Source organism: Streptomyces sp. NPDC005435, assembly GCF_040703155.1.
Lineage (GTDB): Bacteria > Actinomycetota > Actinomycetes > Streptomycetales > Streptomycetaceae > Streptomyces.
This window is the reverse complement of the sequence record NZ_JBEXEQ010000032.1, coordinates 1-54,599: the sequence shown is the minus strand read 5'-3', so window position 1 is coordinate 54,599 and position 54,599 is coordinate 1. Positions and strand designations below refer to the sequence as shown.

The following is a 54,599-nucleotide window of genomic DNA, read 5'->3' as shown; positions in this document are numbered from 1 at the left end:
ATCAGCTTCGAGCGCAGCCTGTATCCGGAGAGCGAGAGCGTCGAACTGAACTGGTCAGGGACCTCCGGATGGTCGCTGCTGCCCATGGTCGACGGCGCCGATGGCTACTACGGCGGCGCACGCTGGCTGGGGGCCGGCCTGGTCCCGCCCGTCGACCGCGTCAGTTCCTTCATGGCCGTGGCCAGGCTCTCGCCCGTGGAAGCAGGCAGCAGCGAGCGGCCGTTCTACCGGCAGCCGGACAGCGACCTGACCGAGCTCTACCAGCGCCTGGCCGCGTTCGTCCCAGGCTCGAAGGGCATCCGCACCTACGGCATGTGCTTCACCAACATGGTGCAGGCCATCTACACGAACCGACTGTCGGCCGCCTTGACCGCGCCGGACGACACCGAGGTCTCCGTGACGTTCCGGCCTGGGGAGCTCGAAGCCCTGCGGCATCTCCTGGAGTATGTCCAGATCCCCGCGAACGGTCTGCTCTCGGCCTACGCCCGGCATCTGGCTGATGACCTGGACAACCGCCGTCAGTTCTCCGCGACCCCGTCGCACCAGGCGGTGGAGGTCGCCCGCTCCATCCGCAAGCAGTGGCACGACCGGCAGCAGCGCGGCGAGTAGCCGCCAGCCCCGCGCATTCGAGAGCGAGCCCGGACCAACTGGTCCGGGCTCGCGGGCTGTTCGAGGCGCGGCTGCTACAGGTCGAACTCGAGGTGTTCGACATCCGTGAACCGGACCTCCTCCAGGCTCCCGGCGCGGCGGCCGCCGTCCTGGAAGTAGACCTCCTTGAGGGCTTCGGCCGCGATCTCCTGGAGTTCGGTGTCGCTGGCGCCGGCCTGCTGCGCGTCGAAGAGGCGGGCGGCGTAGCGGGGCGGCAGGGCGACGGTCAGGTGCCGGATGCGGTCCTGGTCGGTGGAGCCGATCGGCGCGGTGTAGCCCATGCGGGCGCGGGCGTCGATGACGATGCCGCCGGTCGTCGCGGCCTTCTCGCGGGCCTTGGCCCGGATCTGCGGCTGCCACCGCTTGGTCACCTCGCGCTCCAGGCGCGCGGCGAGGTCGGCGCGCGGCCTCTTCGCCTTGCCCGCCACGTACCGCTCCACCTGCCGCTGGGACATGCCGAGCAGTTCGGCGACCGCCTTCGTGCCGCCGAGCTGCTTGACCATGTACCGCATCTGCGGGCCCGCGGACTTCGGTGCCGGGCGGGTGAACGCCTTCTGCACCGCCTTGTCCAGGCCGTCCCCGAACATGCTCATCGCCTGCGTACTCCCCTACTCGCCGTTGTCGGCGTCGGTGACGGTGCCGTCCTTGATGGACCGGGCCAGGTTGAGCTCCGGGGCGTTGAACTTGTCCCGGACCTCCTCGCCCCACAGCACGGACTGGGTGCCCTCGTGCTTGACCAGGCCGGGGTTGATGCCGAGCTTGAACCCGCCGGGCAGCGGCTTGCCCTCCCGGTAGGGCAGGAAGTCCAGCGGGCTCGGGCCGTTCGCGGCGTAGACGACGCAGTCGGACAGGATCGCGATCGGGTACTGCCCGGTGAACGCCGCGTGCTTGACGATCTTCCGGTGGAGGTTGATGCGGGTGCGGGAGATGACCGCGGCCCGGATGTCGGGCCGCCAGGTGGGGCGCTCCAGGGCACGCCACCGCTCGCCCGGCCGCCAGCCCTCGCCCCGCGGCCGCTCGCGCAGCTTGCCGATGCCGCCCTTGACCGTCGCCTTGATCGCCGTGATGACGATGCCCAGCTCCGGGTCGCGGTCCTTGTAGTTGTCCATCGCGGCCAGGAAGTCGGCCGGGGCGAGGTCGGCGTCGACGCCGAGGTCGGCCATCGTGGCGAGGTAGGCGTCGCGCAGCCGCCCGTACCAGCCGTCCAGGTAGCGGCCGTTGTCGTACCGGACCCACGCCTCGATGGGCGCGACGTCGTAGCCGAGCTCCTGGGCGTAGGCCACGGTGGGCGTCGCGTACCAGGCGGGGCCCGTGGGGCGGTCGCCCTTGGGCGTGAAGGGGGAGGGCAGCAGCGAGCCGTCCAGCTCCACCCACTCCTTGCCGACCTTCACCCTGGAGAGGTCGACGTGGGACAGGTCGACCAGCCACGAGCCGGGCAGCTTCGGGTCGAACGCGAGGCCCTTGACGTGCGTCGGCTCGCCGAGGCCGACGTTCAGCCCGTTCGCGCCGGCGGCGAAGGCCATGTTCACGTCCAGGCCGACCAGGTAGCGCAGGGTGCACTCGGCATCGGTCATCGGCCGCGCCCAGTCGTACGCCTCCTCGAACAGCTTGTCCGCCGGTCCCCGGACGGTGAAGCGCGGCAGGTCCGCCAGGAGCGGGTGCCCGTCGGGGGCCTCGCACGGCGCGCAGTCCACCGGGTCGCTGCCGAGCGACCCGGGCGTCTTGGTCTCGGCCTGCCGCAGGGCGCCGGTCTCCTCATCGCGCACGGCGTGGGTCGGCGGGTGCAGCGCGGTCATCAGCTCCAGGCCGGTGACGGCGGTGGAGCCGCGCGGCGTCATCACCCGGGACGCGTAGACGCCCAGGACGCGGGCGAGTTCCGCCGGCGGCAACTGGGCGGCGTCGCCCCAGAACCGGGCGTCCAGCGCGTTCCACGACGGGATGCACAGCTGCACGCACTGGCGGTCCGAACCCTTCGCGGGGCGGTAGATCCGCGCCCACGGCCCGAACCCGCGCTTGGTGAGCTTCCAGTCGGCGCGCACCAGCTGCTTGATGACCTTGTGGCCCTCCGGGATCCGCCCGGCGTCCTTCTCCTCCGCCGTGAGCGAGACGGGCAGGCCGTAGCGCTCGCAGGCGGCCTCGGTGAGCACGATCAGCGGGTCGGCCGGCCTTCCCGGGCCCGACAGCTTCGGCTGCCCGAGCTTCGCCTCCTTGAGCGTCCAGTCGACCAGGGACGGCAGGGACTTGGCGGGCACGTCCAGGACCAGGCCGCCGGTGCAGTACGCCAACACCTTGCCGTCGTCGTCGACGTCCAGGATCGCCAGCGGCCCGTTCTCGAACCGCGGATCGGCGCCGCCCGCCGGAGTGTTGGCCGGGGCCGCCTTCCGTGCGCCGGGCCGACGCGACGCCGCCGACGGCCTGGTGGTGCTCGCCGGACGGCGCGCACTGGCCGGAGCAGCACCGACGAGATCCGAGGCGGGGACCTGTGGACTCACTGGTGCAGTCGTGACAGCAGCCTCGGGAGCTGGACCTGTGGACAGGGTCGGCGCTTCTGCCAGATCGGGGGCGCCGGTGAACGTGGCGGGCATGGGGGCGGGGTAGAGGTCCGCGAGCTGCGTGAGCAGCCGCGCGTATGCCTCGCGCTCCGGACCGCGCGGCTCGGTCGGCTTCTTCGCCGACTCCCAGCCGGACACCGTCGCCCGCCGCACCTTCAGCGCGGCCGCGACCTCGTCCAGCGTCAGGCCGTGCGCGACCCGCAGCCGCTTGCGCTCCTCCGCCGGCGGCAGCGGAGAGCGGGACGCGACCAGCGCGTCGACCGCGTTGAACAACTCGGACATGGAGCACCTCCTGATCCACACCCTACCTCAGGAACCGTACTGTTCGCGTACATTCGCCGTACGAATTCCGTCCCTCTCTGTTGAGGGGGAGCCGGACGTTCGCTTCCGGCTCCGTCTGCACGTTGCTGGACGGAGTGTCCGGTCCGCAGGGTGCGGGCCGGACACTGGTCTACGACCGGTGCTCGAACCACCAGAAGATGAGGCCGGCGGTGCCGGTCCCGGTGCCGTAGCAGACGCCGCGAAGCAAAAAGTGGGCAGCGACGCGGCGACGCCGTCGGCCCCACTGGTACAGCCGGTTGGACTGGATCGCGGCGATCAGGGCGTGCAGAGGCTTACGCTTCATGAGGAAGGGCTCCTTGTCGGGGGCTTTTCGCGATGAGGAGCTCGTCGGGTGGCCGTGGCCTAGGAACCTGAAGGCCGCCCGGGGAGCTCCTTTGCGTGCGGGTCAGTGCCGGTCGGCGCAGCTCTGGAGGCGCTCGGCCAGCTCGCGCTCGGGGAAGACGAGAACGCTCCCGTCGTCCTTGCGGTTCGCCAGCCGTACGACCTCCTGGGTCAGGCCGGACCGGATCGCCGGTGTGACCGGGCTGCGGCGGCGGAGGTAGCCGGTGAAGTGCTCGACGAGCGCGAGGATGTCGTCGCCGTCCTCGTCGTCGCCCTGCCGGAACTGGGCGAGCCAGTAGTCGGCTTCCTTGAGTGCACCGAGCTGGAGGTGGTGCAGGTGCAGGCAATAGGCGGCGACGCGGGTGTCGGCGCCGGCGGCGAACTGCCACCAGAATGCGGCGCTCTCCTGGTGCCCGGCCAGGTAGAGCATGCAGGCGAAGACCAGGCTGCCTTCCACGTCCAGGTCGTGAGCGAGGGGGCCGGCCGGTCCGTTGGCCCCGATCTCTCTGGCCAGGCGTCCCAGGTGGTTGGTGGCCTGCGGGGTGTTGAGGACCCAGCGGGCGATGGCGGTCAGCTGGTGACCGGCGCGGGGGCCTTGCGGGACGTTGTCGCCGCGGGCGGATCCGTCGGCGGGAGGGGCGGAGGGGAACGGGGGAAGGTATCCGGTGTCCCGGGCCAGGCGGCGCAGGCCGGCCCCGACGTCGAAGGACCGCCGGGGCTCGGACAGGACGCTGCCGAGCTTGCTGAGGCGTTCTTCGATGCTGCTCACGTGTGATCCCCTTCCTTTTCCTTCTTCAGGTTGGAGGCGACGGCTCGTTCCAGACGCTCCTTGGCCTTGCGGCAGTGGTAGTCCACGGTGCTGGGCGAGACGCCCATGTAGTAGCTGATGTCCTCGGTCGTGAACTTCTGGATGTACCGCAGCACCACGACGTCGAACTGACGGGGCGGCAGGCTGTACAGGGCCTTGTACAGGCCCGACTCGCCCTCCAGCCCGGCCAGGCCCTCGCGGAACTCCTTGAGGGCCACCGGCAGGAGGCGGGATATGACGACGCGGCGCAGGACCGACCATGCCCGCGCCTGGAGGTTGCCTTCCTCCAGCAGGGCGTCCCAGTGCTTCAGGATCTCCTGCATCGCCTCGTGCACCGCTTCCTCGGCGGCGTCGTTGGTCGACAGGTGGAGCAGTGCGTACCGGTGGAACGGCTCCTGGATGTTCAGGTACAGGGCCTCGAACTCCAGTGGCATCGACTGTCTCGCGGCGACGACGGGGCTTTCGCCGTCCTCGGCGCGCAGATCATCGGTCATGAATCCTCTTCATTGAGGCGAGCGGGGGGCGGCCAAGATCGTCGACCGCGCTTGCTGGTGCGGACTACTCAACCCGGCGATCAGGCCGAACACGCATGCCTCCGACGGCGAAAACTACGCAGCGGGCCTCGTTGAATACGAAACGTGATCACTCGATCCGCTCGGATCTGCCATGAACTGCCGTTTTGTGCGCTGGAGTCGGGGGCGCACGCGCCCGCGCAATGCGCCCCTGTGATCTAGGTCATTGCCTGGACGGGCGAGTGTGGCCCAGGGGGCAGTTCGCGAATGGGTTAATTTGGCTCGAAACGCCTATCGCGCTGAGGTGCTACGGTTCCGCCCCAAAAGTTACTGGCGCGTCACAACGGCTGAAATGCGCTGCTTCTGCTCCACGAAGTCGCCCACAGATGCCTTTCGGGCGGCGGAGGCGGTCGCACGATCCTTCAGCGGGACGCGCCCATGCCCTTCCATCCCGGCCCCAGACCCCGGCGGCGCGGCCGACCCTGACGGGGCGCCGGCATCACGGCGACGTCCTCGGGCAGCCCGGCCAGCAGGCGGCGTAGCACGGCCGTGGCGGCCGGGACCGCGGCCAGAGTGCCTGCGGCCTCAGGGCCGAGGGCGGCGAGGGCCTCGGTGAGCGTGTCGATCGCGTCGACGGCGTCCTCCACTGCGCCGGCGCTCCAGGTGCTGCCGGTTGCCGCGTCGGCCAACTCGCACGCGGCATCAGCGACCGCGGCCGCGTGCCTCTCCACGCCCGGTCCCGCTGCACCCAGTTCCATGCCCTGCCCAACGATCCGCGAGGCCGAAAGCGCCCGCTCATGGTGAAGGACCCGCCAGAAGCGGGTCCTTCGTGTAGTCCTGAACCGCAGGCGGTCAGCCGGCCGACCGCAGCTCCGTCCCGACGGACTGCACGACGATGCCGCCAGCACGGGCCACGAACTGGCCCGGGAAGATGGTCGTGGCCTCGGCGAGGCGCGCCCGGAAGTTCTCGTGGCCCCTGACGAGCTTGCCATCGACTTCGTAGTCCCACGCGTCGACCGGGTGGTCGGCGAGAGCACCTTCCAGGGTGCCGATCACCTTGCCTCCGAACGCGGCAGGAGAAGCGGACGGATCGCCGGGGTACGCAACTGTCCATATCGTGTGTGCCATGTAACGGGACACTAGTCGGCTGATCAGCCACCTTGTGAATGCGGATGCCTGGAGCGACCCCGTCCTCGGAGCCGAGCCCCCGAGCTGCTGGCCGCCCGGCCGTGACAATCCGCCGGCTCTCACCTCACGCGGTCCTTCCCAGCGGTGCCGTCGGTGAGACCGCGGCCCCCGTTCCGGCTCCACGAGCGGCGCGCTCCACCCGGGCCCGGCGCAGGGCAGCGGCGTGGGAAATGCCGACCTGGCGGCGGCGCTCGGTGCGGACCGGTTCGATTGGGTCCGGCGCGTCGTCCGCGACGACGTCGGGCTCGGGGAAGGCCCGGCGGGACAGCTCCCGCATGGCGGCGGTCTGCCGCTCCACCGCTTCCGCGATGGCCGGGTCCACCCGGGAGGTCCGGGCGGCCTGGCGGTGCGCCTCGATCGCGCGGCGGTAGCCGTCCGGCGGTGTGCGGGGCTCCACCGGCGCGGTGGGCGCGGTCGGCTGCGAGGCCGGGTCGGCGGCCACCGTGGTGGGGCCTGCCTTGATGGGCGCGGGCGCCAGGACGTGAAGGGCGCGGACGTTCGCCTTCGGCACCGTCTCGTTGGCCGCCGCGATCAACTTCGGAGCGCTCCAGCGCAACTTCGTGCCGACGGCCGGAGCGTCGGGGACGACGTCCAGGCGGCCGGTGTCCGCGTCGAACTTCACGGCCTGGGCGCGGCCGGTGAGTTCGGGCACGGCCGCGGCGAGGATGGTGTCGAACCGGGCGAGGACGCTGCCGCCGGCGGCCGGGGCGACCATGCCGCGCTCGGTCATCATCATGCCGATCGCCGCGCCGAGCCCGAGCGGCTCGCGCCCGTCACACCGTACAACCGTGCCGGTGCGCCGCTTCGCCTTCTTCGTCTGGGCGGCGCCGTTCTTCTTCGCCGCCTCCCGGGCCGCGGCCAGGGCCTGGCGCGCGAGGTCGACGCCGCTCAGCTCGGTCATGCGATCACCGCCCCGGTCGTGCGCGCGGCGAGCTCGCGCAGCTGCTCCAACCGTGTCGCGAGCAGGTACTCGGCCACGCGCTCGCGGGCCGTGTCAGCGGCCCGGGTCGCGGCCGCGATGGCGTCGGCGCCGTGCGGGTTGTGCTTGAACCAGTGGCGGCCCTGCTCGGTCTTGTACGCACGCCGGGCCTCCGTCTCGGCTTCCTCGGTCCGGCCCAGCATCACCAGGGCGGTGTCCTGGTACTCCCGAACGGACTGCTGCGCGGTCTGGAGCGCGGCGAAGGCGTACGCGTCCTGCGCCGCCTCCGGGTCGGCCTCCAGAGCGGCTACGTCGGTGATCTCCAGGAACTCCTGCCACGCGACGGCGACGCTGTCGCCGATAGCCGTCCGGGCCCCTGCGGCGGCGGCCGCGACACTGCCCGGGTCGGTCAGGTCGGCGGACCAGACCGCCGCGAAGAGCCCGGCCTCACCGATCAGGGTCTCGGCCTGACGGCGGTGGTCACAGCGCTCGCACCGGCCGGCCGCCCGCTGCTGCCCGCAGTCCTCGCACGGCCGGGCCTGGCGCACCGCGTCGGCGGCGGCCGCGGCCGCGCGTTCGGCCTTCGCCCGCTCCGCCGCTGCTACACGAGCCGCAGCCCGGCGAGCCTGCTGCTCCCGGCGCCACACCAGGTCCTCCGCCTCGATGGCCGCCCGCTCGCGCAGCCGCTCCTCGAAGACGCGCCGCCGCTCGCCGTCGGACAGGCCGGGCAGCTCCCGGTCGATGTCCGCGCCGATCCGGGCGCGCCAGGCGCGGCGGGTGTGGATGACGTTGCCGCAGTTCTCGCAGTCCTCCCCGGTGTCCAGCCGGACCCCGTCGTCGCACTTGCGGTGCGAGCAAGCCTGCCGCTGGGGCAGACCCCGGCGGGTCAGCCAGGGGAACGGCTTGTCGACCAGGGCCTCGCCGCCGGTCTCGTCCAGGCGGTCGGTGAGCCGGTCGGCCAGCAGCTGCGGCGCACGCTCCGGCGCCACACCCAGGCCCGCCAGCTGTGCCAGCTCCGCCTTCGCAGCCGCTTCCACCTGGTCCTGCTGCCACCCGCTCAGCCGCTCCCACAGCCACGCCACCGGCCCCAGAGCCACCCGCAGACGAAGATCAGCCGGAAGGCCCACCCGCCGCTGCCTCTGCGCTTTGTCCCAGCCCACGGCCTTGGGCCGGCCACCGGCACCAGCCCCGGCAGCCGGGAACTCCTTCGGCTGTTCCCCGCGAAGCGGGCCGCCCTCAGCCACCGGTGATCCGGTCCTGGCAACGGCGCTGTTGCCGTCGGCGGCCTGATGCTCGCCCGCGCACGCGCGCTCCGGCCGACGGCCTTCAGCCCCACGGCCTTCGCCGGAAAAACCACCAGAGAGCTGCGGAGTAACGACGGGAGTAACCACAAAAGTGTGGTCTGCGTGGAGCTCTGCACCATCGGGACGCTCCTGATCCGCCGCATCCTCGGGGACCTCAGCACCACCGATCCCAGACATACCAAGGGCATCAGCAGCACCGGCAGGAGCATGATCTCCGACTGCACCATCGGGACGCTGCGAAAGCACCGTCTTCGAGCCCGAAATAGCCTCCGCAGAAGCCAGCGTGCGGCCGTACGCACGGGCCACCGGCAGCAGCATGACCCGACCCCGCCCGTTCATCCGCGTCTTCGTGTCCCGACGCTGCCGCGCCACGACACCGGCCTCCGTCAGCCGCGCCAGCACCTTCCGAGCCCCGGCCGGCGAGCAGCCCAGCAGCCGCGCCAGCGTCGCCGCCCCCCGCCCTTCCTTGGCCTTCACCGAGCCGCCGCACAGCTGCAGCCAGCCCGACGCCCGGGTGTTCAGCACCATCAGCAGCAGCCCGAGCCGATCGGTAGCCGCGCCCTTGCCCCTGCGGCCGGCCAGCAGCCCCGGCGGCGTCGGCTCCTTGTCCTCCGGCGTCCAGCCGGGCCCGAACAGGGCCTCGATGAGGCGCAGCAGCGTCGCCAGCTCCGACTTCGACAGCGCCAGCGGGTGCCCCGCCCCCCCGCCCTTACGGGCCCGCCACAGCGGCATGACCAGGCAGTTCAGCCCGGTCGGGTGCCCCTTCGCGTCCGTCACCACCTTGGTGTGCACGGCGTCCGACTTCCGCAGTGGGTCCAGCACGTAGCGGTGGATCGCCGACTCGCCCACCCCCAGCCAGCGGCCCAGCTCCGCCACCCAGATCGAGGTCTGGTTGTCGTTCTTCTCCCCCTTGGGCGCCCGCGACTTCGCGTACAACACCACGGCCGCCAACTTCGGCGCGTCCTTCAGCCCGGCGATCGACGGGTCCGCCAGCAGCGCCTGGACCGCGTCGCGCAGCCGGAGCCGCATCGCGCGACCAAGACGCAGCGGGTCGTCCGGGCCGCCGTCACCTGGCTGCCCGAAGGCCGGCACCGACCGCAGCGTGGCCCGCTGCCGCGGAAAGTTTGCAGAGCTGTCCACGGAGTCGGCGGCCGGGTCCGACTGCATCGCGATGAGCGTCGCCCTCGACATCACAGGGACACACCCCCGCCCACGCAGTAAACCGGGGTTGGTGTGACACTCCACTCCGAAGAATCTTCGTGATTAATGCTGTTAACAGGGCAAACAGGGTGTGCGAATCCCGTCACGCGAGAAGCGCGGGGGGTTCGAACCGGCGCGAATCGGGCACGGTCGAGCTGACAAGGAGACACCAGGTCGTGCACTATGACGGGGACACCAACTTCCATAAGCAAGCTGACACAGTCCGCAGAGCGGGATGGTCGGCGAGTGGATGTGAAGGGGTGAGCCCTCTTCGTGAGAAGCGGGCGGACACCGATCGGGTGGAGGGAGATTTCTCCTCTTCTCTCGGGGGTGCCGAATCGCGAAGCCCCTGTGGTGGGGGCATCGCGATCGGGACCGAATCGGTGAGCGCAACTGGGTGCTGCGCGGCTGTGGTGGCCGTGGTTAGCGGCCGGTGGTGCTGGTGGCCCTGATGAGGGGCCGGATTCGAAATGAGCGGCTTGATAAGCCGCAGCTCAGGACCGGCGGCAACCGGGACCTGAGCAGACGGGCCGCGCGAGGCCAGCGGATTGGTAGTCCGCCTCTTGGCGCGCGCGGCCGATGGCCACTAGGTCATCCCGATCCCCCTTCGGAGACCGGCGTCGGCATGCCCTCATCCGGCTTCGCGGCCTCGGGATACCGCTCCGCGAGCCGGTTGAGCAGGTGCATGTAGACAGCGCGGTGCGGACGTCGGGGATGGGTATGCCCCAGCTCCCAACGGGCCACGGCAAGGCGCTTCACGCCCACGGCCTCCGCGACCTCCTGTTGCGTGAGGCCGGCCGCGAGGCGCAGCTTCGCGCGCACAGCTGGTGGCGGCAGGATGTCGTCCACAAGGGCGTCGACCCGCTTCAAGCGGTCCGGGTCGGTCACGGTGCAGCCTTTCAAGATCGATGATTCCCTGAAAGATACACGATGCGATCTCCGCCCGGGAGTGAACATCACCGTGGGCCTCGTGCCGCGCGATGCCCGATAGGGTCCGTGCACGTGGCCCGCCTCGCGTTTTTCGATCTGGACGGCACGCTGGTCGACCGGAAGTCGGCGCTCAGCGACGCGTTGACTCGACTGTGCCGTTCCCGCGCGCTCTCCCCAGATGCCGAACGGTGGTTGCGCACCGAGCTGGTCGACCGCGCGACAGCGGGCGACTTCGCCCGGCTGCGGGAGTCCTTCGGCTTGGAGGTGTTGGCTGCGGACCTGTGGCAGGAGTACGTCGACCTCATGGCGGCCGCCGTCACCTGCCGCCCCGAGGTCCTCGAGGACCTGGCCCGCCTGCGCGCGGCCGACTGGACCATCGGCGTCATCACCAACGGGGCGGGCGACATCCAGCGCGCCAAGCTCGCCGGGACCGGTCTCGCCGACCTGGTCGACGGCGTCGCTGCCTCGGGCGACCTGGAGGTCTGCAAGCCGGACCGGCGCCTGTTCGAACTCGGGGCCGCGCGGTGCGGCGTCAACCTCGCGGACGGTGGCTGGATGGTCGGCGACAACCCGACCGGGGACATCGGCGGCGGCCAGCGAGCTGGCCTGCGTACCATCTGGCTGCGCGGCCGCCCCTGGCCCGACGGACTTCCTGCTGCGCACCACGTCGTGGACGACGTCACCGACGCCATCACCATCCTGCTCACCGAGACGGAGTAACACCGTGGACCAACCGACTGTCGGCATCCTCCACCCCGGCAGCATGGGCGCGGCCGTCGCCGCCTGCGCCGCGACTAACGCGGCTGCGGTCTTGTGGTGCGAGGACGGGCGCAGCGCCGCGTCCGTGGAGCGCGCCGTCGGGTTCGGGCTGACACCTGTGTCGACGCTGGCTGAGCTGCTGGACCGCAGCGACATCGTCATCAGCCTCTGCCCGCCGGCCGCGGCCGAGGACCTGGCCCGCGCCGTCGCCGGGCACAGCTTCGCCGGGGTATACGTAGAGGCGAACGCCATCAACCCTGAGCGCACGCAGCGGATCGCCGCGCTGCTACCGGACGCCACCGTCGCGGACGGCGGCGTCGTCGGCTCCCCGCCGGTCGGCGGCAAGACGCCGACCCTGTACTTGTCTGGGCCTGCTGACGCGACGGCCCGCATCGAGACGCTGTTCGCGGACACCGCCGTCCAGGCCGCAGTGCTGGGCACGGAGGTGGGGCAGGCGTCCGCGTTGAAGCTGTCGTACGCCAGCTTCCAGAAGGCATCGCGGGTGCTGGTGGCGCTCGCGGTCGGCATGGCACGCGAGCACGGCGTCGACCAGGAGCTCATCAAGGTCGCCTCAAGGCGCACCGATTCGTACCTGTCCGAGCCGCAGTACGTCGCCAAGACCGCCGCCCGCGCCTGGCGCTGGGGCCCGGAGCTGGAGGAAGCCGCCGACACCCTCGCGGCCGCCGGCCTCCCCACGGAGATGCTGCGCGCGGCCGCGGCCACGCTGGCCCGGTGGCACGGCGTCAAGGACGACAGCGAGCTCACGCTCGCCGACGCCCTGGAACGACTCGCCCAGCCGTAGCCGACGCTCATGCCGTCGCTGCTCCCGCCCGCTGCGCCAGCAGCTGGTCGATGAGCCGCGCTGCGTCCTGCGGCCCCGACGTCGTGGTGTCCACGGTCAGGTCCCAGACCGTGCCCGGGTGCGAGTCCAGATCCTCGCGGGTCGCGTCCCACGCCGCCAGGCGCGCCGCGGTGTCACTGTCGCCGCGTCCGGCCGATCGCTGCTCGGTCACCTCGCGCGGGCACCACAGCAGCACGACGGACCAGCTGGCCGGGTAGCCGTCGACCAGCGCTTGGACGCCGGCGACCTGCCCGACGTGCACAACGGGCACCCCGGCCTCGAACGCCGCGTTCAGGCCGGGCGCGTCGATGACGTACGTGTTGCCGTAGCGGCTGTTCGCGTAGACGACGTCGCCCGCGGCCTCCAGCTCGCGCAGCTGTTCCGCCGTACCCATCCGGTAGCCGGCCGACTTGCCCGTTCCGACCTTGAGCCGCGTGAACTGCGCGTACCTGGAGTCGAGTTCGCTGAGCGCGGTGGTGACGGTGTCCTTGCCCGAGGCCGGCGGCCCGTAGAGGATCACGCCTTGCTTCTTCGTCACGCGTACATCGCTCCCATCGCCTGCCGGGCCTGGTCCGCGAGCGTCACTGCGGTGCCCAAACGGTTGTCGACAACGAGGTGCGGCACCGCCGGGCGCAGGTTGAGGTCGATCGTGGCCATGTACTCGTTCCACCGCTGGAGCTTCCATGCGTCCCGGGCCGCTGAGCGGAATCCGATGTACTCGCGCATCGATTCTTCGTCGCAGCGTACCCACACCGGGAAGACGTCGACGCCCATCGATCCGGCGCGGTTGGCCAGGCGCTGCATCCAGTCCGAGTCAGTCATTTCGGCGATGAACGGTGCGGTCAGCACAGTGGAAATGCCGCACTTGATGTTGGCCATGGCTGACTGCATCAGGCAGTCGTACTCCACGGGCCGGACCTTCTCGCGGTAAAGCTCGGTGTGCCGGTCGTTTGCGTCGCCGCCCAGAGCGACCAGGAGGCGCTCCACGAGCGGGCGGGTGAGCGGGTCCTTATCGAGCAGCGGCCAGCCGGTCAGTTGAACGAAGAAGCGGGCGAGCTCGGTCTTGCCGCTTCCGGCGAAGCCGCCGACCAAGATGAGCACGGGACGGTGGGGGTCGCCGCCTGTGTGCCGACGCTTCCACGCGTCAATGATCCGCTGCTGCAAGTCGAAGTGGTCGGCTTCGCCCGAGCCCGGCGTGATGCGGTGAATGGCTCGCTCAACCGCCAAGACCTGCGACCCGTTGAGGCGGTCGTCCATCGGCGTGAGCTTGAAGGAGGTCTCCTCACCAGGCAGCGCGGTGCGGAAACCCAGGTCGGGCTCGGTAGCCCGGTACAGGAGGCAGTAAGCCCGTCGGTAGTGCGGACCGGGGTAGACCTCGCCTTGCTCGTGTTGCCAGAGAGTCTGCGGATTCGCGGCGGGGATGCCCTTCAGCTTGGCCTTCTCGGCAACCTGACGGAGGCGTTCACCGGCCTTCTCCAGGGTCAGACCGTGAGCCTCACGCTGCTCGCGCAGCTTGTCCGGACGCCAGCCCGCTCGGTGCTTCCCCACCCTGTGACCCTCCGTGATCGTCATGGCCGTGAGCCTAGAGCCAGGCCCGCAAATCCCATGTGTACGTAGATGTTGAAAACCCGTGAACACGGGTGTGTACGAGCTTCGACAAGCCTTTGTGATGTCGCGCTGCGGCGCTCGCGAGTGTGATGGCCCCCACAAGACGACCAGTCATGAGGGGGCTCGAGATGGGGGAGTTGGGGCGCTCAGGCATCGAACGCGTACTCCAGCACGTAGGCCGCGCTGTCCATGGTCATCTCGGTCACTTCGACTGCCTCAAGGTCAGCGTCGAAGGCCGTGCGGCACAGCTTCATGACGGGACGCTCCAAGGGCATGGCCAGTCCTTCGGCCTCCTCAGCGACGGGCAGCCGGCATCGGATCTCTTCGCGGAAGTGAGCGGGCGCGTGCCCGATCTCAGCGAGCCGGGCGTACGTTCCGCCTTCGCCGGTGTCCACGCGCATGATCGCTGTGCCTTCGGCCAGGCCAAGAGGCAGGTACGAGGTTGCGAGCATGACGGGTCTGCCGTCCAGCACGAAGCGTCGGAACCGAGCGCAGACGAGTTCGTTCTCGTTGACGTCCAGCATCCGGGCGATGTGCGGTGGTGCGGCCACGGTGTCCACACGGACGTCGATTGTGACGGGCCGTTCCTCGTCAGCCGACCAGATGGACTTGCCAGCGCCCCACTGCTCACGTGCGAGTCGCTGGATGCCGTGACGCCGGATCGGGCGGAACTCGATGACCCGAGCGCCGGCGCCCTTCTTCGTCTCCACCAGGCCCTCGATCCGAAGGATCTTCAGCGCCTGGCGGGCGGTAAGCACAGCGACCTCGTACTGGGCGGCGAGCGCACTCTCGCCCGGCAGCCGATCGCCGGGGCCGTACTCGCCGGACTCGATCGCCGCCTTCAGATCATCGGCAATCCGCTGGTACTTGGGCCGCTGTTCGCCCGTGTCACTCGCCATACGTCTCCCTACCTCGTTAGCGATCCTACGGCCGCTGGCTATCGAGGAACCGGCAAGGGCGCCCCGGTGTGTGAGGGAGCCGCCAGGAGAGCGTACCTCGTTAACGTAGCTCTTGACATCGCTAACGAGGATCGGTGTACTGAAGACGCACCGAACCTCGCTAACGAGGTCGGGGCGGGGGCGCCGAAGAGGTGCTGCTTCGCCCTGCCCACTCGCCATCGGGACGCCTCCCGAGCTCAGCACATCCGAGAGGAGCACCACTCCATGAACGCCATCTCCGGTCCCGCCACCGAGCACTTCGACGCCGAGACGCTCGCGCTGCTGGCCGACCTGGACGTTGAGATCCCCGAGTTCGGCGGGGTTGACCTGGACGTGGCCTTCGGTACGCCGCTTGAGATGTACGAGGCCGGCACCCTTCCTCACGAGCGGCTGGACGGCCTGGACATCACCGCCGCCGTCGCCGCGATCGAGGCCCGCGAGAACCGCATGCTCGCCGCCCGCGACATCGTCGCCGCCGACCCGACCGCCACCGAGCTGGTGCGCGAGCGCCTGGTCGACGTGCTCCTCCCCTACGCCGCGCAGCTGCGCATCACGCGACGGCCGGCCGCCGCGGTGCCGCTGCCGATCGCGGCCTGATCCCTTCCGGCTCTGACGGCTCCCATCGTCGCCACCTCGCGTGGCGGCGGTCGAAGCGGCCAGATTCACCGACCGCCTAGCCCCCGGAGAAGGCCACGTTGCGACTGGCGTCGCGGCCGGACCGGGGAGTGACCGTTCCTTGAGAACTGAAGACGCGACCACCGGGTGACGACTACCGCCCCTGACCAGGCAACTGGCCGGGTGTTGCGGCAAGGGTGACCGGTTCGGAAGCGTCAGAAGGGCACGACCGGAGCCAGAATCCCGGTCACCGTGAACGGCGGTACGAGGCGGGGAAGCGAGAGCGACCCTTCTTCGTGCCACGGAGCGGCAGCAAAGCAGACCACGGTCTGTTTCGGCTGCCGCGTGGGCCGAGCGATCACCCTCCCCCGCAGCACCTTGCGGCGGTAGCGCGACGACACCCCCAGCCGGTAAGCGGAACATCGCACGACCCGGCGGGTGAGCCAGTGGTCGCGGGCACGCCACCTCCCGGACGAAAGGTGGCCAGCGCGGAAGGCAGAGGCCGCGCCGCACCACCCCAAGCACTTCGCAGCCCCGCGCTGCCCAGTCGCCCGCCGCACGGCCCTCGGGTCGGTCGGCGGGCGGTGGAGAGCGCTGGGAAATCCTGCCCAGCCCAGACAGTAGGAGGACGCGATGGACATGGCCGACAAGCTGGACGTCACCGTCTACGACATCGATTGGGACCTGCTCAGGAAGCGCCTCGGCAAGCCCAGGGAGCCCTGGGACCGGATGACGCCCGAGGACGCCGACCACCAGCTGTGGAGGTCCCGCCTCTACCGCGAGACGGTCTCCGAGCAGGAGTACCTCACCACCGACCGGGATGGCCACCCCCTCCGGATCGTCCTGCTGAAGGAGAGGCCGGAGGCGCACCTCAAGGCCGACCCCGGAGCGGTGTACGAGTTCGCCTCCGAGCCGCCTCAATACTGATCAAGCGGGACAACCGTTCGCTTGATCGTGAACGGCTGACGGCTGCCTGATCCGCTCGCTCCGGTCTGCCCGGGACGAGCGGTGACGGGGAGCCGGGCAGCCCGCCCGACCCCAACGACAGGGCGACCCCCGGGGATTGGCCCCCCGAGGGTCGTCTAGGACCTGTTGGGAGGCCCTGTGATCACCATGATGGCATCCGCGCCGTTATCCGGCAGCCTGATCGATGACCTCGAAGACGAGGACAACGATCAGGGCTTCGAGCGAGACGAGACCGAGGGCCGCCTGCGCGTCCTCATCCCGGCCTCTGCGCGGGCGGCTGCCCTGGGCGCCCGCGCGCCCCGAAACAACGGCCTGTGGCAGTGCGACCGCTGCGGCGGCTGGTTCGGAGTGACCTCCTGGACCTGTAGCGCCTGCCAGCAACTCGCCTCTCTTGTCCCGGCCTTTGAGGACCGGCCGCCGTTGCCGATCCGCCCGAAGCCCCACGAGCGGGACGGCCGCCAGGACTCGCCGGACACCGGCGGCCGCCCGCATCCCCAGCAGGCTACCGACCGTGCCCGGCTCGCCGCCGAGACCAGCCCCCGGCAGCCCGGGTGGACGGAGTCGGACTACCTGAGCCGCCCCGCCCCGGTCGCCAAGCACCCGCTGGACAACTGACGACTCGCCACGGCCCGGCCTTACCCACCACGCCGCTGGGCTCCCCCTCACCGCACCACCAAGACCATCCCTGACCTGAAACGAGGCAGTATGACCAACACCCTGACCCCTCCGGTGACTTTCACCGACGACACGCTGCTGAAGGCGGCCGGCCTCGCCGACGACGCCTTCCTCCCCGTATGGACGGGGCCGTCCGGCGAGCAGTCGACCGGCGAGGCCGTCGCCCGCCATCTGGAGGCCGCCGTCACCCTGCTCCGCACCAACGGGTGGGCCCGCATCTACCCCCAGGACCAGTCCGGCTCGCACCTCCCCGACAACCCGTCCATGACGGAACGGGAGATGCTCCAGGCGCTGCTGGCCCTGATCCGCGACGAGATCGGCAGCGTCCCGGAACTGACCCTGTACAGCGCCCTGCGCCGCATCGCCGAGAGCGACCAGGGTGACCCGGACACCGCACACATCGGCGGCGAGGTCCTGAACCTGGTGGTCCGGGCCCACACGGGCACGGACCACGCCCGCGCCACCTCGTGGTCGGAGCGCCTGACCCGCACCCACGCGGACATCACCGCCTTGCTCACTGCGGGTGCCCGCTTCGCCCGCACCTACGGGCCCGCCGCCTGACCTCGGTCGTCTGCCGGTTGCCTGACCCGCCCGGCCCCGCCCCTGCCTCTGCGCGGATGGCGGGACCGGGTGGTGTCCAGGGGAGCCCGCAGCCGAGCGCTCCGCTTGAGTGCTGACCCCGACCTGCCCATCGCCCCCTGCGCCCTTCCGGCCGGGCGGCGCAGAGCGCAGGAAACTCCCCCGCGCCGGCCGTCCGGCCGCTGACACAGAACAGCCCCGGGGCTCGCACCCCCGGGGCCGCTTCGTACAACGGACCTTCTGGGAGGCCCTGATGAACCGCTCCATCGTACGCACCCCCTACACCGGTGCCGTCACCGCCGACTTCGTCACCCGGCCCCGCCCGGCCTGCACCGACGAGGACCCCGAGTTGTTCTTCCCGATCGGCAACACCGGCCCCGCGCTGCTCCAGGCGGAGGAGGCCAAGGCCGTCTGCCGTCGATGCCCGCTGATGGAGAGCTGCCTCAAGGGCGCGCTGGAGCGCGGCGAGACGGCCGGCGTGTGGGGCGGCACCGACGAGGGTGACCGCCGCCGCATCAAGCGCCGCGCCGCCCGCCAGCGTGCCGCCCGCCAGCGCACCTCCGACTGATCCGTTCTGCCGGTTGCCTGATCCGCTCGCACCGGCCGCTGCACCACGGCGGCCGGGACGGGCGGTGACGGGGAGCCGGACAGCCCGGACCACAGTCGAGGGAGGCCACATGGCCACGACGATGACCCCGCTCAAGCCCGGCACGGAAGCCGCCGCCCAGGCCGCCGCTTTCGCGATCTTCGGCAGCGACATCCCGCCGATCGGGCCGGAGGACTACAGCGGCAGCTGGCGCACCACCCTCCACGTCATCGCGGAGGAGTGGGTGGGCGAGGGCCGCTTCGAGCAGCACGCCGCCCGCACCGCGACCGCGCTCAACGAGCTGTTCGCCACGCAGGAGCGGTACGGCGTCGGCTCGCCCGAGGCGCTCGCCGGGGGCAGCGCGCTCCAGCCGCTGATCGACCGGTGCCGCCACTTCGGCATCACCACCGCCGACCTCATCCGGCACGGCGCGCGGTTCCCCGAGAGCTGATTTCGTTCCCGCCCGGCGAGATCGGCAGGCAGTTTCGGGTCCGCCCCGCAGCGCTCCCCCGCACCGGCCGCCCGCCCGCCCCTCGGGAGGCCGGCCTTTCTGTGCGCCCGGAGCGGGTAGTGCCGGTGCCGGTTTCGTGATCAACCGCCCGCTCCGGCCGCCGTTTCGGGAACACCCCCTCGCGTTTCGGGAGCAGCGGCCACCGTTTCGACCCCGCCCTGAACGCCCCCTTCCGGAGGACCCCATGACGATCACCGACATGCCGCAGAGCGCGGCTCCCTACACCCCTGCTTCGCACCCGCCGGGCCTGGCTTCGGCCGCGCCCGAGAAGGTTTCGGGTATGGCCCGGGGCGTTTCGAGCCCGGACAAGCGGAAGACGATCAAGCCCACCCGCGACCGGCTGATGACCGCCCTGTCCCTCGTTGCCGCGTTCGGTGGCACGCTGGTCGGGGTCATCGGCTTCGCGATGTCCTACAGCACCCTGGCGAAGGTCGCCCTGAGCTGGGGGTTCAGCAAGGAACTGGCCCCCTGGTTCCCGGTCGGCGTCGACGCGAGCATCATCGCGTTCCTCGCCTTGGACCTGTACCTGATCCGCAAGGGCACCCCGTGGCCGCTCCTGCGGCTCGCCGCGCACGCCATGACCGGCGCGACGATCTGGTTCAACGCCAGCTCACAGGGCCAGATCAGCACCGACCCGGTCCAGGCCGCCAGTCACGGCGTCATGCCGATCCTGTTCGTGATCGGTGTCGAGGCCGCCCGCCGCCTGATCATCCAAAAGGCCAGGCTGGAGGCGGGAACGGTCACCGACCGGATCCCGATGCACCGCTGGATCCTCTCCCCCATCGCCACACCGCGGTTCTACCGCCGGATGCGGCTGCACGGGATCACCTCGTACCCGGAGATGATCCGGCGCCAGCAGGAGCTCATAGGCTACGAGCAGTGGCTCAAGCGCAAGCACGACGGCGACCTGAGCAAGGCGACCGAGGATGAGCGGCTGCCGATGAAGATGGCCGCCCACGGCTACACCGTCTCGCAGGCTCTCGCCATGCCTGAGCAGCAGGAACGCGACGCTGAGGCCCGTGCGGAGGAGGCGGAGCGCCGGCGCCTGGACGCGGAGACGCGCCAGGAGCTCGCGCGGAAGAAGGCGGAGGCCGACCGGCTGGAGGCGGAGGGCAAGCTCGAAGCCGTCCGCGCCCGGGTGGAAGGCGAGACCGGCCAGGCCCGCGCGCACGCCCGAGCCCAGGTCAGCGCCGCAGAGCGGGCCGCTGAGCTGGAGGAGGCCGCGCTGGAGACGGCCGTCACCAAGGAGGCCCGCGCCCGCGAGGCGGAGGCGGCGCGCAAGGAGGCCGAAGAGCGCGAGGCCAAGGCCGCCACGGACGTCCGCGCGGCGGACCTGGAACGCCAGGCAGCCGAGAAGCGGAAGGAAGCTGCGGAGGCCGACCGGGTCGCTGCGGCGGAGGCTCAGGCGATCGAGACCCGGACCATCGCCGAAGCCCGCGAGGCCGCTGCCGAAGCGGACCGGCGTGCTGCCGAAACGGAGAGGGTCGCTGCCGAAACGCGGCGGGCCGCCGCCGAAGCCGATCGCAAGAAGGCTGAGGAGGAGCGCCTCCAGGGGGTCGCTCTCGCCGACGCCGCGCGCGTCAAGCAGGAGGCCGCCGAAGCCGAGAAGGCCGCTGCCGAAACGCGGCGGGCTGCTGCCGAAATCGAGCGGCGCGCGGTCGAAGCCGAGGACGTCGCGAAGCTCAAGCCGCGCGAGCGGGCGGTCCGCCGGGTCGCCCGGATGATCCTCGTGGCCGGCGGCGACGCCGACCGGCTTCCGCTGGCCGACATCCAGCACGAGCTGGCGGTCACCTCGCCCGGCACGGCCTCGGAGTACCGCCAGGAGGCAGCCGAGCTGCTCGCTGGCGGCTACCGCCCCTGATCCACCGTCCGGCACACATCAGTGAGGGCCAGCCCGCGCTAATCGGGCTGGCCCTCGCTGCGACTGCCGGAAGCAGTCACAGCCCCCACAAGTACACCAGGAGGGAATCCCCGCCGTGAACAGCAACAACGACCCGAAGTACGCACCTCTGCGCGATGTCGCGCAGAGTCCGGAGGCAACCGCCCGGTACCTGGCCGACGTTCAGCGGGTCCTGCTGGACATCGGCAAGAACTTGGAGACCCTCGCCATCGAGACCCGCGTGCACCTGCGCGAGACGCACGTGGAGGGCGACCGCTGGTACCACGCCAGGCTGCGGGCGATGCCCGTGGAAAAGGCCCTCGGGCAGGTTCTCAAGAACCTGAACAACCTCACCGAGGGCCTGGAAAAGAGCGCCTATAAGCGCCGTGCCCACGATGAGGCCGTAGTGAATACGGCCAAGGACCGGAAGGAAAAGGAGCTGGAAAGGGTGCGGAAGAAGAACCCGCCGACCCTCCAGGCCGCGCCCAATCCGCCCCAGCAGGGTGCGCAGGGCCAGAATTCCGGGTATGGTGGTCCCACGTCGATTTACGACCTCGGTAAGAGGGAGTCGGCGTGACGCGCCCCCTCAGCAGTGCCGAACGCTCCATTCAAGGGCGGAACAGCTGGCTGCGGGATGAAGAGCGCAAGGCGATCGAAAGTCGCGGGGAAGTCGGCCGGATGGAATTCTGGCTCCGCGTTACTCGGTCTGAAATCACGAGGGAAATCAAGGCCGGACGCGGCGATGTCATCGCCGCTTTCACGCTGGTCTGCCGCCTCTTCAAGCTGGTCTTGGAGAGGCGGCAGGCGGGCGACCCGCGGCTGTTCGACCACCTCATGCAGTACGCGGACACCGTCCTGAAGCAGCACGGCCCGCGTAGCTGAGCGTCACCCACGAAGGCCCCGCCGGGCTCCGGCGGGGCCTTGCGCGCGTAAAGCGTGCACACGTGCACGTGCACGCGCGTGCACACGAGACCCCACTGTCTGTCAAGTCCCCTGGAAGGGAGGTGCCCGTGTCCGACGAGCCCGACGACGCTGGCGGAGGAACCCTGGTCCACGGCCCGTGGAGCGGCGATTCCATGTACTCGCTGCCGCCGACCCCGGATTTCATCGACACCATTCCGCCGCCGGAAGGCATTCCCGCCGCTCCCCCGGAGACTCCGGAGGAGACGACGATGGAACTGCCGCCGATTCCGGCCGCCCCGGACCCGGTAACGGCGCTGCGTTCCGACGGAATTGCCGCACCGGAAGCCGGTGAAGGCGAAGGCGAATGCGAGGAAGGGGAATATGAACAGCCTCGTTCTCTCGCTGACCGTCTCGGTGACTGGCTGGAATTCCGGCTGGAAATGGCGCGGACCAACCATGAAAGCGAAGCGCCTTTCCGTGAGGCTGAAATAGCACGGAAGGCGGCGCTGCTGGAGGGCCGCACCGCGCAGGAAGTCGCGATGATGGAGCAGAACGGAAAGCTCCACGCCGCGATGATGAAAGCGAAGGGTGACAAGGCGGCGGCGCGCGGAAAGGCCGACGCCGACCGCACGAAGTCGTCCGCCTCCGGCCTGGGGGCGGACAAGGGCCGCTCGAAGGCCGGCGGCGGGGGCGGGTCCTCGCGCGGTGGGGGCGGCAGCGGTTCGGTCCGCAACAACTCCGGCGCCGGGCCGAACCGGTCCGGGGCCTCGCGCGGCTCCAACTCCGGCGGCCTCGGCGGCCGTTCGGGGAACGGATCGACCGGGGGCGGAGGCGGCAGGGGCGGCACGAAGGGCTCCCAGTCGGGCTCTGGCGGCCGCGCAGCCGGTTCCGGGCGCAGCGGTCAGTCCGGGGGGTCGAAAGGCTCTCAGACGGGCTCTGGCGGCTCCGGCCGGAACGGCAATTCCCGTGGTGACGGCGCCAGTCAGACGTCCGGCGCCCGTGCCGAGCGGGCCCGCGGCCGCCAGGAGCGCGCCGGGGCCCGGCAGGCCGGGCGGCAGGAGCGGCGCACCGCCGGTCACGCCGCCGGTGTTGCGGACCGGAGCAAGGACCGCGACCAGGCCCGCGCCCAGAAGCAGCAGGCGTGGGAGGACCGCCGGGCCAAGAAGACGGAGCGGGCGGAGGCACGGAAGGCGAAGCGGGAAGCCGCGGCGTCGGCCAACCCCGGCCGCACCACGCTGGGCAAGGCCATCGGTGAGGAAGCCCAGCGCCGCTTCGACAAGCGCCGCGCCGGTGCGAAGGCCGCCGCAGACGCGAAAGACGCCAAGGCGGCCGGCACCGAGAAGGTGAACCTGACCAAGGACAAGGACTCCAAGGCCAAGGGCACCGACGGCAAGGACGCCAAGACCGGCAAGGACACCCCCGACGGGGCCTCCAGCACCGCGAAGGACGGCAACGCGGATACCCCGGGCACCGACTCAACGGCCGGTGACGGGGCGTCTGACGGTGCGAAGAAGCGGCGGCGCTTCCGCCGCCGGCGCACCGGCGGCACAGGCCGCGCCGGACGGCGCGGACGCACCCGCCGCACCGGCCGGACGGGGCGCGGTCGTACGGGTCGTGCCAGCCGTGCCGGTCGGCGCGGCCGTCCGGCGGACAGCCCGTTCGGCGAAGAGGACTCCACACCGACGTGGGAGTGGCTCGGGCGTCCGGCCCGCTTGCCGCGTACGGACAGCAAGGGCGAGGACGACATCGTCGACGCGGACATCGTCCCCGACGGTCCCGCAGCCATGACGACCGGCGTGCGGGGCCTGCCGCCCGCCCCGGAGCCGCACACCGCACGGCCCGGCACCAGCCGACCGACCAGCACGGAAGGGAGCAGCGTGAGCAGCTCGCAGGTCAGCAGGCCGTCCGGTGGGGGTGGCCTCGCCGCCCAGCACCGCACGGACATCACGTTCGACGAGTACCTGATGGAGATGGCGAACATCGCCATCCAGGCCGCCTCCGACCAGGAGCGGGCCGAAGCCCTCGCGGAGGCTCTGGGCAAGGTGGCCGACGCCTTGCGGGACATGGCCACCGATCTGATCGGCGACCACAACGTCACCACCAAGGTCACCGAGCTGATCTCGGACCTGGCCGACGCCGCGGCCCGCATGAAGCTGCAGGCCGAACGGTGTGCGATCGAGTGCGGGCTCGCCCTGGAGGCCGCCAAGCTCGCGGCCGCGATGGTCGCCCGCGTGTACGGCCAGGACATGGCGGCCAAGGAAGACGCCGGCCTGAAGTACGTGTCCGCCGCCGCCCACCACGACTGATGCACAGGCAAACCGTCATTCGGGTGTTCGGGACTGAGCGCACCGTCCGCACCGAGCAGACCGGCACCGAGCGGCAGCTGGAGGCGGCACATCAAGGCGCCGTGAAGGCCGCATTGCAGGAGATGTACGCCGCTGTTCCGGCAGCCGACAAGCAGCGCCTGGCGGCCCGCCTGCGCGAGCAGGCGAGGTCAGCCGACGGCGCGAGGGCGGAAGCCTTGAAGGAGGCGGCCGCGGCTGTTGGCCGCCACCGGTTCACCGCTCCGAAGAGCCGGTGGGCCGACATACGGCGAACCCCGCGGAAAGTGCAGTACACGCTGTCGCCTCAAGACGTGCTGGATCAGCACAGCGAAGTGACACACGAGTACGTCCAGGAAGCACTTCCGACGCCGGAGCCGCCCTCCCCGCCGGCGGCAGCCGAGCGCACCGAGCACCCAGCAAACACGATCACGAAGGGTGAGTTGTCGATGAGTAGTGACCTCACACCGCGCGGCACCAGCGCGGCGCCCGCCGTGGCCGACGGCGACAACCGCTACAAGGCCGTCCAGGCCAAGCTCGACGCCCTCGGGCGCGCGCTGGATGACGCCGGGCTCGGCCTTGAGGAGCTGATGCTCAGCATCCGCAAGAACGCCAAGCGTGCTGAGGACGCGGCCTGCGACGTCGCCAACGCCGACCTCGACCCGAAGTTCGTGGAGCTGACCAGCAACGTCGGCGTCGCCCTCGGGGGCGCCGGTGTGCAGGTGGGGAAGCTGCACGACACCGCGCAGGAGACCGCCGATCTCACCTACGAGACCAAGCGGACCCACTCGAAGCTGTACGGCGCGCTGGACGACATCCGCTCCAACCGGCGCGAGAAGACGCCCCGCCCGGGGTTCTTCAACCGCTGACCCGCTCCCCCACCCACCCCTCACCACGGGCGGCCCCGCACACCTCGCGGGGCTGCCCGTGCTCATCTGCCGAAGGAGAAGCCGGTGACCACGCCGCGCAGCGTCGCGCTCGAACGCCTCGCCTACACCCTCGCCGCGCCCATGCTGGCCGTGGCGCCGAACCTCTACCCCGACAGCCCCGTCAACCAGGTCGTGCAGCTCGCCGGCGCGGCCGGGCTCGGCGGCTGGTTCCTCGCCTACAAGAGCGATGAGCCCGGCGCCGGGCGCAAGATCCTGCGCTGGTCCCCGCTGGTCCTGGCCGCCGCCGTCGATGTCGCCGCCGGGCACACCACCGGCTTCGGCCCGTACTGGCTGGACGGGCTGCTCGCCGCCGGATGGGCGGCGGCCGGCTACCTGGTGATGCCGTTCTCCCGGCACACCCGCCGCCGTCACCGTCCCGCCGTCGCGGCCCCGGCCCCGCAGCTGGCGCCGGCCGAAGCGCCCGAGCCGACCCCGGTCGTCCCGGACGACGGAGCCGACCTTGTCACCCGCGACGCGCGTTTCCTTTGGGAGCAGGCCGGGATGCCCGGCCGCACCCACATCGTCAAGGCCACCCGGCACACCGGGATGCAGCACGATATGACGATCCTGCTGCGCGCCTCGGAGACCGGACGCCCGATCACCGGCCTCACCGAAGCCGCGGTCGCCGCGCCGTTCGGCGTGCACTCCAGCGACGTCGTCCTGGCGGAGGTCGCCATCCAGCCCGGCCGCCAGGGCGGCCCCGGCTGGATGGAGGCCCGCATCACCCCCGACGCCAACCAGCGCCGCCGCAAGGCCCCCACCGACCAGGAGCGCTGGGTGGACAAGGTCGGCTCGCCCAAGGGCGGCGCCCCCGGCTCCGAGCTGGTCCACAAGACCCGTGACGACGAACGCGGCGTCACCTTCTACCGGGCCAAGATGGCCGACTCCACCGAGACCCCGCGCATCGACCTCGCCAAGGTCTGCCGCGGACTGAAGCTGCCCGAGGACGACTCCTGCGTGTTCGTCCTCATCGACGGCAGCGAGTTCCTGATCAGCGTGTTCGACTCCCCGCCGCTGTCGCAGATCTTCCGGGCGACCCGCGAGCTGCTTACCCCGGACTCCAAGGGCATGTACGTGTGCGGGTACACCATCACCGGCCAGCCGGTGAAGACGATGGTGTACCAGCACGACAAGAACGCCCCGGCGCACGGCCTGACCCTCGGGGTCAGCCGGTCCGGCAAGACGCAGTTCTTCGCGATCCACATGGCCGCCCAGTCCCTGGACGGCGAGGTCGTGTGGCTGGGCACCGTCCGCAAGGACGAGAAGACGAGCGTGCTCGGTCGGTACATCGACCGGCAGGGCTCGAACGCGCTGTGGATGGCCCGCTCGCTGCGGGCGGCGAAGGCGCTGTGCGAGATCAGGGCGGACATGCCCTGGCCGCACGACGGCCAGCCGCACGACTACAAGCCGGGTGACCCGCGCTGCCCGTACCGGCAGCTCAACGTCTACGGCGATGAGTTCATGACCGCGGCGCAGGACGCGGAGTTCGGCGAGTTCATCCAGAAGGACGGCGAGGACCTCACGGTCACCGGCCTGAAGTACGGGATCGGCTTCAACCCGGCCGGGCAGTCGCCGTTCGCGCACAACGGGTTCTCCACGGAGATGAAGGACAACTTGCGCCAGAACTCGAGGCCCGTCATCTTCAACATGGGTTCGCCTGGCGCCACCCGCAAGGCGGCGGAGGGCACCATGGAGAACGCCTACGACGTGCCGACCATCCCGGCCCGCTACTCCCGCACCGAGGGCTCCGCGATCGAGCGGGCCATGCGCGGCGAGGCCGACCCCGAGAACGGCGTCAGCACGGGCGGCGTCGCGGTCATCGTCCTCGACAACGGCCGCGCCGTCCTGATGCGGTCGCTGTACGCGGACTTCGACACCGACCTCTCCGAGCTGTTCCCCGACGAGGTCAACCGGCTCACCGACCACGAGATCAGCGAGCTGGAGAAGCGCGGCCTGTGGTTCGACTGGAACGAGCCCGTACGGCCCGGCGAGTTCTGGCCCGAGCCCGACGAGGACGACGACGGCGAGGGCCGCTCCCGCCGTCGCGGCGGCGGAGGCGGAGGCGGCAAGGGCGGCGGTCGCGGCTCCAAGGGCGGCAGTCGCCGCTCCGAGCAGGTCGCCTCTCCCCGCCAGGCGCTGGAGGCCATCAAGAGCCTCACCGACGCCTGATCACACCCACCCATCCCCGGGGCCGACCTGCCCGAGCACGGCCGGCCCCACCCCCTTGTGAAGGAGCACCACCACCGTGGCCCTGTCCATCTCCGCCGCCGTGCTGCTGGGCATCATCGTCTTCGTCCTGGTCAAGGGCGGCTACGTCCGCGTCGGCTCCGCGCTGGCCTGCACGCTGTTCGGCTTCACCCTCGCCGCGACCGGCCTGGCCCCGACCATCAACAGCGGCCTGGCCTCGCTCGCCGGGATGATCTCCAGCTTCTGACCTACGCCTCATCCCACGGCGGGTCGGGCGTGTAGTTGAGGCCGTCGCAGAAGCGGCAGTCCCACTCCGACGGGATCTCCCACTTGTCGACCCAGAAGCCGACCTGCTTGCCGACGAAGTAGTTGTCCCCGCCGCACCAACCGCACTCGAAGACGAACTCCACCCGATTCCCTCCACCGCGCCTGTCGGATCGAGGATGCCCGGGGCGCCGGTGCGGTGACTACCCACCCGTCAGCCTCAACTCACCTGCTGCACAACGCCGAAGGGCGCCGCCGGACACGACTCCGGCGACGCCCTTCGCCGTTGCGCGGACCCCTCCCCCACGCCCCTCCCGGCCGCCACGGCCAGGAGGGCGCGCCCCTCCCGCGTGATCGGAGAAACCGATGGACCCGATGAACACCACCCAGTCCGGCCTGCCCGAGTCCGAGGCCGCGGCCGAAGCCCGCCGTCTGCTCGATGAGTGGGCGGGCAAGCCCGTACGCCACCACCCCACCTCGTTCCGCGACGACACCGAGCCGCCGGCCTTCGGCTCCACCCCGCCCGTGCGGCAGGAGGACCACCGGATCGTCCCGGCCTGGGCGGCCGGGATCGCGGTGGCCTCCATCGGCGTCGGCGCCGGGATCACCGGCATCGGCTGCGGTGCCTGGCTCGTGCTCCAGGGCCTGTCCTCGGTCACGTTGAACGGCGTCCTCATGGTCACCCTGCCGTTCGCGGGCCTGGCCATGGCCGCCACCGCCATCGGCGGCGCGATCAGCAAGGCCCGCGCGGCCGTCACCAGGAACGTCTTCGAGGGTCCGGTCACCCACCACACCGAGATCCACAACAACAGCACCACGCGCGGCGCGTTCTTCGCCCGCACCCGCAACGAGATCCGCTGACCGGCTCCGGCCAGCCCGCACCGCCCACCGATCCCCTTCGCCGAAGGAGCAGCTACGCCATGCCCAGCAACGACAAGCCGGTCAACGGCCAGGAGAACCCGTCCTTCCTCGACGTGCTCAACCAGATGCCGCCCGTGCCGCCGGCCCCCGAACTGGACGGCAAGCACGGCACCGGGCGGTTCGCGCGGGTGCGCGCCGCGTGGAAGGAGTCGTGGGAGGAGGGCGGCTTCCTCTACCAGCGGTGGGAGGAGGTCTTCCAGGCCCGGAACGCCAGCTGGCACGAGGTCGCCAACTGGATCAAGGCCGCCGCGCTGTTCGGCGGGCTCAGCCTCATCGTGCTGATGCTCGACACCGCCGGGGACATCGCCTCCGCCACGCTCAAGGGCCTGTCCGCCGTCCCGGCGTCCGGCGCCGGTGACGGCGGCGGCCTGTGGGGCACGGTCGACCACCCCGTCCGCGTGTTCCTCGCCGATCAGGCCGCGCACCTGTCCGTCGCCCCGGCCGCCCTGTACGCGTTCTGGCAGCTGACCGGACTGGTCGGCCTGGTCGGCGGGTTCTTCGGCAACGCCGGCGCCCGCATCGCCTGGCTGCTGTTCGGGATCGGAAGCCTCGCCATGATCTGGTCCACCACCCCGGCCGGGGGCCGCGCCGCCGCCACCGGGCTCGCCGCCCTGATGTGGGCGCTGGCCAGCATGTTCGCCCTGCGCGGCCTGACGCTTCGGCCCGTGGTCCACAACCACCCGCCGCAGTACCAGTTCAACCCCGCGCTCCACCTGCACGCCACGATCCCCGCCCCGACCCCGGCGGGCGACGACCTCGGTCCCGACAACGTCCACCCGCTCCAGCGCTGACCGGCCCCGCCCCGTCCCGCACCACTACCGCGCACCGAAGGGAACCTGATGAAGCCGCAGCTGGAGAACACCGAGTTCTGGGTCGGCACCTTCCACGGGAGCCACGACGGCCTCCCCGCCAAGGTCACCGCGACCCGCGACGACACCCGCACCGAGCCGTACGCCTGGACGTGCACGTGCGGCGCGTCCCGCTCCTTCCCCACCGAGCAGGACGTGTGGCCCACCGCCTGGCGCCACACCCACCCGAACCGCCTCGACCGGCTGCGGTCGTGGGTCCGCCACTTCCGCACCGCCCGCTGACCTGACGCCCTGCCTGGCCCTCGCCCACCCCGCACCCCGGGGCCGGGCGAGGACCGGACAGGCCGCCCGGCCGCACGTAGCGCCCCGCCGACACCAGCACGACGTCGGCGGGGCGCAGCGCTGTCCACCGACCCGTTGGAGGAACCGCTCGTGCTCATCCCCCGCCCGCGCCGCCGGATCGGCCGGCCCCGCCCGCAGCGCCCCGGCCCCCGCTACCCGCACCGCCCCGACCGGCTGCCCGGCGCCTGGAGCAGGTGATGCCGCGCCCGAGGAAGAAGCGCCGCCGCCGCGAGGTGAACCGGGTGCCGCGCGGCGAAGCAGGACTGCCCGAGTACGACCGCAGCACGGTGCCCGAAGGGCTCGTGACCAGGCGGCAGTTACGGGACATGCAGCTGAGCCCCGGCGACAACGAGGGTCCGGTCGCGATCCTGCGCTGCAAGCTGTGCGCCACCCGGCCGCAATGGTCGTGCACCCACCCCACCCGCGGCTTCCTGCTCCGCGTCGACCTGGCCAAGCCCAAGAGGACGCCGACGCTCGCTCAGGAGTGGGCCCTCGATCAGGCGATGGCAGCTCGGCAGACCTGTGGCCAGTGCCGGAGGCGTTTCTACATCTGCCTCTCGAAGAAACTCGGCTGCTGCCTTGAGTGCTTCGACGGAACCCCCGTCGACCCCAGCAGCCTCATGACCCTCCCGGCCCCGGCCATTCACCGGCTGGCCGCGTGAGCCAGCCCCGTCCCGACCACACAGGCCGGGACGGGGCCCGCACAACCGGGCGGCCGCAGCACCGGCAAAGGCCGGCCGCCCACTCCCTCACCCATCGATATCAGGAGAACCCCAGCATGACGCATCGCCCCGCCGTCTTCGCCGCCCTGCTCGGACTCACCCGCGCCGGGAGCGCGATCGGAGACTTCTGGGTGCAGTCGGACTTCTGCGCCCGTGTGAAGGGCGCCTCCGACGACCACCCGGTCACCTACGTCGACCCGGCCACCGAGGAGAAGACCACCCACGGCACGGCCGACGGCCGCAAGGCGTGCCTGACGCACTGCCTGACCTACACGGCCACACAGGCGATCATCGCCGGGGCCGGCGCCCGCGCGCTCGGCATCAAGGTCCACCCGGCCGCCGCCGCGGCCGCGCTCGCCATCTCCTTCACGACCCACTACGCCGCGGACCGCCGCGTCCCGGGCAAGGGCCTGCTGGAGAAGATCGCCACCAAGACCGGCAAAGGCGGCTTCTACCGCCTCGCCGACTTCGGCATGAACGGCGCCTTCCACCTCGACTCCGCCTGGCACCACGGCTGGGAAACCGTCGCGGCCGTGGTCGCCACCACCAAGGCCACCACCCGGTGACCGCCCGCCCCCGCACCCGCCTTGACCGCGTGCGCGCCTCCGTCGGCATCGCCCAGCTCGCCCTCCAGCAGATCGAGGACGACCTGAGCGCCGACGACGTCGACGGCCCGGAGCTCGCCGCGATCCTGCGCGAGCTCCAGGAGGACATCGACGTCCCCGGCGGCCTCATCCCCGCGCTCGCGCAGGTGGTCAGCACCGCCGCGCGGCGGGCGGAGCAGATCGAGCCGGACCGCGACGGTGACGCCTCCTGCCCCCTGCACGAGGCCGCCGCGCTGCTCACCGACAACGCCGGGCAGCGCCTGAACTGGGCTGCCCGCCCCCTCGACCCGCAAGGAGACCCCGAATGACCTCGGTGCTGTACCCGAACCTGCCGGAGAACGGGCTAATCGTGCTGATCGGCGCCTCCGGAGCGGGCAAGTCGACCCTGGCCCGCACCTGGCCGGCCTCCCAGGTCCTCTCCCTCGACGGCCTGCGCGGGATGGTCAGCGACGACCCCGGCGACCAGAGCGCGACCGGCGACGCCGCCGACGTCCTCAAGCTGGTCCTGGAGCGCCGGATGGCCCGCAAGCTCAACACGGTCATCGACGCCACCAACGTCGAACAGCCGGTGCGGGTGGAGCTGGTGATGGCCGCCAAGCGGCACGGGATGCCGACCGTCGCGGTCGTCGTCGCCACGCCGCTGGACGTGTGCCTGGAGCGGCAGGGCCCGCGGCCGGACAACCGGCGCGTGCCCGAGGACGTCGTCCGCTCCCAGCACCAGGCCATGGTCCACTCCCACCAACGGCTCGCCGCCGAAGGCTTCAACACGATCGTCTTCGCCGACGCCCTCTACCGCCTGGAGCCGTTCCTCAAGCGGCTCTCCCAGGTACGGGAGGCCGACCTCGGGCGCGACGGCAGCGACGGCCTGGGCGACCTGTGGCTGGCCCGCCGCTTCTTCGGCCCGGAGATCCTGCCGTTGTGGCGGTGGCGGCCGGGCTCGGACCTGGTGACCGGCCGGGACCGCGTCGCGGAGATCCGCCTCGGTCAGCAGTACCTCACCCTGGCGCTGCGCGAAGACGTCGACGGCGAGGGCGACTTCGGCTTCGACGTCCTGCTCCCCTGCCCCGCCGACCCGGAGTGCGCCGGGCAGGCGTGGGCGCCGGCCTACTCGGTCACCGACCTGCACAAGGCGCTGACCAGCGCCATGGACAGCGACCCGGACATCGTCTGCACCGTCCACGGCGGGCCCGACGACGTCGACCAGGAGGCCGACGACCACGCCCTCCAGAACGACGACCCCGAGGGCCGCGCCGACCTGGAAGCGCAGTACGCGGACGCGGTCGCGTGATCCACGCGGTGTGACGGGCGCTCCGTGCCGCCCCGGCCTCCAGCACCACGGAGGCCGGGGCGGTCGCAGTGGTCCCTCACCACCGAGCACAGAGAGGAGCTGGACGTCATGTACCTGCGCATCTACGAGGTCGACGTCCCGATACACGACACCACCGACCCGGCCCGGCGCGGCGTGCACGTCTTCACCGGCGTCGCCGACTCCCCCGCCGCGGCCCTGCGCCGTGCGCACGAGGTGTACGACGCCGCGCTCGCCGCGCAGCAGGCCGGACTCGAGATCCCCGGCAGGCAGCCGGACAGCTGGGGAGCGCGCGGGCTCCGGCCCGGCTGGCAGATGGAGTGGCCCGCCGCGAAGGCCGGCCTCTGGAACAACCCCGTCAGCTGGTCGACCCGCAGCGACTTCGCGCTGTAGCTCCGCCCCGGGACAGCCGCTCTGCTTGGCGGCTTCGTCGGCTGCCCCGGGCCCATCCATCCCGTACGAGACGAGACGGAGAACCCAAGTATGTCGTCCCTCCTGCGCGTTCAGGGCCGGATCGGCCAGCGCACCCTACTGACGACCGCCGCCGTGCCGTTGACCGGCCGGGCGGTCCACGCGGTCGCGCTGCACAAGCAGCTCGCCGCGACGCGGAAGGACCCGTTGACCGGGGTGCTGCGCCGCGACTCCTACACCGCCCGCGCCCGCCGACTCCTGGCCCGCCACGGCGACGACACGGTGCTGGTCATGGTCGACGCCGACCACTTCAAGCGGATCAACGACATGGCCGGGCACCCCGCGGGGGACGCCGTGCTCTCCGCGTTCGGCGCCCGGCTCACCGCGTGGGCGGGCCCGCGCGCGTCCGTCGGCCGTCTCGGTGGTGACGAGTTCGCCGTCGTTCTGGAGCTGCCCGCCGGCCTCCTGGAGCAGCGCCTCGCGCAGCTGGTCCGCATGCTGCACACCCCCGTCGTCATCGAGGACGGCCGCACCGTCGACGTGGCCGCCTCGGTCGGCGTCGCGACCCCGGCTGCGGTCGGCTCCCGCGACCTGAGCCTGTTGCAGCGGGCCGCCGACGCCGCGCTGTACGACGGCAAGCACACCGGCCGCGCGGTCCTCGCCTCGCCCGCGCACATCACGGTGCCGTCCATCAACGGCCGTCGCGCTGGACGCCCGGGAACAGCCGTCTGGGGGCGGGCGGCATGAGCACCGCGACCCTGCCCGAGGGCGACTGGATCCGCGGCATCAGCGCCCAGCAGCCGCACGCCACCTGCATCCTGACCGGCGCCAAGGGCATCGAGAACCGCCCCCGTCCCTGGAGCTGGCGCGGCTGGATGCTCCTACACGCGGGCCAGCGGATCGACCGGCCCGCCCTGCGCGTCCCGCTGGTCGCCCGCACGATCCGCAGCCGGGAGCTGACCACCGGAGCCGTGATCGGCATCGCGCGCCTGGTCGACTGCCACCAGGACCCCGAGGGATCCGAGCCCTGCACGCCGTGGGCGCAGAGCGGCACCTGGCACCTGGTCATCCAGGACGTCCAGGAGCTGCCGCTGCCCGTCCCCGCCGCCGGGCAGCTCGGGCCCTGGAAGCCGACCGAGGACCTGCTGAACAGCGTGTTCCAGCAACTGCCCGCCTTCCTGCCGTGACCCGGGCGGCCCGCACGAAGCAGAAGCCGCCGTTCGAGCCGGGCCTGATCCCGGCTCCCGGCGAGCTTCTCGTCTGGCGCGACGCCCGGCACTTCGACCGCTGGCAGGACCTCCCCTGCACGCTGTGCGGCCGGCCCACGCCCATGCGCTCCCACCCCGAAGAGCCGGTGCACAAGGCCTGCGCGGAGAACTGGATCACCTCCAACCCCACGGAAGCCCGCCTCGGGCGGTTCGCCTCCGACCTCGCGCCGAAGCCCAAGTCCAAGAAGGGCCAAGGCGACCACGCCTGACCTCCACCTGGAGGAACCCATGAGCAGCACCGACCGCGACGTCGACCACGCCCTCGCCTACCCCGAGCCGCCGGCCTCGCCGCTGTGGCACCGCGCTGGTGCGAAGGCCCGGCCGCTCACCCCCGCAGAGCAACGGCGCAACCGCGAGCTCCTGGTGCTCGCGCAGAAGCACCCGACCCGACCCCGCTCCCCTCGCACCACCGAGACCCTGGCGGAGGCCAGCTGATGGACACCACGCACTACGCCGTCGACGGCTGGGTCGACGCGATACCCGTCCCCGGCCCGCGCGGCACCGTCACCTTCGACCTGGTCGTCCGGCCCGCCGACATCGACACGCTCGACGACGACGCCCCCGACACGGTCGTCACCTGCACCAGCGGCGACCCTCGCATCACCCACGAGCTGCTGAACGGCATCCAGCCCGGCGACCTGCTGCGCGCGACCGGCACCCTGGTCCGGCCGCTGGCGCCCGGCGAGCGCGCCCGGCTCACCCTGGACGCCCTGGAGGTCCTGGACACCGCGCTGGTCCCGGTCCTGCGGGAAATGGTGCTCGACAGGTACGGCGACTACGTCGTCATCTTCGACGCCGACACCGACGCCGTGCCCGTCTTCACCGCGCACGGGACATGGGTCGGCCTGGCGGACAACCCGGACGCCATCGCCACCCTCATCGACATCCACGAGCGCGTGAACGGCGGCGACGCCTGATGGCCGCCACCACCGAGCAGCCCCGGATCGTCCTGGAGCGCTTCCCTGCCGGAGGGCCCCGCGGCTCCTGGCCGGCCGAAGAGTTTGCCGCCGCCCAGCGCGATCAGGGAACGCAGGCGCAGGTCGTGATGGACCTGCGCACCGACCAGTTCCTCGTGGTCACCCCCAGCTCACCCCAGTAGCACCCACCACAAGCGCCGTGCCTGCCGCCACGGCAGGCACGGCGCTTGTCTGGAACGACACACAGAGGACGGAGATGCTCTTCCTCGTTCGTCACGCTGAATCCGTTGAAAACGCCACCAAATACACCGGCTTCTACGAGAACCCCCGTCCATGGACCGGGCCAGCCGCGCACGCCCTGTCACGGGATGTCGTCGGCCTGACACCCCGCGGCTTCCTCCAGTGCCTGTGGCTGCGGAAGACGCTGCTCGACCTGACCGGACCCGACCCGGCCATCCACACCTCGCAGTACCGCCGCGCCCTCGACACCGCCGTGCTCGCTCTGCCCGGCCTGCCCTACGAGGTGACCGCGCTCCTCAATGAGCAGCACTACGGCGCAGCCACCTATATGACTAAGGAAGAGTTGTACGCCACCTACCCCGAGGGCGCTCAGGACCGGCAGACCCGCAAGCACCTGTGGACGCCCCCCGGCGCCGACGGGGAGTCCCTCACCAGCGGTGTCCTGCGGCGGGCCAGGTCGTTTGTCGACGGCCTGCCCACCACGTCCACGGACGTTGTGGCGTTCACACACCACACCACGATCCTCGCGCTGCGCGCCCTCCTGGAACGCCGGCCGGTAACCGAACTGGTCGACGAAGCCCGCGCGCGCAAGACACCCAACGCCGCCGTCCTGGTCTACGAGCAGGACGGCGGCCTGTTCCACGCTCGCGGCACCCTCCACCCGGACTGCTGAGGAGGCCATGACCATGACCGTGCTCTACCTCAACGGGCCCGTCCAGAACGGCCCCTTCACTCTCGCCGCCCGGCCCGGGAAAGCAGCCGGAATCCGCGCGGCCGAAGCCCTCAACACCCTCCTCGGCGCCGAGCCCGTCCCGCATCTGTGGAACACCGTCACGCTGGCCGGAGACCTGCGCCACCGTGCCGCTCCCGACCGGGACACCGTCGGCCGCCAGGAGCGGGAGGACCACCTGATCGCCGCCAAGTACGAGCCGGGCCCAGCCCCGGCCGGCGGCGTCCTCACCGACACCGCGCCCGCCGTGGTCACCCTCGCGCTGGAGATGACCGAACACCTCCTGGCCGAGGGAGCCCTGGCAGTCGTCCCCACCGCAGTCCGTCTGTGCACCTGCTGCGGCCACATGACCGGCGTCATCGCCCACACCTGCCGGGCCTGCGGCCACCACGATGCCCGGCCCCACACCCGGCGGCTCCTGGTCTGGGACCGGCCCCCCGACACACCGGCGCTCACACGCGACGACTTCCACGCTCACCCGGCCCGGGCGCCGGGCCATCTGCTGACCATCGCCCAGAACGTACCGGCCCGGCTGATCCTGTCCCGCACCCGCGACCACGGCATCAGCCTCGCGCCCCTCGGACTCGACGGCCTGGTCCTCGACCCACGAGCGGCCCTCCACATCGCCGCGCTGGCCGCTGCAGACCTGCACGGCGCCACGCAGCCGGTGATGACGATCACCGAGAACGCCGCCGCGAACGTCGCCGCCTACGGGGCCCTGTTCCGCCGGCGCAACGCAACGCGGCTGCGGTACGCGCTGCACGGACGCATCCCGTACGACGACACCGGGGCACTGCAACGGCTGTGCGAGGTACACCGCGTCAGCCAGACGCAACGAGAGCAGTTCCTCACCTGGTTCCTGCCCCTGTGCTCCCTGCACCTCCGCTCAGGCATCACCCCGGCGCAGCTCGGCGGCCTGCTCAAATTCTGGCGCCGCGCCCACCTGGCACGACCACACACTCCCCGGAGTGTCGTCTCCGCCGAACTGCGGCGCCGCGTCGCGACGGGTGATATGCGCTGGGTCATGGACGCCCCGACCCTGTCCCAGGCCATCCCCGAACACCCGGTCACCCACGGCTCCACAGAGCCGGAAGGAGCGAGCTGATGAACGAGACCACCTGGCGGCTCGTCAAGAAGCGGACCGCCGCCGACGGCGCCGTGTACGTCTCTGCCGACGGACGCCGATACCGGCGCACCGGCGGGCCCGAACTCCAGGCGGAGGCCACCTTCCAGCGCCGGATCGCGGACCTGGACTACCCGGTCCCGCACGTTCTGGAGGAGGGCGTCACCGACGACGGCCACTACTACGTCGTGGAAGAGTCGCTCGGCGATCAGACCCTGCACGAGCGGGCGGTAGCGGCGCTGGACGGCGGCCGCGCCCTGGCCGACGACATCACCGACACCGCCGCGCAGGTCGCCGCCCGGCTGCTGCGCGCTCAGGCCGCCCACCGTGTCGAGCCCACGCCCGGCACGCTACGGCAGTGGCTGGAGGGCGCCGGGTTCACCCAGAACGTCTTCCAGGAGAACCCCGACCTGGACAACCCCCGCACGCACGCCGCGCTCGACCACGCGCTGGACCGCCTCGCCACGGTTCCGCTCGTGAGGGGCCACCTCGACTACGGCCTGCCCAACGTTCTGCCGACCGGGGTCATCGACTGGCAGCACCACGGCCTGGTCCCCCTCGGATACGACGTCCTCCCAGCCCTGGAAATCATCGCCTTCAAGGGCGGCACCAAGGGCTACACCGCCAGCCCCGGCCAGCGCCACCGCTACCTTGCCGCGCTGGACGACGCGAGCCGGACCACCACCGGACAACCGATCAGCCAGAACCTGGGCGCATACCTGCTCGTCAAGGCCCTGTTCTTCCTCGCCCTGATGCGGCCCGCCGACCCCTCCCGCACCGACAAGAACCTGAAGTGGCAATACCGCCGCCACCTCGTCACGAAGGGACTTGAGCAGTATGAGCGCACCGGGACGGTCGATACCGCCCTCTTCCCCGGCCTTGAGGAATTCGCTGCTGGGCACAGCGCTGGCGACCATCCGTGACCGCGACTACCTCCTGGACCGCACCGGAGTGATCTTCAAAGTCATCGGCGATGTCCACCCCGGCACGCACTTCCTCGGCTACGTCAAGTACTACCCCGACGCCCGCGGCGACCGGCTCCTGTTCGACCGGACCTACCGGCAGAACAGCGTCGTCTCCAAGGCGTTCGGAATCCTCGCCGACCGGCCCGAGTGCTACATCTACGCCCCCGCCGTGGGATGCGTCATCACCGGCGTGCCCCGCGAGGACATCGTCACCCACTACTCCTGCCGCCAGACCCTTGCCGCACTGCACCAGGCCCCCCACCTCCTGGACACCACGGCGGTCAGCGAGGACCTGCTCGCCATCATCAACTGGATCGTCACCGCCGGCGCCGCAGACGTCATCGGCGTCACCGGGTCCTTCCTGGTCGGTGCCCACAACGCCCGCTCCGACATCGATCTGGTCTGCTACGGACCGCGCGGCTACGAGGCGGCACAAGCGCTGTTCGCCGAACGCGCCCTCATCCACCCCTACGAGGGCGAGAGCCTCACCCGGCTGTACCTGCGGCGCGCCAAGTACATGGTGGGAGGAAGCTTCGACGCCCTCATGCGCCAGGAGGCCCGCAAGCTCCAGGGCCTGACCGCCGGCGCGGGAGCGCACATCAACTGTGAACCACTGAGGGCCGACGGTGACAAGACGTTCGCCGGGGTGGTGGCCAAAGAGGTCGGGGCGATCTCCGTCCTTGCCCGGATCACGGATCACTCCGAGGGCCTGGTCACGCCGGCGCTCTACGGGATCGAGGTGGACACCGTCACCGAGTCCACCGTCGACGAACCGTCCGTGTTCGCCCGCCGGATCACCCACCTACGCAGCTACCTCGGCGCGTACACCGGCGCGTTCCGCACCGGCGACATCGTCTACCTGTCCGGCCGACTGGTCCACATCCAAGGACCGGGCGCACACAACGGCTTCGGCATCGAGCTCACCCCGTGGTCAGCAGCCGAGTCCTTCCTCGCCAACCTGACCCGCTGAGATACGTACGGCGTTCATGGCCCGCGTTCACGGTGGCAGGGTCTGGGTGCTGCCGCCGTGAACCTGACGCCGTCCCGATTACTGCCATGCGACACCCGGCAGCATTGGTCAGCACCGCCGGCCTCCCGAACCCCGACACGGCGCCCCTGCACCTGGACAGCCTGACAGCACGACAACCAAAAGGCCCGTACTCCCCAGCGAAGTGCCGCAGGGGGTACGGGCCTTTCTGCGTTCCGGAGCCTTAACCGGGTTAAGGCCCAAGAGTCAGCCGTCTACCATCAGTAGCAGCACCAGTTCCTCGCGATGTTCGGCCGACATGTGCATCCGAAGCTGGTCGTTGAACCATGCCGGATCCCCCCACGGCAGATCTTGCCCCCCGACAGGCTCCGACTGCCCCTTAACCGGGTTAAGACCCTCGGGGGACTGTTCGGCGACCGTCACCGCCCCCGAACCCTGCGAAGGGATCGGACTCGGAGTCGTTGACGACTTCTCGGCCGGATCACTTGCTGGTTTGGACCGAGGCTTCCGGGGTGCCTTAACCCGGTTAAGGGCTGCGGCCGCCTCGGTCTCCTGCTGAGCGGCGGGGAGCCGGCCAATGCGACGGCCGTCCTTGACCGTCAACTCGCCCGACTCGACCTTCTCCTTCAGGTCCTCGGACAAGCCAAGGAGCGCCAGGCGCTGCGACACCCAGGCGCCGGACTTCCCGAGCCGCTTGGCCACCTTCTCCTGGCTACCGTGCTTGCTGAGCAGCTCCTGGATGGTCCTGGCCTGATCCAGCGGCGGAACGTCAACTCGGTGGACGTTCGCGATCAGCGCGGCTTCGAGCATGTCCTCGGCACTGGCAGCGAGGTCGTCGTTGACGTCGATCCGCAGCTCTGTCAGACCGGCGACAGCAGCGGCCGCGAGACGCCGGTTGCCGTCGATGACGATGTACTCGGCCTCCCCGATTTCAGCCTCTTGGCCGGGATGGACGCCGAGGAACGCTGCCCGCCGAACCACGGCGACAGGCTGGAGCTGACCCTTCTCCTTCAAGGAACCCGCAGTTTCTTCGATTTCGGTGAGCTCATCGCGCGGATTGAACGGGTTGTGGGCCAGCGCCGACAGCGCCACAGACACCGGCGGTCGCTTCCCCTCCCCGTTCATGATCTGCTGCCGAGTCCTGACGCGCCGGGGAGCAGGCTTCGTGTCCTGGCCGTCCTCGTCGAGACTGAACCCACGGGTCACTCGCTGAGCGGTCATACGGCCAGCTCCTTCGCCAGGTCGCGCATCACGTGCGCGTGCTCACTGTCGGGCGCGTACTCCAGCAGCGGGATCTCACCGTCTGCGGCTTCCCGCCCTTCCTTGAGGTCACCGATCACGGCCAGGACCGCAGGAGAACTGCTCTTCTCCCACTGCTCCTTGTTCTCCTTCACGAGCTTGCCGCGTCGGCTGTCGTAGGCGTTGACGATCAGACCGAGGTAGTCGACCTGAATACGGCCCTTGCGGCACAGGTCTTCCTTCTGAGTCTTCAAGAGCCGGAACGCCCTGTGCGACGCCTTGTTCGCCCACACTGGAGTGATGACGCCCGACCGGTCCGCGAGTTCACCATCGCGGCGCCGCACGTAGTACAGCGCGGTGTCCATATTCAGTCCCAGGCTCGGCGGACCGTCGATGATGATGACGTCGTACTCCGCCTCCAACGGCTCCATCGCCCGCTCCAGCGCGGCCTCGCTGAAGCTCACCTTGGACAGGGCCACGTCGCGGAGGAACGCATCGTCCGACGCCGGCAGCAGATGCAGCCGCTCACCGAACCGCTCGCCGTCCAAGGCCACCAGCAGGTCATGGATGTCGCCCTTGGCGGTGCCGTCCATGTGCATCATGAGCGTCTCGACATCGTCCTCATACATGAGGTCCTCGAAGCCGAGTTCTGCGGTGAGGTGCCCCTGCGGGTCGTAGTCGACGAGCAGGACGCGATGGCCAGCCTCTGCCAGGGCCTGTGCGATGCCAGAAGAGATGAACGTCTTCCCGACGCCGCCCTTCTGATTGGCCACTATCACCCGTACCACCGGCTGAGCCACCAACGGAGCGCTGGGGGAGGGGTGGTTGTCGAGCCACAGAGTGAGAGCCTGCGCCAACCCCTGAACGTAGGTGACGCCGCGCTCCGAGCAGGCCGACTTGAACTTGTCCGGCTCGCCAACGGGGAGGAACGTGCCCCACGTCTTCGATCCGTCGGTCTTGACCTCCGGAAGGCCGTCAGCTGCGTACCAGGCATTGATCGCGTGCTCGGCCGCGTCCTGGATGTCCATTCCGTGCTCGAAGGCGCGGATCTTCAGGTGCCTGCGCAACTGGGGAGTGAGAGCCGTAATTAGCTTCTCTCGCTCCCCTCGGGGGCTAGGGATGCTCATGAGGCCAAACATTACTAGGAGATCGGTTCGTGGACACGGTCGACAGTCCGCACGCCTCCGACTGCGTAACTCGATTAAGGGCCGCCCGCCACCCACGCCAGGGCAGCCGAAGCCATTAACAGGCCCTGATCGTCGCGCTGTTTACTGGACCGAGTAGCAGTTCGAGGGAAGGACCAGTGCGTGGGCAAGGCGTCTCAGAAGAAGAAAGAAGCCGGCGGAACCCGTGACCACACGGTCCCTCAGATGTACCTACGCCACTTCACCGAACATCAGGCGCGCCGCCAGTACCTGCTGCAGATGCGGCGCATCAACAACCCGGACCGGGTGATTCCCGCAGCGCCGAGCAAGGTCGGTGCTGAAAAAGGTTTCTACTGGGGCACGACCCTCGACGGGATCCCCCACCACCTCTGCGAGGAGTTGTTCAGCCAGCTCGAAGGCCACGCCGACTCCGTCCTCAAGACGATCCTGGATGACAAGGAGTGGGCGCTCACGCTGAACTGGCCGCTCGCCCCCGAACAGCGTAGAGCCCTCGCCTGGTGGATGGCGGCTCAGGTCCTGCGTACGACCCGCCAGCGCAAGCGCCTCACCCACATCCTTCCCCCCACGGAGAAGAATCCCGAGCTGCCGGAGCACATTGTCAAGCTCGCCGCCAACAACCCGCACTTGCACTACATAGTCGACAACATCGCAGCCCTGGCCGCCACGCTGTACGACCGTCCATGGGGTTTGGGCTTCAGCGACATGTGCCTCCTTACGAGCGACGTCCCCGTAGTCGTCTGGAACCGCCCCGACGAGGACGATCAGATCCTGGCCGTCGCCCACAGCGACGTCATGCTCCCCCTGGACCCGCACCGACTCCTGTTCTTGCCGAGCCCTGCTCAGCAAAGAGCTGATTTCCGCAAGCGCGTCGACCACCTGCTCCACGTCGAGGGCGCGGTAGGCATGGCCCTCGTCGGGATTGCCTGGGACGTAGCCGAGCAGTTCGTCGTGCACCACCCGCAGCACGATCCCTGGAGGCATTGGAAGCCCGCCGGCCCGCGACAGCCGCGGCCTTGGGCGGGTGAAAGCCATCCGGCCCCGCAGTACGTCCTGGAATACCCCGTGTTCCCTTGGGATCAGAACATTGAACGCCGTTGGACCATTGAGCACCCATAACCAAGGGCTGCTGCCGGCGACTCACGACCGCTCAAGTGATCCGCTAGAGGCGCGGCCAGCGCGAGGCTGGCGCGCCCGGCCGCTGATCAGCTCTGGAACTAGCGGCTCGTCACGCTGCGGAAGGGAAGGCTTCGCTGGCTGGACCCTCTCAAAGCTCCTGCACAGCACCCCGGTCCGGCCGCCGAGACGTAAGGCTTCGTGAACCGTACGGTTCACACCATGAAGATACTGCTGCAGTACGGACCGGCGCATGGTCGAACTATCACTAGCGATCGGGTCCACTCCACGGACGATGAGGTATACGTCTGCGAGGGCCGCTACATCTATGTGCTCACCGACAAGGAGGACGATCGGGGGCGGCGGATTGCAACTGTCCGCCTCGACTGAGCCGTCTGAGTCTCCCACGGACTTCTGCACTTCCCACAGGGCGACGGGCGTTCCGTTCCTTCCCGAACGCTGGGAGGAGCGGAACGCCCCCTCTGTGCGAGGTGTGTGGCTGGTTGCCGCGCAGCATTCGCACGGTTTGAGTCGGAGGCCGTAGCGGTCGTTCATGAGGTCGTTCCCCCTCTGCGCGTTGGGCAGGTCGTCGGCGCAGGTGATGCAGTGGGGCAGGTTGTCGGTTCGCGTGGGGTATGGCACGTTCGAGCGGACGACGACGCTCAGGCGCAGAGTGAGCGGGCGACGGCACTGCGGGCAGAGGTCTCCGTGGAGCAGGTTCGCGGTCATGCGGCGGACTGTGCACAGACCGGCGGCTTACCGACCGGGCGGCCCGCCCGACGGACGTCACGGTAAAGATCTGGTGATGGCCTCCCGTCCGGCGGGAAGCACCCCGGATCGCTCTTTTGCGCAGGTCATGGGCGGTGTTCCATGGCCGGATGCTTAGCGCGAAGAAGGTCGGCCCGGGTGGGTGGCGGTACTACTTCCGCAGCGTGATGGTTGGCGACGGCCACCGCCCTGCGGGCAAGCCGCTGCGTGCCGCCCAGGACGAAGCCGGAGTTTCGCCCGGCACCTGGACGGGCCGGGGACTTGCCGCGGTCGGCCTGGCGGCCGGGGACGTGGTGAGCGAGCGGCAGGCCGAACTGCTCCTGGGGGAAGGCCGGCACCCCGACGCCGACCGGATCGAGCGCGAGCTCCTGGAGCAAGGCATGAGCTCGGCGCAAGCCCGGCGAGCGACGGTGCTGGGCAGGCCCATCGAGCACAACCATTCGCTCAAGACCGACGACGCCAAGGAACGCTCGCCGTGGCTGGCCCTGGATCTGGTCTTCCGGGCACCGTCGACGGCGCAGATCGCGTGGGCGCTCATGGATGACGAGCACCGCCTGGTGCTGGAGCTGTGCCAGGACATCGCCCGAGACAAGGCGCTGGCGTGGCTGGAGGGCTCGGTCGCGGAGATCCGCTGGGGGAGCGGCGGCAAGCACCGTAAGCCGGTGAAGGACGGGCTGATCGTCGCGGTGTTCCGGCACTACGAGTCGAGAGCCGGACAGCCCCTGCTCCATGACCACGGCCTGGTGTCGATCCGCGCCCGGAGGCCGGACGGGACGTGGGGGAACCTGTCGGCTGACTCGATGCTGGAGAACGTCGTCGCGGCCGGCACCCTCTACTCCCTGTACTTCATGGAGGAGGTGTCCGCCCGGCTGGGGTGGGGGTGGGAGCCGCGCGAGGTGACGCCCGGCAGAAGGCCGGTCATGGAAGTCGCGGGGATCGACCAGCGGCTCATCGGCTGGCAGTCCACCCGCCGTCAGCAGATCGCGGACGCGGCGTCCGTTCTGGTGGCCGACTACGAGGCAGAGCACGGACACCCGCCGGGGGAGCGGGCCGCGTACGCGCTGGACGGACAGGCCGCCGACCGGACACGCCCGGCGAAGCCCACGGTGGCCGGGTCGCTGACCGGGCTGCGCGACGGCTGGCGGGAGTCGGCGATCCGGGCGTTCGGCGTCGACGTCGTCTCCCGGCTCGCCGTGCGGGCGCGGGCGGCAGCCGCGGCGGTGTGGGCCCGGGTACGGCCGGTGGTCGACGTCGTCCTGGCGGCCGTCGACACCGTCGCCGTGGTGTACGTGATGCGCGGAGCATTCAAGCGCCGGCACCTGCTCGCCGAAGCCCGCCGCCACCTCGCCTACGTCCTGCGCGGCCGACCTCACGAGCCGGGCCTGGACGAACAGATCGTGCAGGCTGTCGTCGACGACTACACCCGTCCCGTCGGGCGCGGCCGGATGATGACCGCCGACCTGCGCGCCCTGTACCCCCACGACACCGAGGACCAGGCCGTGCTGCGCCCGCTGACCCGCAAGCGGTCCGCGCCCCCGTACGAGCGAGCCCGCCTCGCCGCCGGCGCCCTGGCCGCCCGGGTCCGCGCCGCGCGGCGAGCGGAGCGTCTGGGCTCGCGCCCCCACCCGTACGCCGTCGCGGTGCCCGCCTCGGGGTCGTCGCATCCGCGGCCGTTCCACACCGGCCGGAAAGCCGGTCTGCTCGTGGAGCCGGAGCCCGGCGTCGACGTCGACACGGTGGAGCAGACCCGCCAGACCCTCGAAGCCGCCGCCGCGCAGGTGGCCGCCACGATCCAGGACAGCCGACGGGCGCGCGAGGCCGCGCATGGCCTGCGTCCGCAGCCCGGCCCTGCGGCGATCCCGCCGCCACACACCCAGCAGCCCGGCATCCAGCACGCGCCGGGCCGGAGTTCAGGAGGAGTCGCGTGAGCACCCCGGAAGACCAGCCCAGCCCCGAAGAGGCCCTCGCCCGCGCCCGCGATGCCCGCGCGGAGATGGCCGCCGCGCTCGATGAGGACCAGGAGCCCGAGGCCGATGAGCCCGTGGAGTGGCAGCCGATCTGGAAGCGGCCCCGGACACCGAAGTCGAAGGCGGCCAAGAAGAGGGAGCTGCACAAGCAGCGCCGGCGGCTCCAGGACGCCGCCAAGCGCCGCCTCGCCGCCGGGAACTCGCGCAGGCCCCGCTCCCGGCAGAGCCGGATCGGCAACGCGGCCGCCCGCCGGGATGCCCGAGCCCTGTCCCGAGTGCGGCACTCCACCGTATGACTGTGGTGACGATGCCGGGCATCGTCCACCGAGTGGAGCCCACGATGTTCAGCATCCAGTGGCGATGCACGACATCGAGTGGCCTCCACTGAGTGGACTCCACTCCGGCGCGCCGGATGACGATGGACTCCACCGTGGTGCGCATCGCGATGGTGCGCCACCGCACCCCGGTGCTCTGCGCCCGGCGATGCCTGGCACTCTCGCGCGCGCCCGGTGTGCCGCATCCGATGCTCCGCACCGCACCGGTGCGCCCGCCGCCGGCCGACCCCTTGTCCGGGTGTGGCCGGGCGTGCGCGACCCCCTTGTCCGGCTCCGCTGCACCCCCTTGTCCAGTTCTGCTACCGCGACGTTTCCCCTTGACATCGCCGGTTTCGGCCTGCGATCAGGTCGCGGTCAAGGGGGTGTGTGATAGGGGAGCCCGCCCGGCCGTGGCGCGCGTCCCGTGCAGTGCGGCGACGCCGCACCGCACCGCCGGCGCCCGGCGGTGCGGTGGTGCGGTGGAACGCACCGCGATGGTGCGGTGGTGCGCCGGGGATGCGCGCCGGACCGCACCACCGCCGTCCTGGTGGTGCGGCTACGCGGTGGTGCGGTGCGCCGGGTGCGTCTCCATCGCCTGCTTCATCCCGGCGGCCTCCAGTTGGCGCAGGACGTCGGCGACGTCGCCGTGGTCGTCGGTGAGGATGTTCTCGGTGAAGCGGGTGATGGTGTCGGCGATGCCCCGCGAGCTGGCCAGGCACACGCCGTGGCAGGCGAGCTCCAGCAGCAGCCGCCCGAGCGCGGCAGCGAGGAAGGAGTGCGCGCACGGCTCCCCGTCGTGGTCGTCCTCGGCGGTGATGGGGATGAAGACGCGCGCGGCGACGTCCAGGAGCAGCCGGAACAGCTTCTCCGGGCCGATGTCGTCGGCGACCGCGCCAGCGGTGTCGATGTCCCTGGCGTGCCACGCCTGGATGTAGGCGAAGGCGGCGGCGACGTCGGCCGGCTCCATCGGGGCGAGCGCGGTGGTGACGGTGTTCTCGGGCATGGGTGGCTCCTCATCGTCGGGCCGCCCCGCTGGTCGCGGCGGCCTCAACAGGAGCCTCGGGCCGTGACCCTGTGGACAGAGTCCGGCCGCTGACGGGGGAGATCTCTCCCCCTCCGGTTTGATCACGATGCGGTCACGACGGAGGGGTTTTCCGAGGTCGGCGTCACACGGAGCCCGAATTTCCAACCCATACAAGGTGAATGGCGAGATAGGTCTCGCCCCACCTCCAGGAGCATCCTGTGCCCGCAGATGACCCCGAGCAGCGCCGTGACCAGACCGGAGAGGCCCCCTCCGTGGACCCCTCCATGCCCCCCTCCGCGCCCCGCCATCAGGGAGCGGGCGTTCCCGCAGGTCAGGCCCGGCGGACAAGGGGTCGACGCAGCGCCGACAACCCTCATGTAGATGTAGCAAGGCGTCCTGAGCACCGGAGGACTTCGACCGGACCTCGACGCCGGGAGCTGCTGCAAGCGCTGGGGATCTTCCAGAGGGCTACGCCCGACCAGTTGTGGAAGCTGACCCGTCCGGACAACAAGCACGACAAGCTCGTACGCGACAACCTCCTGGATCTGGAGGACCACCACCTGGTGAGGCCCGAACTCGTGAGGGACGACCAGCGGCAGGTGTGGGTGCTGACCAAGCGCGGACACGGCGAGGCGAAGCAGCTGCTGGAGCCGAAGGGCATACGGGTCTCGGCGCTGCGCGAGAAGAAGTACGACCCGGTGACCGGGAAGCTGCTCGGTGCCAGCTACGACGACCACGCCGCCGCGGTCACCTCGACCGCCGCCGAACTGCACGTCGCAGGCATCGGGCACCGGCTCGGCTTCCAGACGGAGATCGCGCACCGGCTCGGCAACGGCTACGTGCAGCGGGCGGACCTGGTGGTGCGGGCGCCGGAGGCCGGGGTGCCGGTGCTGCTGATGGAGATCGACCGCCGCAGCGAGGACGCGCACGACCTGGTCGTCAAGCTGCGCCGGTACTGGGAGTGGGGCCGGATGCTGCCGAAGGACGCGGACAAGCGCACCGTGGACCTGGTCCGCTCCCGGCCGGACGCGATCGAGCACGTCGACCACGACAAGCGGCTGTGGCGCAGGTTCTACCCGCCGACCGGCCGGGAGGGCATGGTGCCCCTCGCGTTCGTGTTCGCGGACACCACCGAGGCGAAGGTCGACAACGCGGTCGCCGCCCTGGAGGAGGCCGGCCGCCGCTACTGGGCGCCGCGCCGGTACGACTCCCTCTACGAGAAGGCCATCACCGCGCGGGACTACCGCCAGGCGGTGCCCGTCGTCGTCACCACCCTGGAGCAGCTCCAGGAGCACGGCGCCGGCGCGGCGGTGTGGCGGCGACTCGGACGCACCGGCGAGCAGACGCTGACGGACGCGCTCGACAACCCCGACGGCCACGCCCTCTACCGCGCCCAGGAGGCCCGCGCGGATGCGGAGGACCAGCAGCGCCGCGCCGCGCAGCGGGAGGCGCAGCGCCCGGTGTGCTCGCGGTGCGGGCGGAAGTTCAGTGACGAGCGCTGGGAGGAGATCACCGTGCACCGGACCGCCGTACGGGCCGGGGACAAGTCGGTGTGCGGGCCGTGCCGCGCCGACGACGTCGCCCGCCAGGAGGCCGACGCCGAAGCGGCCCGCCTCGAGGCCGCCGCACCGCCGGAGCCCGAGGACGACCCCGAGCCGGACCGAGGCCGCGGCTGGTTCCGCCGGCGGACCTGACCGCACGAGTCCCGCTGTGCGGTCGGCAGCCGCCAGGCCGCACAGCGGGACCGTCCCCGAAGTCACCGCACCAACGGGCGGGACGGACGGGCCCATCCGACGGTGATGGCCCACCGGAGGCCCTACACAGGCCGTATGAGACGCAGCCGAGAAGAGATCGCACCCCAGGACCTGCCGGGCGACCTGTGGCACGCCCTGGCCCAGCTCCACCACACCCATCCCGACCCCGTGGGCCGTGTCGGGCCGCTCGCCCGCCCGGCCGGGCTGCTGGCCTTCACCGCGGCCGCCGACACCATCCTCGCGGCCCGGGTGCAGCTGACCGGCGCGGAGACGATGCGCGAGGTGAACGAGACGCTCCGCGCGATGACCGGTGACCTGCCCCACGCCCACTTCACCGGACCCGGCGTCGCCCTGGAGCTCACCCTCAGCAGACGCCAGGAGCTCCCGGTCCACGCGGCACACATCGCCGGACTCACCCGCCTCTTCCGGCACGCCTCCGGCACCATCGGCGCCCGGAGCACCCCGGGCGGCGGCCGCTGCTTCCACTGCGACGGGACCGGACGCGCTCGCCCGCTGTGGGAGCCGACTGTCGGGCACGCTTGAGCGGCTCGCAGGAAGAAACGCCCGCGCCCCGCGCCGCCCTTCTGGACGGCGCGGGACGCGGGCGGGCGGAAGGAACTGAGGCTTACGCCGGTACGGGCGCCGACTCCGGGCGCAGCGCCGCAAGCGGGGAGCGTCGGCCTTTCTCCACCGCGCGCAGCTGCTCCCAGTCGACTTCTGGGTGGGCAGGGATGACCGCGTCGACGGATGCCGTGGTGTAGAGCGCGACGTCGACGGCCCCGGCCCGGCTGGTGCCGAAGCGGACCTCAATCGACTGCGGGGAGCGGACCCAGCAGAGCCGGACCATGTGGTCGAAGTCGGCACGGCGTACCCGGAGTCGGGCGGCGGCCTGTTCGGGTCCGAGCGGGGTGTCGGCGGCGACCAGGTCCGCCAGGTCCTCGCGGCGGCAGACCTCCGCGACCTGGTCGGGGTGATGCAGCGTCCCCTCGGGGTTCGCGCTCAGGTCGACCAGTAGGCCGCGGTCGACGAACCGGCGCACCACGAAGGCCGTCACGTTCGCCTTCTCGCCGATCACGTTCGGGGTGCCGAGCGCGGCGGCGATCCGGTCGGCCGCCGCGCCACCGCCGATCGGCGGGGAGGACATGGCGGCACGGATGGCGTCGGCGTCCAGCGCCTCCACGGCGGCCCGGGACCACTGGAAGGACGACGCGTCCGGGTCGGGGATGAGGCCGGTGTGCCGGGCCCACCGGAAGGCCGCTGCGGGCACCTTCAGGCGCTTGGCGGCCTGGCTCGCGTCGTACTCGGTTCGTCGCATGAGATCACCTCTCGATCGTTCGCCGGAAGCGGCGGACAGAACATGACAGAACACATGAAAACCTGTCAATACCCATTGGAAACAGGCAAGTTGGGCACGCACCGCTAGGACTGCGCCCGCGTACGCGAAGGAAAATCACCCGCCCGGGTGCCGCTCCAGGCAAAGCCGGAACACCGTGGCGGGGGCCGACCACAGGCCCGACCATGAGGCCGACCACGCCGGGCGAGACCTCCGACCACGACACCGGACGGGCGTGTCCGAAGTGACACGCAATTCGAACAAGCGATCTAATGCCGGAATGGACGTGACCGACTTCCCCGACGACCTGGTGCAGACGCAAGCTGCCTGGCACGCCACCTACCAAGCACTCGCCGCACCCCGCCCCCGCGACACCACCGCCCTGCGCCGCCGCCTGCTACTCCTGTCCGTACGGCTGTGGTGGCACCCGTACTGGGAGACCGTCCCCTCAGCGCCGGCGGCCCGCTCCGAGCTGCGCCACCTCGCCCGCGCCTATGGAGCCGTCCAGGCCGCGTGACCGGCCGTCCCGGTCGACCAGGAGCACGGGGTTGCGCCAGGGGTTGCGCCTGTCTGTTGCGCTGGGTGTTGCGCCAAGGGTTGCGGTAGGTGTTGCGCGGCCCGCAGGACCGTCCCCGTGTCCGTGCAGGTCACTGCACGGTTTTGCCGTGGTCGGCCTGCTGACATCCCCGTTGCGGCTGCTCTGCCCATGTCCCCTGGCTGGTGTGAAGGAGGAAGGGACGGGCGGGATGGGCGGCGCGGCCACGGCCGGGGATCGGGGCGCGCTCAGCCGGTTGCGCGTCGGCCGGGCCGCCGCGCCGGGCCGCCGTCAGCCCGGCGGCGGAGGCCGGGATGGAAGTCGCCGGCGCCTCGGTGCTGTCCTTCCGGTGCCGAGCCCCACCAAGGGGTGAGGCGGGAGAGTCCCGCCGGATGGAGGTACCGCTGTGATCGTCCGACTCCTGGGCGGCCCGCTCGCCGGTCGCGTACTCACGATCGCTGATGCCCCGTGGGCCGGAGGCTGGCTCACGGCCGGTGACGCCGACTGGGGCCTGTACGTCCCGGTGCACCGCGACCCGGCGACCGGCACCGTCCTGGCGGAGGCCCGGGTCACCACTCCGCGCCGCTCGTAGCGGCCCACCAGTGCCGTGACGCACGAGACCCCGGGCCCTGACAGCGGGCCCGGGGTCCGGATAGAGCCGGTCAGTAGTCGTCGCGCTCGGAGTTCGGTCCGTACCGCTCGATGAGGTCGCAGGTGCAGGTCCCGCCTTCGTAGTGCGTCTTGTCGCACTCCTCATGGTGGTCCCACGGCGGCCGCTCCGTCGGGGCCGCCGGCGGGGCGGGCGGCTCCGGGTCGGCCTCGGTGGCCGGGGGCGGTCCTGCCCAGTCCATGCCCAGTGCGGCGAGGGCGGCGAGCTGCTCCGCGGTGAGCTTGTCGCGCCTCGATTTGGTGTTCGAGAGCCATACCCCGAGTTTCACCGGCACCGGCTCTGCCTCGCCGTCGACCGTGATCTCCACGACCGTGCTGCGCGGGACGGGCCGCTGTCCCTCCTTCTCCACCCACTGCGCCAGGGCGGCCAGCCCTCGCTGGAACGCCGCCTCAGCCTTACTCCCGGCCTTCTTCGAACCCTTGGCAGCGTCGGCCAGCGCCGGAGGGAGCTCCGCCGGGGCGGCGGCCGCCACGGGGAGGGCCGCGCCCTGCACGCCCAGCGCGGTCAGCCGCTCGCGCTGCTCGGGCAGGAGCTGCGCCCAGGTGCCCGGCTCCTGCTGCCGCCACCTCCAGGTGCCGATGTCGTCGCCGTCGTAGACGACGCCCGGCGCGATGTGGGGCAGGACACCGTCGGCGTCGACCAGGTCGGCGAGCACCCGGTAGTGCCGCTGCCAGCTCAGCGGCCACGGGCAGTCCCAGTCCGGGTCGATCTCCGTCAACTGCTGTGCGCGGACGGCGGCCCGCTGCGGGTCCTTCCCGAGCCCGCCCTTCCGCCGGAGGTTGGCCATGTGCTGCCCGATGGGCACCATCGCCTCGCCCTCACCCCACACCGCGTCCTGACGCGGCGCGAGATGCCCGGTCGCCCGCCGGAACGAGCGGAGCGCGGCCAGCTTGGCCTCCCACGCCTCCTCTCCCGGCTCCCAGAGCATCCCGGCCTCCGGAGCGTCCAGCAGCGTCTTGCGCCGCTCCTCCAGCTCACCCGCCCGCAGCGCCTTCCTCTGCTGGTGCACCCACCGCCCGAGGGGGAAGTCCTTCGTGACGCCGACCTCGACCTCAACGTCATACGGGACGGCGTAGACGCCGGTGATCTCGTTCTCCGCCCGCCAGCGCAGCAGGGCCTGGTAGCCCTCCAGCCACACCAGCGACTCCGGCCGGTACACCCGGGTCCGCAGGAACGCGGCGATGGTCGCCGCGTCGCGCGGGCTGGAGAAGTGCAGCAGCGCCGACTCGGCAGCGGCGTCGGTGTCGTCGTGCTCCTGGTCCTCGCCGTCGCTCTCGCCGCCAGCCCCGACGATCCGCCCGTCCTCGTCACGCTGGACGTGGACCTTGCGCTTGCCGCTCGTGAGCGCGCGGGAAGCGAGCTGCTCGACCAGACGTTCGTCATGCGAGCGCAGGCCCTGGAGGACCGCTACGAGGGGGCGGAAGCTGGCGCTGGCGACCATGTCGGTGGGGTCCTCGTTCGGCTCCAGGAACACCGGCACGATGATCCTGGCGACCTTCGTGGAGCCGTCCTTGTTGAGGCGGAGCGCGCGGCCGATGTTCTGCACGATCTCCACCTGCGAGCCGCGGGTGTCCGCGAAGCAGACGGCCTCCACACCCCGCTCGCCCGTGATGTCGACGCCCTCACCGAGCACGCGAACCGAGGCGAGGAAGGCGCGGTGCACCCGGCGTCCGGCCGCGTCGATGCCGTTGGCGAACTGCCTGAGCACTTCCCGGCGTTCGGCCACCAGGTGGTCACCGCACAGCCACGCCGACCACACCCGGTCCGGCGGCACGTGGCGGCCGGCCTCCAGCTCGTAGAACTCCGCGTCGATCGAGGACTTCGGCAGCTTGTCGGCGGCGGCCAGGTCCTCATCGGAGGCGTCGTTGACGTACAGCTCGGCTGCCGTCTCCGGGAGCTTGTCCGCGAACGCCTGCGCCTCCTCCACCTTCTGGTGGAAGGTCATGACCGTACGCAGGTTGTATGCGGCGGCGTGCTCCAGGAGCGCGGTCTGCAGGAGCGCCAGGCGCCGGCCCCGCCGTGCCTCCTCCGACTCCCCGAGCACGGGGGAGGGGTCGCGGATCTCCAGGACGTCGATCTCGAACCCGGCGAGGATCTCCCGCTCGATCGCCTCCGAAAGCCCGAGCTCTGCGAGCCACGCGCCGTACGTGCCGTCCGGGTCGTCGGCCATGGTCGCGATCTCCGCCTCCTGGCCGTCCGCGCCCTTCTGCGGGCGGGCCGCGGCGAGGATGCGCGGGGTCGCGGTCAGGTAGAGCCGGAAGTCCGCCGGGATGCGGGCGTTGTCGTGGATCGCCGCCCACGGACGGCCAAGATCACCGGCGGTTCCATGGGCCTCATCCACGATGGCGAGGTGGAAGCCGTCCATGCGCTGGCCGTAGAGCCGCTCTCCGCCCGCCAGGGCGGCCTCCAGCGGCCCGCGAACCTTCCGCTGGCCCTCGGGTGCGTCGATGTCCTCGCGGTCCACGAGAGAGGCGTACGTGGCGAACACGACCACGGGCCCGTGCCCGGCCCACAGGGCGAGCTGGATCGGGTTCGTGGTGGTCCGCACCCCGAGCGAGTTGAGGACCGCGTCGTTCTCCAGCGAGCACACCGCGACCATCGGAGCCCGGTGGCCCACCAGCCGCCACGCCTGGGCGGTCTGCGCGAGCAGGTCCAGGGTCGGCACGGTCACGAGAATCCGGCCGTCCGCGAACGACTCCAGCGCACACGCAGCGGCCGTGATCGTCTTGCCCGAGCCGGTCGCTGACACGATCGTGCCCCGGGCACCCTGCGGGGGCACAGATGACCTTGCAGGGAATCCCACCCACCTGCGAAACGCGGAGCGCTGATCGACCTGGTGTTCCTTGAGCTGAATCGCTGACATTTCCTTGCCTCCCCGAGCGGTCAATTCCTGTGTCTTTTCAGAGGGCCGCGTGCGGAATGCAGGCCGCACCCAAGTCGTTCCAGATCGACGCATCCGCCTTGTGCCAGCCGCCCGGCTTTCCGTCCTTGAACGGCGGCTTGTCGCCCGGGTCGTAGTGCCCGGCATCGAGCGTGCAGACGATGACGTCCCCATCGCTGTTCCTCGTGCGGGCGGTGCACAGACCGCCGGCCTCGCCCAGCGCCTCCAGGACCTGGCGGCGCGCCATGGTGTGCGGGTGAGTGGCCGGGAGCACGGCCCCACGGACGTACCTCTCCAGCCGCACCAGGTCGGCCCGCTCACGCTGCCTCACGTCCGCGATGTGTACGGCCAGTTCAGCGGCACCGGCCGACCGGCCGCCCCGCCGGGACCACTCCCGGTCCGCGATGCCCACCAGGGCCTCGCTCACGGCCGTCACGCCGCTGTCCCAGCCGTCCTCAAACTCGGGGCCACGGGAGCGCGGCGCCATGCCGCCCAGCTCCACCACCTGGCACTGCGCCCCGGCGACCGCACCGGCCTCCAGCGCGGCCACCAGGTCGTCCGCCTCGCTCGCGGGTACGCCCTGCGCCTCCAGGAGCGCGAACACCTTCAACCGGGCGTTCACGCCCGCCGTCTGGTACTGCGTCACCCGGCGCACAGAATCGCTGCTCAGCGCGGGATCGGGTCCGGTAGATTCGTGGTGACCGGTCATCTGCGGTCGTTCCTCTCGGAATTCCGGGGAAGTTCCCGGGTGGTTGGGGGGTGTCCCGTGTTTCCGCCAACGGTACATTCTGCATCAACCTGATGCACGCGGTACACTGGAACCCACACGAACGAGCGACCCCCACCCCAGTAGCCAGCCCGGCCCGCGCCAGCGGGCCCCAGGACTGAAGGCTCAGCCGGAAGGACCGTCAGGCGGGGGAGCGCAGCGGACCCGCCGGGAGTGCCCCGCGCTCCCCCAACTCCCTTACTGGAGGCCCAACTAGCCGCACCTGACACCTCGACAGTCACGGCCGCGCGATGCGCGGCCAGCCGGGCGCGCAGCGGCCGGCCCCACTGCCTCCTGGAGCGCAGCGGAGGGAGGCGCCCACGCTCCGCGTGGGCGAAGGGAGCGCAGCGACCGCGCCCCTTGCATATCGCGCAGCGATATGGTACCCGCTCCGCGGAGATCGTAAGAGAGTAGGGTATGGAAAGAGTGTAAATGCG

62 protein-coding genes (1 of these 62 running past the window's edge) are annotated in these 54,599 nt (G+C 71.0%); 42 read left to right on the top strand and 20 right to left on the bottom strand.

The annotated features are described in order from the left end of the window. Positions 1-609, top strand: the 3' portion of a protein-coding gene (locus AB0898_RS30020; RefSeq protein WP_366806192.1) for a hypothetical protein. 186 nt of this gene lie to the left of the window's left edge; the window shows 609 of its 795 coding nt (coding positions 187-795); the start codon falls outside the window, past its left edge; its stop codon occupies positions 607-609. Positions 610-683: 74 nt separating this feature from the next. Here AB0898_RS30020 and tpg read toward each other — a convergent pair whose 3' ends face one another. The 10 genes from tpg to AB0898_RS29970 form a co-directional block, all read right to left on the bottom strand. Then, positions 684-1,241 carry a telomere-protecting terminal protein Tpg gene (gene tpg, locus AB0898_RS30015; protein ID WP_366806191.1) on the bottom strand — a complete coding sequence of 186 codons (558 nt, stop codon included), beginning with the start codon at positions 1,239-1,241 and terminating at the stop codon, positions 684-686. A gap of 15 nt (positions 1,242-1,256) precedes the next feature. Continuing rightward, positions 1,257-3,482, bottom strand: a complete 2,226-nt coding sequence (gene tap / locus AB0898_RS30010; protein ID WP_366806190.1) for a telomere-associated protein Tap — start codon at positions 3,480-3,482, stop codon at positions 1,257-1,259. A 169-nt stretch (positions 3,483-3,651) separates the two neighbouring features. Then, positions 3,652-3,825, bottom strand: a complete 174-nt coding sequence (locus AB0898_RS30005) for a hypothetical protein (protein WP_366806189.1) — start codon at positions 3,823-3,825, stop codon at positions 3,652-3,654. Between the two features lie 102 nt (positions 3,826-3,927). Then, the gene (locus AB0898_RS30000) at positions 3,928-4,632 is read right to left on the bottom strand and encodes a hypothetical protein (protein WP_366806188.1); all 705 of its coding nucleotides are present in this window, start codon (positions 4,630-4,632) and stop codon (positions 3,928-3,930) included. Next, complete coding sequence (locus AB0898_RS29995) at positions 4,629-5,165, bottom strand: sigma-70 family RNA polymerase sigma factor (protein WP_366806187.1); 537 nt, start codon at positions 5,163-5,165, stop codon at positions 4,629-4,631. Before AB0898_RS29995 ends, AB0898_RS30000 begins: the two co-directional genes overlap by 4 nt. Positions 5,166-5,605: 440 nt before the next feature. Then, positions 5,606-5,941 carry a hypothetical protein gene (locus AB0898_RS29990; RefSeq protein WP_366806186.1) on the bottom strand — a complete coding sequence of 112 codons (336 nt, stop codon included), beginning with the start codon at positions 5,939-5,941 and terminating at the stop codon, positions 5,606-5,608. Positions 5,942-6,035: 94 nt separating this feature from the next. Then, a complete protein-coding gene (locus AB0898_RS29985; RefSeq protein ID WP_366806185.1) occupies positions 6,036-6,311 on the bottom strand; it encodes a hypothetical protein in 276 nt (91 codons plus the stop codon). A 124-nt stretch (positions 6,312-6,435) separates the two neighbouring features. Continuing rightward, positions 6,436-7,272, bottom strand: coding sequence for a DUF721 domain-containing protein (locus tag AB0898_RS29980; RefSeq protein WP_366806184.1), 837 nt, complete (start codon positions 7,270-7,272; stop codon positions 6,436-6,438). Then, on the bottom strand, positions 7,269-9,761 hold the full coding sequence (locus AB0898_RS29975; protein ID WP_366806183.1) for a hypothetical protein: 2,493 nt from the start codon (positions 9,759-9,761) through the stop codon (positions 7,269-7,271). The genes AB0898_RS29980 and AB0898_RS29975 overlap by 4 nt, the downstream gene beginning before the upstream one ends. Before the next feature lie 624 nt (positions 9,762-10,385). Beyond that, positions 10,386-10,682, bottom strand: a complete 297-nt coding sequence (locus AB0898_RS29970) for a helix-turn-helix domain-containing protein (RefSeq protein ID WP_366806182.1) — start codon at positions 10,680-10,682, stop codon at positions 10,386-10,388. A gap of 114 nt (positions 10,683-10,796) precedes the next feature. On the opposite strand from AB0898_RS29970, the gene AB0898_RS29965 reads away from it, so the two are divergent. Next, the gene (locus AB0898_RS29965) at positions 10,797-11,444 is read left to right on the top strand and encodes an HAD family hydrolase (protein WP_366806181.1); all 648 of its coding nucleotides are present in this window, start codon (positions 10,797-10,799) and stop codon (positions 11,442-11,444) included. A gap of 4 nt (positions 11,445-11,448) precedes the next feature. Next, complete coding sequence (locus tag AB0898_RS29960) at positions 11,449-12,285, top strand: DUF1932 domain-containing protein (protein ID WP_366806180.1); 837 nt, start codon at positions 11,449-11,451, stop codon at positions 12,283-12,285. A gap of 7 nt (positions 12,286-12,292) precedes the next feature. Here the strand turns inward: AB0898_RS29960 and AB0898_RS29955 are convergent, their stop codons facing one another. The 3 genes from AB0898_RS29955 to AB0898_RS29945 form a co-directional block, all read right to left on the bottom strand. Further along, on the bottom strand, positions 12,293-12,862 hold the full coding sequence (locus AB0898_RS29955; protein ID WP_366806179.1) for a phosphotransferase-like protein: 570 nt from the start codon (positions 12,860-12,862) through the stop codon (positions 12,293-12,295). Continuing rightward, the gene (locus AB0898_RS29950; RefSeq protein WP_366806178.1) at positions 12,859-13,896 is read right to left on the bottom strand and encodes an AAA family ATPase; all 1,038 of its coding nucleotides are present in this window, start codon (positions 13,894-13,896) and stop codon (positions 12,859-12,861) included. Before AB0898_RS29950 ends, AB0898_RS29955 begins: the two co-directional genes overlap by 4 nt. A 182-nt stretch (positions 13,897-14,078) precedes the next feature. Further along, a complete protein-coding gene (locus tag AB0898_RS29945; protein WP_366806177.1) occupies positions 14,079-14,831 on the bottom strand; it encodes a GntR family transcriptional regulator in 753 nt (250 codons plus the stop codon). Positions 14,832-15,095: 264 nt separating this feature from the next. Here AB0898_RS29945 and AB0898_RS29940 point away from each other — a divergent pair, with 264 nt between their 5' ends. The 13 genes from AB0898_RS29940 to AB0898_RS29880 all read left to right on the top strand — a co-directional run bounded on the left by AB0898_RS29940 (position 15,096) and on the right by AB0898_RS29880 (position 27,268). Continuing rightward, positions 15,096-15,467, top strand: a complete 372-nt coding sequence (locus AB0898_RS29940; protein WP_366806176.1) for a hypothetical protein — start codon at positions 15,096-15,098, stop codon at positions 15,465-15,467. A 651-nt stretch (positions 15,468-16,118) separates the two neighbouring features. Continuing rightward, positions 16,119-16,412, top strand: coding sequence for a hypothetical protein (locus AB0898_RS29935; RefSeq protein WP_366806175.1), 294 nt, complete (start codon positions 16,119-16,121; stop codon positions 16,410-16,412). Between the two features lie 177 nt (positions 16,413-16,589). Next, positions 16,590-17,066 (top strand): hypothetical protein, encoded by a 477-nt coding sequence (locus tag AB0898_RS29930; RefSeq protein WP_407078430.1) that lies wholly within the window; start codon positions 16,590-16,592, stop codon positions 17,064-17,066. Between the two features lie 90 nt (positions 17,067-17,156). After that, positions 17,157-17,687, top strand: a complete 531-nt coding sequence (locus AB0898_RS29925; RefSeq protein WP_366806174.1) for a hypothetical protein — start codon at positions 17,157-17,159, stop codon at positions 17,685-17,687. A 271-nt stretch (positions 17,688-17,958) separates the two neighbouring features. Further along, entirely contained in the window at positions 17,959-18,273 is a 315-nt protein-coding gene (locus AB0898_RS29920) for a WhiB family transcriptional regulator (RefSeq protein WP_366806173.1), read from the top strand. Positions 18,274-18,382: 109 nt separating this feature from the next. Then, positions 18,383-18,742 carry a hypothetical protein gene (locus AB0898_RS29915; protein ID WP_366806172.1) on the top strand — a complete coding sequence of 120 codons (360 nt, stop codon included), beginning with the start codon at positions 18,383-18,385 and terminating at the stop codon, positions 18,740-18,742. A gap of 244 nt (positions 18,743-18,986) precedes the next feature. Further along, complete coding sequence (locus AB0898_RS29910; protein ID WP_366806171.1) at positions 18,987-20,663, top strand: DUF2637 domain-containing protein; 1,677 nt, start codon at positions 18,987-18,989, stop codon at positions 20,661-20,663. Between the two features lie 115 nt (positions 20,664-20,778). Then, positions 20,779-21,258, top strand: a complete 480-nt coding sequence (locus tag AB0898_RS29905) for a hypothetical protein (RefSeq protein ID WP_366806170.1) — start codon at positions 20,779-20,781, stop codon at positions 21,256-21,258. Then, entirely contained in the window at positions 21,255-21,563 is a 309-nt protein-coding gene (locus tag AB0898_RS29900; RefSeq protein WP_366806169.1) for a hypothetical protein, read from the top strand. The genes AB0898_RS29905 and AB0898_RS29900 overlap by 4 nt, the downstream gene beginning before the upstream one ends. A 128-nt stretch (positions 21,564-21,691) precedes the next feature. Further along, positions 21,692-23,890: an ATP/GTP-binding protein gene (locus tag AB0898_RS29895; protein ID WP_366806168.1), complete on the top strand. Its 2,199-nt coding sequence runs from the start codon at positions 21,692-21,694 to the stop codon at positions 23,888-23,890. A 464-nt stretch (positions 23,891-24,354) separates the two neighbouring features. Next, on the top strand, positions 24,355-24,774 hold the full coding sequence (locus AB0898_RS29890; RefSeq protein ID WP_366806167.1) for a conjugal transfer protein TraB: 420 nt from the start codon (positions 24,355-24,357) through the stop codon (positions 24,772-24,774). Between the two features lie 84 nt (positions 24,775-24,858). Then, positions 24,859-27,003, top strand: a complete 2,145-nt coding sequence (locus tag AB0898_RS29885) for a chromosome segregation protein ParM (protein ID WP_366806166.1) — start codon at positions 24,859-24,861, stop codon at positions 27,001-27,003. Between the two features lie 76 nt (positions 27,004-27,079). After that, on the top strand, positions 27,080-27,268 hold the full coding sequence (locus AB0898_RS29880) for a hypothetical protein (protein ID WP_366806165.1): 189 nt from the start codon (positions 27,080-27,082) through the stop codon (positions 27,266-27,268). Position 27,269: 1 nt separating this feature from the next. On the opposite strand, the gene AB0898_RS29875 is transcribed toward AB0898_RS29880, so the two are convergent. Beyond that, on the bottom strand, positions 27,270-27,431 hold the full coding sequence (locus AB0898_RS29875) for a hypothetical protein (protein ID WP_366806164.1): 162 nt from the start codon (positions 27,429-27,431) through the stop codon (positions 27,270-27,272). Positions 27,432-27,651: 220 nt separating this feature from the next. On the opposite strand from AB0898_RS29875, the gene AB0898_RS29870 reads away from it, so the two are divergent. From AB0898_RS29870 to AB0898_RS29785, 18 genes are all read left to right on the top strand, one after another. Continuing rightward, positions 27,652-28,146, top strand: coding sequence for a hypothetical protein (locus AB0898_RS29870; protein ID WP_366806163.1), 495 nt, complete (start codon positions 27,652-27,654; stop codon positions 28,144-28,146). Between the two features lie 59 nt (positions 28,147-28,205). Then, positions 28,206-28,997 carry a hypothetical protein gene (locus AB0898_RS29865; protein ID WP_366806162.1) on the top strand — a complete coding sequence of 264 codons (792 nt, stop codon included), beginning with the start codon at positions 28,206-28,208 and terminating at the stop codon, positions 28,995-28,997. Between the two features lie 48 nt (positions 28,998-29,045). After that, complete coding sequence (locus tag AB0898_RS29860) at positions 29,046-29,297, top strand: hypothetical protein (RefSeq protein WP_366806161.1); 252 nt, start codon at positions 29,046-29,048, stop codon at positions 29,295-29,297. A gap of 257 nt (positions 29,298-29,554) precedes the next feature. Then, entirely contained in the window at positions 29,555-30,019 is a 465-nt protein-coding gene (locus AB0898_RS29855; protein WP_366806160.1) for an RRQRL motif-containing zinc-binding protein, read from the top strand. A gap of 116 nt (positions 30,020-30,135) precedes the next feature. Further along, on the top strand, positions 30,136-30,645 hold the full coding sequence (locus AB0898_RS29850; RefSeq protein WP_366806159.1) for a hypothetical protein: 510 nt from the start codon (positions 30,136-30,138) through the stop codon (positions 30,643-30,645). Continuing rightward, on the top strand, positions 30,642-30,992 hold the full coding sequence (locus tag AB0898_RS29845; protein ID WP_366806158.1) for a hypothetical protein: 351 nt from the start codon (positions 30,642-30,644) through the stop codon (positions 30,990-30,992). Before AB0898_RS29850 ends, AB0898_RS29845 begins: the two co-directional genes overlap by 4 nt. Further along, on the top strand, positions 30,989-31,972 hold the full coding sequence (locus tag AB0898_RS29840) for an ATP-binding protein (RefSeq protein ID WP_366806157.1): 984 nt from the start codon (positions 30,989-30,991) through the stop codon (positions 31,970-31,972). The genes AB0898_RS29845 and AB0898_RS29840 overlap by 4 nt, the downstream gene beginning before the upstream one ends. Positions 31,973-32,080: 108 nt before the next feature. Further along, positions 32,081-32,383: a hypothetical protein gene (locus AB0898_RS29835; RefSeq protein ID WP_366806156.1), complete on the top strand. Its 303-nt coding sequence runs from the start codon at positions 32,081-32,083 to the stop codon at positions 32,381-32,383. 90 nt (positions 32,384-32,473) lie between these two features. Continuing rightward, positions 32,474-33,148: a GGDEF domain-containing protein gene (locus tag AB0898_RS29830; protein ID WP_366806155.1), complete on the top strand. Its 675-nt coding sequence runs from the start codon at positions 32,474-32,476 to the stop codon at positions 33,146-33,148. Further along, a complete protein-coding gene (locus AB0898_RS29825) occupies positions 33,145-33,588 on the top strand; it encodes a hypothetical protein (RefSeq protein WP_366806154.1) in 444 nt (147 codons plus the stop codon). Before AB0898_RS29830 ends, AB0898_RS29825 begins: the two co-directional genes overlap by 4 nt. Beyond that, complete coding sequence (locus AB0898_RS29820) at positions 33,585-33,878, top strand: hypothetical protein (protein ID WP_366806153.1); 294 nt, start codon at positions 33,585-33,587, stop codon at positions 33,876-33,878. Before AB0898_RS29825 ends, AB0898_RS29820 begins: the two co-directional genes overlap by 4 nt. 19 nt (positions 33,879-33,897) lie before the next feature. Next, complete coding sequence (locus AB0898_RS29815) at positions 33,898-34,104, top strand: hypothetical protein (protein WP_366806151.1); 207 nt, start codon at positions 33,898-33,900, stop codon at positions 34,102-34,104. After that, entirely contained in the window at positions 34,104-34,586 is a 483-nt protein-coding gene (locus AB0898_RS29810) for a hypothetical protein (RefSeq protein WP_366806150.1), read from the top strand. Before AB0898_RS29815 ends, AB0898_RS29810 begins: the two co-directional genes overlap by 1 nt. Beyond that, positions 34,586-34,768 carry a hypothetical protein gene (locus AB0898_RS29805; RefSeq protein ID WP_366806149.1) on the top strand — a complete coding sequence of 61 codons (183 nt, stop codon included), beginning with the start codon at positions 34,586-34,588 and terminating at the stop codon, positions 34,766-34,768. The genes AB0898_RS29810 and AB0898_RS29805 overlap by 1 nt, the downstream gene beginning before the upstream one ends. Positions 34,769-34,842: 74 nt before the next feature. Next, the gene (locus tag AB0898_RS29800) at positions 34,843-35,499 is read left to right on the top strand and encodes a histidine phosphatase family protein (RefSeq protein WP_366806148.1); all 657 of its coding nucleotides are present in this window, start codon (positions 34,843-34,845) and stop codon (positions 35,497-35,499) included. Between the two features lie 7 nt (positions 35,500-35,506). Continuing rightward, positions 35,507-36,661, top strand: coding sequence for a hypothetical protein (locus tag AB0898_RS29795; protein ID WP_366806147.1), 1,155 nt, complete (start codon positions 35,507-35,509; stop codon positions 36,659-36,661). Beyond that, positions 36,661-37,602 carry a phosphotransferase gene (locus tag AB0898_RS29790; protein ID WP_366806146.1) on the top strand — a complete coding sequence of 314 codons (942 nt, stop codon included), beginning with the start codon at positions 36,661-36,663 and terminating at the stop codon, positions 37,600-37,602. Before AB0898_RS29795 ends, AB0898_RS29790 begins: the two co-directional genes overlap by 1 nt. Then, a complete protein-coding gene (locus AB0898_RS29785; RefSeq protein ID WP_366806145.1) occupies positions 37,559-38,614 on the top strand; it encodes a hypothetical protein in 1,056 nt (351 codons plus the stop codon). The genes AB0898_RS29790 and AB0898_RS29785 overlap by 44 nt, the downstream gene beginning before the upstream one ends. 264 nt (positions 38,615-38,878) lie before the next feature. Here the strand turns inward: AB0898_RS29785 and AB0898_RS29780 are convergent, their stop codons facing one another. Together AB0898_RS29780 and AB0898_RS29775 are read right to left on the bottom strand one after the other, a co-directional pair. Further along, the gene (locus tag AB0898_RS29780) at positions 38,879-39,853 is read right to left on the bottom strand and encodes a ParB/RepB/Spo0J family partition protein (protein ID WP_366806144.1); all 975 of its coding nucleotides are present in this window, start codon (positions 39,851-39,853) and stop codon (positions 38,879-38,881) included. After that, positions 39,850-40,938: a ParA family protein gene (locus AB0898_RS29775; protein ID WP_407078429.1), complete on the bottom strand. Its 1,089-nt coding sequence runs from the start codon at positions 40,936-40,938 to the stop codon at positions 39,850-39,852. Before AB0898_RS29775 ends, AB0898_RS29780 begins: the two co-directional genes overlap by 4 nt. 240 nt (positions 40,939-41,178) lie before the next feature. Here AB0898_RS29775 and AB0898_RS29770 point away from each other — a divergent pair, with 240 nt between their 5' ends. The 4 genes from AB0898_RS29770 to AB0898_RS29755 all read left to right on the top strand — a co-directional run bounded on the left by AB0898_RS29770 (position 41,179) and on the right by AB0898_RS29755 (position 45,181). After that, positions 41,179-42,153, top strand: a complete 975-nt coding sequence (locus AB0898_RS29770) for a DUF4238 domain-containing protein (protein WP_366806142.1) — start codon at positions 41,179-41,181, stop codon at positions 42,151-42,153. A gap of 219 nt (positions 42,154-42,372) precedes the next feature. Continuing rightward, positions 42,373-42,540 carry a hypothetical protein gene (locus AB0898_RS29765; RefSeq protein ID WP_366806141.1) on the top strand — a complete coding sequence of 56 codons (168 nt, stop codon included), beginning with the start codon at positions 42,373-42,375 and terminating at the stop codon, positions 42,538-42,540. Positions 42,541-43,028: 488 nt separating this feature from the next. Next, complete coding sequence (gene mobF / locus AB0898_RS29760; RefSeq protein ID WP_366806140.1) at positions 43,029-44,846, top strand: MobF family relaxase; 1,818 nt, start codon at positions 43,029-43,031, stop codon at positions 44,844-44,846. Beyond that, entirely contained in the window at positions 44,843-45,181 is a 339-nt protein-coding gene (locus AB0898_RS29755; RefSeq protein WP_366806139.1) for a hypothetical protein, read from the top strand. The genes mobF and AB0898_RS29755 overlap by 4 nt, the downstream gene beginning before the upstream one ends. 574 nt (positions 45,182-45,755) lie before the next feature. On the opposite strand, the gene AB0898_RS29750 is transcribed toward AB0898_RS29755, so the two are convergent. After that, a complete protein-coding gene (locus AB0898_RS29750; protein ID WP_366806138.1) occupies positions 45,756-46,202 on the bottom strand; it encodes a hypothetical protein in 447 nt (148 codons plus the stop codon). A 503-nt stretch (positions 46,203-46,705) separates the two neighbouring features. Here AB0898_RS29750 and AB0898_RS29745 point away from each other — a divergent pair. After that, positions 46,706-47,917, top strand: coding sequence for a hypothetical protein (locus AB0898_RS29745; RefSeq protein ID WP_366806137.1), 1,212 nt, complete (start codon positions 46,706-46,708; stop codon positions 47,915-47,917). Between the two features lie 135 nt (positions 47,918-48,052). Then, complete coding sequence (locus tag AB0898_RS29740; RefSeq protein WP_366806136.1) at positions 48,053-48,520, top strand: hypothetical protein; 468 nt, start codon at positions 48,053-48,055, stop codon at positions 48,518-48,520. An 82-nt stretch (positions 48,521-48,602) separates the two neighbouring features. On the opposite strand, the gene AB0898_RS29735 is transcribed toward AB0898_RS29740, so the two are convergent. Next, positions 48,603-49,292 (bottom strand): hypothetical protein, encoded by a 690-nt coding sequence (locus tag AB0898_RS29735; RefSeq protein ID WP_366806135.1) that lies wholly within the window; start codon positions 49,290-49,292, stop codon positions 48,603-48,605. A gap of 298 nt (positions 49,293-49,590) precedes the next feature. Between AB0898_RS29735 and AB0898_RS29730 the strand changes: the two genes are divergently transcribed. Continuing rightward, positions 49,591-49,827 carry a hypothetical protein gene (locus tag AB0898_RS29730; protein WP_366806134.1) on the top strand — a complete coding sequence of 79 codons (237 nt, stop codon included), beginning with the start codon at positions 49,591-49,593 and terminating at the stop codon, positions 49,825-49,827. 424 nt (positions 49,828-50,251) lie between these two features. Then, positions 50,252-50,437 carry a hypothetical protein gene (locus AB0898_RS29725; protein WP_366806133.1) on the top strand — a complete coding sequence of 62 codons (186 nt, stop codon included), beginning with the start codon at positions 50,252-50,254 and terminating at the stop codon, positions 50,435-50,437. Between the two features lie 70 nt (positions 50,438-50,507). On the opposite strand, the gene AB0898_RS29720 is transcribed toward AB0898_RS29725, so the two are convergent. Both AB0898_RS29720 and AB0898_RS29715 read right to left on the bottom strand, forming a co-directional pair. Continuing rightward, on the bottom strand, positions 50,508-53,378 hold the full coding sequence (locus AB0898_RS29720) for a Helicase associated domain protein (RefSeq protein ID WP_366806132.1): 2,871 nt from the start codon (positions 53,376-53,378) through the stop codon (positions 50,508-50,510). Positions 53,379-53,415: 37 nt separating this feature from the next. Continuing rightward, positions 53,416-54,042: a hypothetical protein gene (locus tag AB0898_RS29715; RefSeq protein ID WP_366806131.1), complete on the bottom strand. Its 627-nt coding sequence runs from the start codon at positions 54,040-54,042 to the stop codon at positions 53,416-53,418. Positions 54,043-54,599: the final 557 nt, after the last annotated feature.

Bases quoted from the DNA above. Each gene is read 5' to 3' on its own strand.
- tpg (WP_366806191.1), bottom strand. From the start codon at position 1,241: ATGAGCATGTTCGGGGACGGCCTGGACAAGGCGGTGCAGAAGGCGTTC.
- tap (WP_366806190.1), bottom strand. From the start codon at position 3,482: ATGTCCGAGTTGTTCAACGCGGTCGACGCGCTGGTCGCGTCCCGCTCT.
- AB0898_RS30005 (WP_366806189.1), bottom strand. From the start codon at position 3,825: ATGAAGCGTAAGCCTCTGCACGCCCTGATCGCCGCGATCCAGTCCAAC.
- AB0898_RS29995 (WP_366806187.1), bottom strand. From the start codon at position 5,165: ATGACCGATGATCTGCGCGCCGAGGACGGCGAAAGCCCCGTCGTCGCC.
- AB0898_RS29990 (WP_366806186.1), bottom strand. From the start codon at position 5,941: ATGGAACTGGGTGCAGCGGGACCGGGCGTGGAGAGGCACGCGGCCGCG.
- AB0898_RS29985 (WP_366806185.1), bottom strand. From the start codon at position 6,311: ATGGCACACACGATATGGACAGTTGCGTACCCCGGCGATCCGTCCGCT.
- AB0898_RS29980 (WP_366806184.1), bottom strand. From the start codon at position 7,272: ATGACCGAGCTGAGCGGCGTCGACCTCGCGCGCCAGGCCCTGGCCGCG.
- AB0898_RS29975 (WP_366806183.1), bottom strand. From the start codon at position 9,761: ATGCAGTCGGACCCGGCCGCCGACTCCGTGGACAGCTCTGCAAACTTT.
- AB0898_RS29950 (WP_366806178.1), bottom strand. From the start codon at position 13,896: ATGACGATCACGGAGGGTCACAGGGTGGGGAAGCACCGAGCGGGCTGG.
- AB0898_RS29945 (WP_366806177.1), bottom strand. From the start codon at position 14,831: ATGGCGAGTGACACGGGCGAACAGCGGCCCAAGTACCAGCGGATTGCC.
- AB0898_RS29940 (WP_366806176.1), top strand. From the start codon at position 15,096: ATGAACGCCATCTCCGGTCCCGCCACCGAGCACTTCGACGCCGAGACG.
- AB0898_RS29935 (WP_366806175.1), top strand. From the start codon at position 16,119: ATGGACATGGCCGACAAGCTGGACGTCACCGTCTACGACATCGATTGG.
- AB0898_RS29925 (WP_366806174.1), top strand. From the start codon at position 17,157: ATGACCAACACCCTGACCCCTCCGGTGACTTTCACCGACGACACGCTG.
- AB0898_RS29920 (WP_366806173.1), top strand. From the start codon at position 17,959: ATGAACCGCTCCATCGTACGCACCCCCTACACCGGTGCCGTCACCGCC.
- AB0898_RS29915 (WP_366806172.1), top strand. From the start codon at position 18,383: ATGGCCACGACGATGACCCCGCTCAAGCCCGGCACGGAAGCCGCCGCC.
- AB0898_RS29910 (WP_366806171.1), top strand. From the start codon at position 18,987: ATGACGATCACCGACATGCCGCAGAGCGCGGCTCCCTACACCCCTGCT.
- AB0898_RS29890 (WP_366806167.1), top strand. From the start codon at position 24,355: ATGAGTAGTGACCTCACACCGCGCGGCACCAGCGCGGCGCCCGCCGTG.
- AB0898_RS29870 (WP_366806163.1), top strand. From the start codon at position 27,652: ATGGACCCGATGAACACCACCCAGTCCGGCCTGCCCGAGTCCGAGGCC.
- AB0898_RS29865 (WP_366806162.1), top strand. From the start codon at position 28,206: ATGCCCAGCAACGACAAGCCGGTCAACGGCCAGGAGAACCCGTCCTTC.
- AB0898_RS29860 (WP_366806161.1), top strand. From the start codon at position 29,046: ATGAAGCCGCAGCTGGAGAACACCGAGTTCTGGGTCGGCACCTTCCAC.
- AB0898_RS29855 (WP_366806160.1), top strand. From the start codon at position 29,555: ATGCCGCGCCCGAGGAAGAAGCGCCGCCGCCGCGAGGTGAACCGGGTG.
- AB0898_RS29850 (WP_366806159.1), top strand. From the start codon at position 30,136: ATGACGCATCGCCCCGCCGTCTTCGCCGCCCTGCTCGGACTCACCCGC.
- AB0898_RS29840 (WP_366806157.1), top strand. From the start codon at position 30,989: ATGACCTCGGTGCTGTACCCGAACCTGCCGGAGAACGGGCTAATCGTG.
- AB0898_RS29835 (WP_366806156.1), top strand. From the start codon at position 32,081: ATGTACCTGCGCATCTACGAGGTCGACGTCCCGATACACGACACCACC.
- AB0898_RS29830 (WP_366806155.1), top strand. From the start codon at position 32,474: ATGTCGTCCCTCCTGCGCGTTCAGGGCCGGATCGGCCAGCGCACCCTA.
- AB0898_RS29825 (WP_366806154.1), top strand. From the start codon at position 33,145: ATGAGCACCGCGACCCTGCCCGAGGGCGACTGGATCCGCGGCATCAGC.
- AB0898_RS29815 (WP_366806151.1), top strand. From the start codon at position 33,898: ATGAGCAGCACCGACCGCGACGTCGACCACGCCCTCGCCTACCCCGAG.
- AB0898_RS29810 (WP_366806150.1), top strand. From the start codon at position 34,104: ATGGACACCACGCACTACGCCGTCGACGGCTGGGTCGACGCGATACCC.
- AB0898_RS29805 (WP_366806149.1), top strand. From the start codon at position 34,586: ATGGCCGCCACCACCGAGCAGCCCCGGATCGTCCTGGAGCGCTTCCCT.
- AB0898_RS29800 (WP_366806148.1), top strand. From the start codon at position 34,843: ATGCTCTTCCTCGTTCGTCACGCTGAATCCGTTGAAAACGCCACCAAA.
- AB0898_RS29795 (WP_366806147.1), top strand. From the start codon at position 35,507: ATGACCATGACCGTGCTCTACCTCAACGGGCCCGTCCAGAACGGCCCC.
- AB0898_RS29790 (WP_366806146.1), top strand. From the start codon at position 36,661: ATGAACGAGACCACCTGGCGGCTCGTCAAGAAGCGGACCGCCGCCGAC.
- AB0898_RS29780 (WP_366806144.1), bottom strand. From the start codon at position 39,853: ATGACCGCTCAGCGAGTGACCCGTGGGTTCAGTCTCGACGAGGACGGC.
- AB0898_RS29765 (WP_366806141.1), top strand. From the start codon at position 42,373: ATGAAGATACTGCTGCAGTACGGACCGGCGCATGGTCGAACTATCACT.
- mobF (WP_366806140.1), top strand. From the start codon at position 43,029: ATGCTTAGCGCGAAGAAGGTCGGCCCGGGTGGGTGGCGGTACTACTTC.
- AB0898_RS29750 (WP_366806138.1), bottom strand. From the start codon at position 46,202: ATGCCCGAGAACACCGTCACCACCGCGCTCGCCCCGATGGAGCCGGCC.
- AB0898_RS29740 (WP_366806136.1), top strand. From the start codon at position 48,053: ATGAGACGCAGCCGAGAAGAGATCGCACCCCAGGACCTGCCGGGCGAC.
- AB0898_RS29735 (WP_366806135.1), bottom strand. From the start codon at position 49,292: ATGCGACGAACCGAGTACGACGCGAGCCAGGCCGCCAAGCGCCTGAAG.
- AB0898_RS29730 (WP_366806134.1), top strand. From the start codon at position 49,591: ATGGACGTGACCGACTTCCCCGACGACCTGGTGCAGACGCAAGCTGCC.
- AB0898_RS29720 (WP_366806132.1), bottom strand. From the start codon at position 53,378: ATGTCAGCGATTCAGCTCAAGGAACACCAGGTCGATCAGCGCTCCGCG.